General features: G+C 71.3%; 55 protein-coding genes (2 of these 55 running past the window's edge). 4 read left to right on the top strand and 51 right to left on the bottom strand.

What is annotated here, in order from left to right:
• The 14 genes from ACH4U7_RS08325 to pyrR all read right to left on the bottom strand — a co-directional run.
• A protein-coding gene (locus ACH4U7_RS08325; protein WP_398527183.1) for a primosomal protein N' crosses the window boundary here: on the bottom strand, positions 1-436 show its beginning. It extends 1712 nt beyond the left edge of the window; the window shows 436 of its 2148 coding nt (coding positions 1-436); it begins with the start codon at positions 434-436; its stop codon lies off the left edge, out of view.
• 87 nt (positions 437-523) lie between these two features.
• On the bottom strand, positions 524-1732 hold the full coding sequence (gene metK / locus ACH4U7_RS08320) for a methionine adenosyltransferase (protein WP_385622329.1): 1209 nt from the start codon (positions 1730-1732) through the stop codon (positions 524-526).
• A 266-nt stretch (positions 1733-1998) separates the two neighbouring features.
• Positions 1999-3207 carry a bifunctional phosphopantothenoylcysteine decarboxylase/phosphopantothenate--cysteine ligase CoaBC gene (coaBC, locus tag ACH4U7_RS08315; RefSeq protein WP_398527182.1) on the bottom strand — a complete coding sequence of 403 codons (1209 nt, stop codon included), beginning with the start codon at positions 3205-3207 and terminating at the stop codon, positions 1999-2001.
• Positions 3208-3327: 120 nt separating this feature from the next.
• A complete protein-coding gene (rpoZ, locus tag ACH4U7_RS08310) occupies positions 3328-3600 on the bottom strand; it encodes a DNA-directed RNA polymerase subunit omega (RefSeq protein ID WP_014174956.1) in 273 nt (90 codons plus the stop codon).
• A 140-nt stretch (positions 3601-3740) separates the two neighbouring features.
• Positions 3741-4334 carry a guanylate kinase gene (gmk, locus tag ACH4U7_RS08305; protein WP_398527181.1) on the bottom strand — a complete coding sequence of 198 codons (594 nt, stop codon included), beginning with the start codon at positions 4332-4334 and terminating at the stop codon, positions 3741-3743.
• Positions 4335-4372: 38 nt separating this feature from the next.
• A complete protein-coding gene (locus ACH4U7_RS08300) occupies positions 4373-4696 on the bottom strand; it encodes an integration host factor (protein WP_009713618.1) in 324 nt (107 codons plus the stop codon).
• 205 nt (positions 4697-4901) lie between these two features.
• Positions 4902-5762: an orotidine-5'-phosphate decarboxylase gene (pyrF, locus tag ACH4U7_RS08295; protein ID WP_398527180.1), complete on the bottom strand. Its 861-nt coding sequence runs from the start codon at positions 5760-5762 to the stop codon at positions 4902-4904.
• Positions 5763-5937: 175 nt separating this feature from the next.
• Positions 5938-7050 (bottom strand): quinone-dependent dihydroorotate dehydrogenase, encoded by a 1113-nt coding sequence (locus ACH4U7_RS08290; RefSeq protein ID WP_398527179.1) that lies wholly within the window; start codon positions 7048-7050, stop codon positions 5938-5940.
• A 96-nt stretch (positions 7051-7146) separates the two neighbouring features.
• On the bottom strand, positions 7147-10458 hold the full coding sequence (gene carB, locus ACH4U7_RS08285) for a carbamoyl-phosphate synthase large subunit (RefSeq protein ID WP_398527178.1): 3312 nt from the start codon (positions 10456-10458) through the stop codon (positions 7147-7149).
• The gene (gene carA / locus ACH4U7_RS08280) at positions 10451-11590 is read right to left on the bottom strand and encodes a glutamine-hydrolyzing carbamoyl-phosphate synthase small subunit (RefSeq protein ID WP_398527177.1); all 1140 of its coding nucleotides are present in this window, start codon (positions 11588-11590) and stop codon (positions 10451-10453) included. Before carA ends, carB begins: the two co-directional genes overlap by 8 nt.
• On the bottom strand, positions 11587-12234 hold the full coding sequence (locus tag ACH4U7_RS08275) for a hypothetical protein (protein WP_398527176.1): 648 nt from the start codon (positions 12232-12234) through the stop codon (positions 11587-11589). The genes carA and ACH4U7_RS08275 overlap by 4 nt, the downstream gene beginning before the upstream one ends.
• Positions 12231-13526, bottom strand: coding sequence for a dihydroorotase (locus tag ACH4U7_RS08270; protein ID WP_014174962.1), 1296 nt, complete (start codon positions 13524-13526; stop codon positions 12231-12233). Before ACH4U7_RS08270 ends, ACH4U7_RS08275 begins: the two co-directional genes overlap by 4 nt.
• A 2-nt stretch (positions 13527-13528) precedes the next feature.
• Positions 13529-14506 carry an aspartate carbamoyltransferase catalytic subunit gene (locus tag ACH4U7_RS08265; RefSeq protein ID WP_385622304.1) on the bottom strand — a complete coding sequence of 326 codons (978 nt, stop codon included), beginning with the start codon at positions 14504-14506 and terminating at the stop codon, positions 13529-13531.
• A 197-nt stretch (positions 14507-14703) separates the two neighbouring features.
• A complete protein-coding gene (gene pyrR, locus ACH4U7_RS08260; protein ID WP_086859573.1) occupies positions 14704-15288 on the bottom strand; it encodes a bifunctional pyr operon transcriptional regulator/uracil phosphoribosyltransferase PyrR in 585 nt (194 codons plus the stop codon).
• 197 nt (positions 15289-15485) lie between these two features.
• Here pyrR and bldD point away from each other — a divergent pair, with 197 nt between their 5' ends.
• Positions 15486-15986, top strand: coding sequence for a transcriptional regulator BldD (gene bldD, locus ACH4U7_RS08255; protein ID WP_014056259.1), 501 nt, complete (start codon positions 15486-15488; stop codon positions 15984-15986).
• A gap of 280 nt (positions 15987-16266) precedes the next feature.
• On the opposite strand, the gene nusB is transcribed toward bldD, so the two are convergent.
• The 15 genes from nusB to rpsD form a co-directional block, all read right to left on the bottom strand.
• Entirely contained in the window at positions 16267-16701 is a 435-nt protein-coding gene (nusB, locus tag ACH4U7_RS08250) for a transcription antitermination factor NusB (RefSeq protein WP_398527175.1), read from the bottom strand.
• Between the two features lie 2 nt (positions 16702-16703).
• Positions 16704-17270, bottom strand: coding sequence for an elongation factor P (gene efp / locus ACH4U7_RS08245; protein WP_398527174.1), 567 nt, complete (start codon positions 17268-17270; stop codon positions 16704-16706).
• A 57-nt stretch (positions 17271-17327) separates the two neighbouring features.
• On the bottom strand, positions 17328-18443 hold the full coding sequence (locus ACH4U7_RS08240) for a M24 family metallopeptidase (protein WP_398527173.1): 1116 nt from the start codon (positions 18441-18443) through the stop codon (positions 17328-17330).
• 106 nt (positions 18444-18549) lie between these two features.
• On the bottom strand, positions 18550-19485 hold the full coding sequence (locus ACH4U7_RS08235; protein ID WP_398527172.1) for an AAA family ATPase: 936 nt from the start codon (positions 19483-19485) through the stop codon (positions 18550-18552).
• Positions 19486-19634: 149 nt separating this feature from the next.
• Positions 19635-20075: a type II 3-dehydroquinate dehydratase gene (gene aroQ, locus ACH4U7_RS08230; RefSeq protein WP_398527171.1), complete on the bottom strand. Its 441-nt coding sequence runs from the start codon at positions 20073-20075 to the stop codon at positions 19635-19637.
• Positions 20072-21166 (bottom strand): 3-dehydroquinate synthase, encoded by a 1095-nt coding sequence (gene aroB / locus ACH4U7_RS08225; protein ID WP_398527170.1) that lies wholly within the window; start codon positions 21164-21166, stop codon positions 20072-20074. Before aroB ends, aroQ begins: the two co-directional genes overlap by 4 nt.
• Positions 21163-21666: a shikimate kinase gene (locus tag ACH4U7_RS08220; RefSeq protein WP_089510375.1), complete on the bottom strand. Its 504-nt coding sequence runs from the start codon at positions 21664-21666 to the stop codon at positions 21163-21165. The genes aroB and ACH4U7_RS08220 overlap by 4 nt, the downstream gene beginning before the upstream one ends.
• Before the next feature lie 35 nt (positions 21667-21701).
• Positions 21702-22886, bottom strand: a complete 1185-nt coding sequence (aroC, locus tag ACH4U7_RS08215; RefSeq protein ID WP_398527169.1) for a chorismate synthase — start codon at positions 22884-22886, stop codon at positions 21702-21704.
• A gap of 347 nt (positions 22887-23233) precedes the next feature.
• On the bottom strand, positions 23234-24082 hold the full coding sequence (locus ACH4U7_RS08210; protein WP_398527168.1) for a shikimate dehydrogenase: 849 nt from the start codon (positions 24080-24082) through the stop codon (positions 23234-23236).
• 6 nt (positions 24083-24088) lie between these two features.
• Positions 24089-25855 (bottom strand): endolytic transglycosylase MltG, encoded by a 1767-nt coding sequence (gene mltG, locus ACH4U7_RS08205; protein WP_398527167.1) that lies wholly within the window; start codon positions 25853-25855, stop codon positions 24089-24091.
• 104 nt (positions 25856-25959) lie between these two features.
• Positions 25960-26433 carry a Holliday junction resolvase RuvX gene (ruvX, locus tag ACH4U7_RS08200; RefSeq protein ID WP_078610369.1) on the bottom strand — a complete coding sequence of 158 codons (474 nt, stop codon included), beginning with the start codon at positions 26431-26433 and terminating at the stop codon, positions 25960-25962.
• On the bottom strand, positions 26430-29099 hold the full coding sequence (gene alaS / locus ACH4U7_RS08195; protein WP_398527166.1) for an alanine--tRNA ligase: 2670 nt from the start codon (positions 29097-29099) through the stop codon (positions 26430-26432). The genes ruvX and alaS overlap by 4 nt, the downstream gene beginning before the upstream one ends.
• The gene (locus ACH4U7_RS08190; RefSeq protein WP_014174978.1) at positions 29099-29428 is read right to left on the bottom strand and encodes a DUF6167 family protein; all 330 of its coding nucleotides are present in this window, start codon (positions 29426-29428) and stop codon (positions 29099-29101) included. Before ACH4U7_RS08190 ends, alaS begins: the two co-directional genes overlap by 1 nt.
• Positions 29429-29437: 9 nt before the next feature.
• Positions 29438-29884 carry a DUF948 domain-containing protein gene (locus ACH4U7_RS08185; protein ID WP_043486414.1) on the bottom strand — a complete coding sequence of 149 codons (447 nt, stop codon included), beginning with the start codon at positions 29882-29884 and terminating at the stop codon, positions 29438-29440.
• 249 nt (positions 29885-30133) lie between these two features.
• A complete protein-coding gene (gene rpsD, locus ACH4U7_RS08180; RefSeq protein WP_398527165.1) occupies positions 30134-30748 on the bottom strand; it encodes a 30S ribosomal protein S4 in 615 nt (204 codons plus the stop codon).
• A gap of 170 nt (positions 30749-30918) precedes the next feature.
• On the opposite strand from rpsD, the gene ACH4U7_RS08175 reads away from it, so the two are divergent.
• Positions 30919-31677, top strand: a complete 759-nt coding sequence (locus ACH4U7_RS08175) for a DUF2470 domain-containing protein (RefSeq protein ID WP_398527164.1) — start codon at positions 30919-30921, stop codon at positions 31675-31677.
• 635 nt (positions 31678-32312) lie between these two features.
• Here the strand turns inward: ACH4U7_RS08175 and ACH4U7_RS08170 are convergent.
• The 4 genes from ACH4U7_RS08170 to ACH4U7_RS08155 form a co-directional block, all read right to left on the bottom strand.
• Positions 32313-33890, bottom strand: coding sequence for a replication-associated recombination protein A (locus tag ACH4U7_RS08170; protein ID WP_398527163.1), 1578 nt, complete (start codon positions 33888-33890; stop codon positions 32313-32315).
• Positions 33891-33939: 49 nt separating this feature from the next.
• The gene (locus ACH4U7_RS08165) at positions 33940-34599 is read right to left on the bottom strand and encodes a vitamin K epoxide reductase family protein (RefSeq protein ID WP_398527162.1); all 660 of its coding nucleotides are present in this window, start codon (positions 34597-34599) and stop codon (positions 33940-33942) included.
• 296 nt (positions 34600-34895) lie between these two features.
• Positions 34896-36158, bottom strand: a complete 1263-nt coding sequence (hisS, locus tag ACH4U7_RS08160; RefSeq protein ID WP_358642506.1) for a histidine--tRNA ligase — start codon at positions 36156-36158, stop codon at positions 34896-34898.
• Positions 36159-36171: 13 nt separating this feature from the next.
• The gene (locus ACH4U7_RS08155; RefSeq protein WP_398527161.1) at positions 36172-36891 is read right to left on the bottom strand and encodes an MBL fold metallo-hydrolase; all 720 of its coding nucleotides are present in this window, start codon (positions 36889-36891) and stop codon (positions 36172-36174) included.
• Between the two features lie 146 nt (positions 36892-37037).
• Between ACH4U7_RS08155 and ACH4U7_RS08150 the strand changes: the two genes are divergently transcribed.
• Together ACH4U7_RS08150 and ACH4U7_RS08145 are read left to right on the top strand one after the other, a co-directional pair.
• The gene (locus ACH4U7_RS08150) at positions 37038-37916 is read left to right on the top strand and encodes a peptidylprolyl isomerase (RefSeq protein ID WP_398527160.1); all 879 of its coding nucleotides are present in this window, start codon (positions 37038-37040) and stop codon (positions 37914-37916) included.
• A gap of 208 nt (positions 37917-38124) precedes the next feature.
• Positions 38125-39354, top strand: coding sequence for a DUF349 domain-containing protein (locus tag ACH4U7_RS08145; protein WP_398527159.1), 1230 nt, complete (start codon positions 38125-38127; stop codon positions 39352-39354).
• 71 nt (positions 39355-39425) lie between these two features.
• Here ACH4U7_RS08145 and ACH4U7_RS08140 read toward each other — a convergent pair whose 3' ends face one another.
• The 18 genes from ACH4U7_RS08140 to pgsA all read right to left on the bottom strand — a co-directional run.
• A complete protein-coding gene (locus ACH4U7_RS08140) occupies positions 39426-40646 on the bottom strand; it encodes a caspase family protein (RefSeq protein WP_398527158.1) in 1221 nt (406 codons plus the stop codon).
• Entirely contained in the window at positions 40630-41025 is a 396-nt protein-coding gene (locus ACH4U7_RS08135) for a hypothetical protein (RefSeq protein ID WP_398527157.1), read from the bottom strand. Before ACH4U7_RS08135 ends, ACH4U7_RS08140 begins: the two co-directional genes overlap by 17 nt.
• Positions 41018-42295 carry a protein kinase gene (locus ACH4U7_RS08130; RefSeq protein ID WP_398527156.1) on the bottom strand — a complete coding sequence of 426 codons (1278 nt, stop codon included), beginning with the start codon at positions 42293-42295 and terminating at the stop codon, positions 41018-41020. The genes ACH4U7_RS08135 and ACH4U7_RS08130 overlap by 8 nt, the downstream gene beginning before the upstream one ends.
• 39 nt (positions 42296-42334) lie before the next feature.
• On the bottom strand, positions 42335-44833 hold the full coding sequence (locus tag ACH4U7_RS08125; protein WP_089510394.1) for a bifunctional (p)ppGpp synthetase/guanosine-3',5'-bis(diphosphate) 3'-pyrophosphohydrolase: 2499 nt from the start codon (positions 44831-44833) through the stop codon (positions 42335-42337).
• A 155-nt stretch (positions 44834-44988) separates the two neighbouring features.
• The gene (locus ACH4U7_RS08120; RefSeq protein ID WP_089510395.1) at positions 44989-45570 is read right to left on the bottom strand and encodes an adenine phosphoribosyltransferase; all 582 of its coding nucleotides are present in this window, start codon (positions 45568-45570) and stop codon (positions 44989-44991) included.
• Positions 45567-46703, bottom strand: a complete 1137-nt coding sequence (gene secF, locus ACH4U7_RS08115) for a protein translocase subunit SecF (RefSeq protein WP_398527155.1) — start codon at positions 46701-46703, stop codon at positions 45567-45569. Before secF ends, ACH4U7_RS08120 begins: the two co-directional genes overlap by 4 nt.
• Before the next feature lies 1 nt (position 46704).
• Positions 46705-48519, bottom strand: coding sequence for a protein translocase subunit SecD (secD, locus tag ACH4U7_RS08110; protein ID WP_398527154.1), 1815 nt, complete (start codon positions 48517-48519; stop codon positions 46705-46707).
• 148 nt (positions 48520-48667) lie between these two features.
• Complete coding sequence (gene yajC, locus ACH4U7_RS08105; protein WP_398527502.1) at positions 48668-49147, bottom strand: preprotein translocase subunit YajC; 480 nt, start codon at positions 49145-49147, stop codon at positions 48668-48670.
• Positions 49148-49385: 238 nt separating this feature from the next.
• Entirely contained in the window at positions 49386-50462 is a 1077-nt protein-coding gene (gene ruvB, locus ACH4U7_RS08100; RefSeq protein ID WP_398527153.1) for a Holliday junction branch migration DNA helicase RuvB, read from the bottom strand.
• A 92-nt stretch (positions 50463-50554) separates the two neighbouring features.
• Positions 50555-51169: a Holliday junction branch migration protein RuvA gene (gene ruvA / locus ACH4U7_RS08095; protein ID WP_398527152.1), complete on the bottom strand. Its 615-nt coding sequence runs from the start codon at positions 51167-51169 to the stop codon at positions 50555-50557.
• On the bottom strand, positions 51166-51699 hold the full coding sequence (gene ruvC, locus ACH4U7_RS08090; protein ID WP_014174997.1) for a crossover junction endodeoxyribonuclease RuvC: 534 nt from the start codon (positions 51697-51699) through the stop codon (positions 51166-51168). Before ruvC ends, ruvA begins: the two co-directional genes overlap by 4 nt.
• A 137-nt stretch (positions 51700-51836) precedes the next feature.
• A complete protein-coding gene (locus ACH4U7_RS08085) occupies positions 51837-52589 on the bottom strand; it encodes a YebC/PmpR family DNA-binding transcriptional regulator (protein WP_398527151.1) in 753 nt (250 codons plus the stop codon).
• A gap of 62 nt (positions 52590-52651) precedes the next feature.
• A complete protein-coding gene (gene pdxT, locus ACH4U7_RS08080; protein ID WP_398527150.1) occupies positions 52652-53233 on the bottom strand; it encodes a pyridoxal 5'-phosphate synthase glutaminase subunit PdxT in 582 nt (193 codons plus the stop codon).
• A 103-nt stretch (positions 53234-53336) separates the two neighbouring features.
• Positions 53337-54251, bottom strand: a complete 915-nt coding sequence (pdxS, locus tag ACH4U7_RS08075; RefSeq protein WP_358703787.1) for a pyridoxal 5'-phosphate synthase lyase subunit PdxS — start codon at positions 54249-54251, stop codon at positions 53337-53339.
• 167 nt (positions 54252-54418) lie between these two features.
• Complete coding sequence (locus ACH4U7_RS08070; protein WP_398527149.1) at positions 54419-54958, bottom strand: hypothetical protein; 540 nt, start codon at positions 54956-54958, stop codon at positions 54419-54421.
• Positions 54959-55018: 60 nt separating this feature from the next.
• On the bottom strand, positions 55019-56182 hold the full coding sequence (locus ACH4U7_RS08065) for a glycosyltransferase family 4 protein (protein ID WP_398527148.1): 1164 nt from the start codon (positions 56180-56182) through the stop codon (positions 55019-55021).
• A 10-nt stretch (positions 56183-56192) separates the two neighbouring features.
• Positions 56193-57131 carry a phosphatidylinositol mannoside acyltransferase gene (locus ACH4U7_RS08060; protein WP_398527147.1) on the bottom strand — a complete coding sequence of 313 codons (939 nt, stop codon included), beginning with the start codon at positions 57129-57131 and terminating at the stop codon, positions 56193-56195.
• Positions 57128-57548, bottom strand: the 3' portion of a protein-coding gene (gene pgsA / locus ACH4U7_RS08055; RefSeq protein WP_398527146.1) for a phosphatidylinositol phosphate synthase. The gene runs 248 nt beyond the window's last position; 421 of the gene's 669 nt are visible here — the last part of the coding sequence; its start codon lies off the right edge, out of view; its stop codon occupies positions 57128-57130. Before pgsA ends, ACH4U7_RS08060 begins: the two co-directional genes overlap by 4 nt.

Raw genomic sequence — 57548 nt, 5'->3', positions numbered from 1 at the left:
GGCACAGCGCGAGCAGCCCGGGCCCCAGCACCGGCTCGGGCGAGACCACCTGCGCGACGGCCGCCAGCGGCCCCCGGTAGTCGGATTCGGCGACCCGCTCGACGATGTACCCGTCGAGCAGCCCCCCGCCCTCCCGGCGCCCCTCGCGCACCTTCCCCGTACCGGCCCCGAACCGGACCCGCACCCGCACACCCGGTTTGGCCTCGGCGTCCATCTCGGCGGGCACCGCGTAGTCCCACAGCTTGTCCAGGTGCACCGGGCCCTTGTCCACCAGCACCTTGGCGACCGGCAGCTCCCGCGCCAGCGCGGCCCCCCGCCACGTCCGCGGCTTGGCCTTCGGCGCCTTGGCCTTGCGCACGCTCTCCCGAATGAGCGCAAGCTGCTCCCCGCCCGGCTCCCCCGCCGCGGGCTCCGGCCGCCCGTTGTCGCTGCTCACAGCTTCAGTCTTAGCAGACGACACGGACACCGGCCCGAGCGTCCCCACAGGGCGCCCGGGCCGGTGTCCGATTCAGTACAGGGGGCCTTACAGACCCACGGCCGTGCGGAGCGCGTCCACGCGGTCGGTGCGCTCCCAGGTGAAGTCCTCCAGCTCCCGGCCGAAGTGGCCGTACGCGGCCGTCTCGGCGTAGATCGGGCGCAGCAGGTCCAGATCGCGGATGATCGCGGCCGGACGGAGGTCGAAGACCTCGGAGATGGCCTGCTCGATCTTCTCGGGGTCGACCGTGGCCGTGCCGAAGGTCTCGACGAACAGGCCGACCGGCTCGGCCTTGCCGATCGCGTAGGCGACCTGGACCTCGCAGCGCGCGGCCAGGCCGGCCGCGACGACGTTCTTGGCGACCCAGCGCATCGCGTACGCCGCGGAGCGGTCGACCTTGGACGGGTCCTTGCCGGAGAAGGCGCCGCCGCCGTGGCGGGCCATGCCGCCGTAGGTGTCGATGATGATCTTCCGGCCGGTGAGGCCGGCGTCGCCCATGGGGCCGCCGATCTCGAACCGTCCGGTGGGGTTGACCAGCAGGCGGTAGCCCTCGGTGTCCAGCTTGATGCCGTCCTCGACGAGCCCGTTCAGGACGTGCTCGACCACGAACTCCCGGATGTCCGGTGCCAGCAGCGAGTCGAGGTCGATGTCGGAGGCGTGCTGCGAGGAGACGACCACGGTGTCCAGGCGGACCGGCTTGTTGCCGTCGTACTCGATGGTGACCTGCGTCTTGCCGTCCGGACGCAGGTAGGGGATGGTCCCGTTCTTGCGCACCTCGGACAGCCGGCGGGAGAGCCGGTGGGCCAGGTTGATCGGGAGCGGCATCAGCTCGGGGGTCTCGTCGCAGGCGAAGCCGAACATCAGGCCCTGGTCGCCCGCGCCCTGCTTGTCCAGCTCGTCGTCATCGCCCTCGACCCGGGCCTCGTACGCCGCGTCGACACCCTGCGCGATGTCCGGGGACTGGGAGCCGATGGACACCGAGACGCCGCACGAGGCTCCGTCGAAGCCCTTCTTCGACGAGTCGTAGCCGATCTCGAGGATCTTGTTGCGCACGAGCGTGGCGATCGGTGCGTACGCCTTGGTCGTCACCTCACCGGCCACATGCACCAGGCCCGTGGTGATCAGTGTCTCGACGGCGACCCGGGAGGTCGGGTCCTCCTTCAACAGCGCGTCGAGGATGGTGTCGCTGATCTGGTCAGCGATCTTGTCGGGATGACCCTCGGTGACAGATTCCGAGGTGAACAGGCGGCGGGACACATCGCTCCCTGGGGTTGCAGCGGCTGCTGGCTGATCATGGTTGGGACCGCCCGAGAGCTGCGCTCGGTGCGGTTCCTCGGCCAGTTTATCCGGCGCGGTCACCGGTCGAGCATCCCCGTCCCAAGGGACGGGCAGGCCGTGACGTGGAACATACCTCTCTCTGACCGGAAAATCAGCCTTGTCAGGGAGGCAGGAAAGTGTCATTCCCTCCGTTGGCCCGATGGTGACCGAAAGCGGGGCCCGACGTCTGCCGGGCAGCGCCCCGATCAGGCGAGGCGGCGGGCGACCAGGTCCCAGACCGTGTCGGCAAGGACCTCCTTGGGCCCGTACGGCACCGGCGTCTCGGTGCCGTCGGCCGCGAGGACGACGGCCTCGTTGGCCTCCGAGCCGAAGGTCTTGTGCTCCCCCACCTCGTTGACGACCAGCAGGTCACAGCCCTTGCGGGCGAGCTTGGCGCGTCCGTTGGCGAGCACGTCGTCGGTTTCGGCGGCGAAGCCCACGATGACCTGGCCGGGGCGGGCGCGGTCGGCGGAGATCTCGGCGAGCACGTCCGGGTTGCGGACCAGGACGATCGGGTCGGGCTCGTGTCCGTCCCGCTTCTTGATCTTTCCCTCGGCGTAGGTCGCGGGCCGGAAGTCGGCGACGGCCGCGGCCATCACCACGGCGTCGGCGTCCGCGGCGGCCTTGACCACCGCCTCGCGCAGCTGCACCGCGGTGCCCACCCGCACCACATCGGTGCCGGCCGGGTCGGGTAGCTCGCTGTTGGCCGAGACCAAGGTCACCCGGGCGCCGCGGGCGACGGCGGCCCGGGCGAGGGCGTACCCCTGCTTGCCGGTGGAGCGGTTGCCGAGGAAGCGCACCGGGTCCAGGGGCTCACGGGTGCCGCCGGCGCTCACCACGACATGGCGTCCGGCCAGGTCGAGGCGGCGCTCCTCGGTGCCGCGGGCGATCACCCGGCGGCAGACCTCGAAGATCTCGCCCGGCTCGGGCAGCCGCCCCTTGCCGGTGTCCACGCCGGTCAGCCGCCCGACGGCGGGCTCGATGACGACGGCCCCGCGGCGGCGCAGCGTGGCGACGTTCTCCTGGGTGGCCGGGTGCTCCCACATCTCGGTGTGCATGGCGGGCGCGAAGACGACCGGACATCGGGCGGTGAGCAGGGTGTTGGTGAGCAGGTCGTCGGCGAGGCCGTGGGCGGCCTTGGCGAGCAGGTCGGCGGTGGCGGGGGCGACCACGACGAGGTCGGCGGACTGGCCGATGCGTACGTGCGGGACCTCGTGGACCGACTCCCAGACCTCGGTGGTGACGGGGTTGCCGGACAGGGCCGACCAGGTCGCCGCCCCGACGAAGTGCAGCGCGGAGTCGGTCGGTACGACCCGTACCTCATGGCCGGATTCGGTGAGGCGGCGCAGCAGCTCGCACGCCTTGTAGGCGGCGATCCCGCCGCTCACCCCCAGGACGACCTTCGGCTTGTCCATCGCTCGCCTCTCCGCGCGCCGCGTCGCGCGCTGCCCCGTCATGTACGTACCCATGACACACCACGGGCCCGGCGGCCATGCCGCCGGGCCCGTGGTCGGAGTTCCGACTACTGCGTCGGGCTACTGAGCCGGGGCCTCGATGGCCTCGGAGGTCAGCAGGCCTGCGTTGATCTCGCGGAGCGCGATCGACAGCGGCTTCTCGTGGACGTGGGTGTCCACCAGCGGGCCGACGTACTCGAGCAGGCCCTCGCCGAGCTGCGAGTAGTACGCGTTGATCTGGCGGGCACGCTTGGCCGCGTAGATCACCAGGCTGTACTTGGAGTCGGTGGCCTCGAGCAGCTCATCAATCGGCGGGTTGATGATGCCCTCGGGCGCGGTGATGGGAGAGGACACTCTCTGCCTTCCGAACGGGTGATGAAGAGACAAGAAATTCGATCAGTACGTCGATCAGTATTCGATCGGCATTCGTTCACCGCTTGTTCCATGGCGACCGGCGCTTCGACCGAGACCGGCGCGATGGAAACCAGTGAAGATCAAACGACTCGCATCAAGGTTAGCAGCTCTTGCGCCACGCCCTCGACGGAGGTATTGACCAGGGTCGTATCGAACTCGGGCTCGGCGGCCAGCTCGGTCTTGGCGGCCTCCAGCCTCCGCTCGATCACCTCGGGCGGCTCGGTCCCCCGGCCGGTGAGCCGGCGCACCAGCTCCTCCCAGCTCGGCGGAGCGAGGAAGACCAGCTGCGCCTCCGGCATGGAGTCGCGGACCTGACGGGCGCCCTGCAGATCGATCTCCAGCAGCACCGGCTCACCCGCGGCGAGGCGGTCCTGGACCGCCTCGCGCGGGGTGCCGTAGCGGTTGCCCGCGAACTCGGCCCACTCCAGCAGCTCACCGTTGGCGATGAGCTTGTCGAATTCCCCGTCGTCCACGAAGAAGTACTGAACACCGTGGCGCTCGCCGGGGCGCGGCTTGCGGGTGGTGGCCGAGACCGAGAGCCACACCTCAGGGTGTGCCTTGCGCATATGAGCGACGACCGTGCTCTTGCCGACCCCGGAAGGGCCGGAGAGCACGGTCAGCCGCGGACGTGCGTCCGGGGGTACGGGGGTCGCCCCGCGGGAGTGTGCTGCCATGCAGCGATTATCCAGGTTCCCCGGAGTGCCTGGAAACGTCAGCCGGCGGCGCCGCCGAACTCACGCTCAAGCGATGCGATCTGGTTGGAGCCCAGACCGCGGACACGACGGCTCTCGGAAATGCCGAGCCGCTCCATGATCTGCTTGGCGCGGACCTTGCCGACGCCAGGCAGGGACTCCAGGAGAGCGGACACCTTCATCTTGCCGATGACATCGTTCTCCTGGCCCTGCTTGATGACCTCGTGCAGGGAAGCGCCGGAGTGCTTGAGCCGATTCTTGACCTCGGCGCGCTCCCGGCGAGCCGCGGCGGCCTTTTCGAGCGCGGCTGCGCGCTGTTCAGGGGTAAGGGGCGGAAGAGCCACGCCTACGTCACCTCGGATGTCGAACTTGTCGGATACGGACCGGTGAGGAACCTAGTCGCCCCTCACCTGGGGAGCAACGCGCAACGCAGCTGCACGTTGGCTCTGGTCGGAGACTAGCGGCCCATCCCGCTCCAGTCAGCGAGAACAGACGAAAAGTCCTGGTCAGACTCGCTCGACTTGGACATTTAGGGGCAAAATAACCCGCTTATTCGGCCACCGCGCGCACTTGATCAGCCAATCGGAGCGCCGCCGACGCCAGCGAAGCCGGGTCCGGACCGTGCCGGAGCACCCCCCGGCTGACGCTCGGGACCACATTCCGCACCGCCGCGCCGAAGACCCCCGGAAGGTCCGCGGGCGTCGCGCCCTGGGCGCCGATGCCCGGAGCCAGCAGCGGGCCGCCGATGGCCAGATCCGCCCCGGCCTCCCCCGCCGCGCCCCCCAGCGTCGCCCCGACGACCGCGCCGTACGAGCCGAGGAGGCCCGCGCGGGCCTCCTCCGCGTTCTCCGCCTTGAGGTGATCCAGCACCGTGGCGGCGACCGTCGCCCCGTCGGCCCGTACGGCGTGCTGCACCTCGGCGCCCTCCGGGTTGGAGGTCAGCGCCAGCACGAACACCCCCGACCCGCTCGCCCGCGCCGCGTCCAGCGCCGGGCGCAGCGAGCCGAACCCCAGATACGGGCTGACGGTGACCGCGTCCGAGAACAGCGGGCTGCCGGGGTCCAGGTACGCCGAGGCGTACGCGGCCATCGTGGAGCCGATGTCGCCGCGCTTGGCGTCCATCAGCACCAGCGCGCCCGCGGCCCGGGCGTCCGCGACGGCCCGCTCCAGCACCGCGATACCGCGCGAGCCGAAGCGCTCGAAGAACGCGGATTGCGGCTTGAGGACCGCGACCTTGTCGGCGAGGGCGTCGACAACCGTACGGGTGAACCGCTCCAGGCCCGCGATGTCGTCCCCGAGCCCCCAGTCGGCGAGCAGCGAGGCGTGCGGGTCGATGCCGACGCAGAGCGGGCCGCGGGCGTCCATGGCGCCGCGCAGGCGCGCACCGAAGGGTTCGGCGGTGTCGGTCACGGGGGTCTCCTTGGGGGTTCTGGGCTGCTGACCGGTGGGTGGTGTCCCCTCCCCGCCCCTTCCCGATCCTGGGGGCACGCCCCCAGGCCCCCGGGCGACCCGGGGCCGAAGGGCCGGGGCCGCCCCCGGCGGGGTCTGGGGCGGAGCCCCAAGGGCGGGATGGGCGGGGAAGCCGCTACGCCGTCGGCTCCGGCGCGTCCGCGCCGATCGCGTCGGCGAGCGTGGCGTACGGGCTTGCCGCGAGGCGGGCCGCGAGGCCGCGGTGGATGTGGCGGCTCCAGAACGGGCCCGCGTAGATGAAGCCGCTGTAGCCCTGGACCAGCGTGGCCCCGGCCAGGATCCGCTCCCAGGCGTCGTCGGCGGTCTCGATCCCGCCCACTCCCACCAGGGTGATCCGGTCGCCGACCCGGGCGTACAGGCGGCGCAGCACCTCCAGGGAGCGGGCTCTCAGAGGCGCCCCCGACAGACCGCCGGTCTCGGCGGTGAGCTCCGGTCCCGAGGCGAGGCCGTCGCGGGCGATGGTGGTGTTGGTGGCGATGATGCCGTCCAGGCCCAGTTCGACCGCGAGGTCGGCGACGGCGTCCACGTCCTCGTCGGCGAGATCGGGCGCGATCTTGACCAGAAGCGGCACCCGGCGGCCGGGGACGGTGCGGTCCGCGGCCTCGCGTACGGCGCTCAGCAGGGGCCGCAGCTGGTCCACGGCCTGGAGGTTGCGCAGCCCGGGGGTGTTGGGCGAGGAGACGTTGACGACGAGGTAGTCGGCGTGGCCCGCCAGCCGCTCGGTGGACGTCACATAGTCGGCGACGGCTTCCGCCTCAGGGACGACCTTGGTCTTGCCGATGTTGACGCCGACCGTGGTCCGGAACGCGGGGCGGCCGGCGCGGCGGGCCGCGAGGCGGGCGGCCACCACCGCCGAGCCCTCGTTGTTGAAGCCCATCCGGTTGATCAGCGCCCGGTCCGCGACCAGGCGGAAGAGCCGCTTCTTGGGGTTGCCGGGCTGCGGCTGGGCGGTGACGGTGCCGATCTCGACATGGTCGAAGCCGAGCATGGCCATGCCGTCGATACCGACGGCGTTCTTGTCGAATCCGGCCGCGAGCCCAAAGGGCCCGTGCATGCGCAGGCCGAACGCCTCGGTGCGCAGCGCCCGGTGGCGCGGCGCGAGGAGGGCCGCGACGAAGGTCCGCAGGACCGGGACGCGGGCGGCCAGCCGGATCCAGCCGAAGGCCAGGTGGTGTGCCCGCTCCGGGTCCATATGGCGGAAGACGAGACGGAAGAAGAGCTGGTACATGGCGGGCTTTCTGCGACGGTGAGGGCCAAGGCGGTGCGGGCCAGGGGCGGACACGGAGCAGCGGGCGCCGGGGCGTGTGCCCCGGCGCCCCCTCCGCTACTGCGCGCGGGCCGCGGTCAAATGCTCCGCGTGCTCTTGCAGGGACCGGACGCCGACCTCGCCCCGGCCCAGCGCCTCGATGCCCTGGACGGCGGCCGCGAGGGCCTGGACCGTGGTCAGGCAGGGGACGGAGCGGGCCACGGCCGCCGTACGGATGTCGTAGCCGTCCAGCCGGCCGCCGGTGCCGTACGGCGTGTTGACGATCAGGTCGACCTCGCCGTCGTGGATGAGCTGGACGATGGTCTTCTCGCCGTTCGGCCCCTCGCCCTCGCTCTGCTTGCGCACCACGGTCGCGTTGATGCCGTTGCGCTTGAGGACCTCGGCGGTGCCGGAGGTGGCCAGCAGCTCGAAGCCGAGGGCGACCAGCTCACGGGCCGGGAAGATCATCGAGCGCTTGTCCCGGTTGGCGACGGACACGAACGCCCGGCCCTTGGTGGGCAGCGCCCCGTACGCCCCGGCCTGCGACTTGGCGTACGCCGCGCCGAAGACCGAGTCGATGCCCATGACCTCGCCGGTGGAGCGCATCTCCGGGCCGAGGACGGTGTCCACGCCGCGCCCCGAGGCGTCGCGGAACCGGCTCCACGGCATCACGGCCTCCTTGACGGAGATCGGCGCGTCCAGCGGGAGCGTGCCGCCGTCGCCGCTGCTCGGCAGCAGGCCCTCGGCGCGCAGCTCGGCGATGGTCGCGCCCAGCGAGATACGGGCGGCGGCCTTGGCGAGCGGCACGGCGGTGGCCTTGGAGGTGAAGGGGACCGTACGGGAGGCGCGCGGGTTCGCCTCCAGGACGTACAGGATGTCCCCGGCCATGGCGAACTGGATGTTGATCAGCCCGCGCACCCCGACGCCGCGCGCGATGGCCTCGGTGGAGGACCGCAGCCGCTTGATGTCGAAGCCGCCGAGGGTGATCGGGGGCAGCGCACAGGCCGAGTCGCCGGAGTGGATACCGGCCTCCTCGATGTGCTCCATGACACCGCCGAGGTAGAGCTCGTGGCCGTCGTAGAGCGCGTCCACGTCGATCTCGATGGCGTCGTCGAGGAAGCGGTCGATGAGGACCGGGTGCTCGGAGATCAGCCCGGCGTGCCGCTCCAGGTAGGCGGCCAGGGACGGCTCGTCGTAGACGATCTCCATGCCGCGGCCGCCCAGCACGTACGAGGGGCGGACCATGACCGGGTAGCCGATCTCGGCGGCGATGCCCTTGGCCTCCGCGAAGGAGAAGGCGGTGCCGTACTTGGGCGCGGGCAGCCCGGCCTCGGTCAGCACCCGGCCGAAGGCGCCGCGCTCCTCGGCGAGGTTGATCGCCTCGGGCGAGGTGCCGACGACAGGCACGCCGTTGTCCTTGAGCGCCTGGGCCAGGCCCAGCGGGGTCTGGCCGCCGAGCTGGACGATGACGCCCGCGACCGGGCCCGCCTGCTGCTCGGCGTGGACGATCTCCAGCACGTCCTCCAGGGTCAGCGGCTCGAAGTAGAGCCGGTCGGAGGTGTCGTAGTCGGTGGAGACGGTCTCCGGGTTGCAGTTGACCATGACGGTCTCGTAGCCCGCGTCGTGCAGCGCGAAGGAGGCGTGCACACAGGAGTAGTCGAACTCGATGCCCTGGCCGATCCGGTTGGGGCCCGAGCCCAGGATGATCACGGCCGGCTTCTCGCGCGGCGCGACCTCGGACTCCTCGTCGTAGGAGGAGTAGAAGTACGGGGTCCTGGCGGCGAACTCGGCGGCGCAGGTGTCCACGGTCTTGTAGACGGGGCGCACCCCCAGCGCATGCCGTACCTCGCGGACCACGTCCTCGCGCAGCGAGCGGATGGCCGCGATCTGGGCGTCGGAGAAGCCGTGCCGCTTGGCCTCGGCCAGCAGCTCCGGCTCCAGCTTCTCGGCGGCCGCGAGCTCGTCGGCGATCTCCTTGATCAGGAAGAGCTGGTCGACGAACCACGGGTCGATCTTCGTGGCCTCGAAGACCTCGTCCGGCGTGGCCCCGGCCCGGATGGCCCGCATGACCGTGTTGATCCGGCCGTCGGTCGGGCGCCGGGCCTCTTCCAGCAGGGCGGCCTTGTCGCCGGGCTCGCCGACGAACGAGAACTGGCTGCCCTTCTTCTCCAGCGAGCGCAGCGCCTTCTGCAGCGCCTCGGTGAAGTTACGGCCGATCGCCATGGCCTCGCCGACCGACTTCATGGTGGTGGTGAGGGTGGAGTCGGCGCTCGGGAACTTCTCGAAGGCGAACCGCGGGGCCTTGACGACCACATAGTCGAGCGTCGGCTCGAACGAGGCCGGGGTCTCCTGCGTGATGTCGTTCGGGATCTCGTCGAGGGTGTAGCCGACGGCGAGCTTGGCCGCGATCTTGGCGATCGGGAAGCCGGTCGCCTTGGACGCCAGGGCCGAGGAGCGCGAGACGCGCGGGTTCATCTCGATGACGATGACCCGGCCGTCGTCGGGGTTGACCGCGAACTGGATGTTGCAGCCGCCGGTGTCGACGCCGACCTCGCGGATGACGGCGATGCCGATGTCGCGCAGCACCTGGTACTCGCGGTCGGTGAGCGTCATCGCGGGCGCGACGGTGATCGAGTCGCCGGTGTGCACGCCCATCGGGTCGAAGTTCTCGATGGAGCAGACGACCACGACGTTGTCGTGCTTGTCGCGCATCAGCTCCAGCTCGTACTCCTTCCAGCCGAGGATGGACTCCTCCAGGAGCACCTCGGTGGTCGGGGAGAGCGTGAGGCCCTGGCCGGCGATGCGGCGCAGCTCGTCCTCGTCGTGGGCGAAGCCGGAGCCGGCGCCGCCCATGGTGAAGGAGGGGCGTACGACGACGGGGTAACCGCCGAGCTGGTCGACACCGGCGAGGACGTCGTCCATGGAGTGGCAGATGACCGAGCGGGCGGACTCGCCGTGGCCGATCTTGGTGCGGACGGCCTCGACGACGTCCTTGAAGAGGTCGCGGTCCTCACCCTTGTGGATGGCCTCGACGTTGGCGCCGATCAGCTCGACGCCGTACTTCTCGAGCGTGCCCGCCTCGTGCAGGGAGATCGCGGTGTTGAGCGCGGTCTGCCCGCCGAGGGTGGGCAGCAGGGCGTCGGGGCGCTCCTTGGCGATGATCTTCTCGACGAACTCCGGGGTGATCGGCTCGACGTACGTCGCGTCGGCGATCTCCGGGTCGGTCATGATCGTGGCCGGGTTGGAGTTGACCAGGACGACCCGCAGCCCCTCCGCCTTGAGGACGCGGCAGGCTTGGGTGCCGGAGTAGTCGAACTCGGCGGCCTGGCCGATGACGATCGGGCCGGAGCCGATGACCAGAACGGACTGGATGTCGGTGCGCTTAGGCACGCTGGCCCTCCATCAGGGAGACAAAGCGGTCGAACAGGTAGGCCGCGTCGTGCGGGCCCGCGGCGGCCTCGGGGTGGTACTGGACGCTGAACGCGGGGCGGTCGAGCAGCTGAAGGCCCTCGACCACGTTGTCGTTGAGGCACACATGCGAGACCACGACCCGCCCGTAGGGGGTGTCGGAGGGCCCGTCCAGCGGGGCGTCGACGGCGAAGCCGTGGTTGTGCGCGGTCACCTCGACCTTGCCGGTGGTGCGGTCCTGCACCGGCTGGTTGATGCCGCGGTGGCCGTACTTCAGCTTGTACGTGCCGAAGCCGAGTGCGCGGCCGAGGATCTGGTTGCCGAAGCAGATGCCGAACAGCGGGGTGCCGCGCTCCAGGACCGCGCGCATCACGGAGACCGGGTGGTCTGCGGTGGCCGGGTCGCCCGGGCCGTTGGAGAAGAACACCCCGTCCGGGCCCGCGGCGTAGACGTCTTCAACCGTGGCGGTCGCGGGCAGCACGTGCACCTCGATGCCGCGCTCGGCCATCCGGTGCGGGGTCATGCCCTTGATGCCGAGGTCGACCGCGGCGACGGTGAACCGCTTGGTACCGATCGCGGGGACGACATAACGCTCCGTGGTGGCGACCTCGCCGCTCAGGTCCGCGCCCTTCATCTGCGGCACGGCCCGCACCTTGGCCAGCAGCCCGGCCTCGTCCGCCACCGCCTCTCCGGAGAAGATGCCGACGCGCATGGCGCCGCGCTCGCGCAGATGGCGGGTGAGGGCGCGGGTGTCGATACCGCTGATGCCGACCACGCCCTGGGCCGCCAGCTCCTCGTCCAGGGAGCGGCGGGAGCGCCAGTTGGAGGGCACCCGGGCGGGGTCGCGGACCACATAGCCCGAGACCCAGATCCGCTTCGACTCGGGGTCCTCGTCGTTGACGCCGGTGTTGCCGACGTGCGGGGCGGTCATGACGACGACCTGGCGGTGGTACGAGGGGTCGGTCAGGGTCTCCTGGTAGCCGGTCATACCGGTGGAGAACACCGCCTCGCCGAAGGTCTCCCCCACGGCGCCGTAGGCCCGGCCGCGGAAGGTGCGGCCGTCCTCCAGGACGAGGACTGCGGGGCTCTTGGCCCCCCTGTTGGAGGTGGTCATCGTGCGCCTTCCGTGTCGTGCGAGGGGGCGGCCGCGTCGCTGGGGCCGCCGGAGAGTCCGGAGAGTTCGGTGAGGGCGTCCACCCACGCGGTGTGCTCGGCCGCGTGATCGGAGCGGAAGCCGGAGTCGATCAGGCGGTCGCCCAGCTGCCAGGTGATCACCAGCAGGCCGCCCTCGGTGAGGACCTTGCCGGCGATGCCCTTGTCGAGCCGGGCGCCGCGCAGGCCCGCGGCCGGGATGAAGAAGTCGCTTGCCCCGGGCCGTACGACGGCGAGGCCCTGCTCGGTCAGGGTGAGCTCGGCACGGCTGCGGGTGCCGAGTCCCCGGGCGACGATCCGGTCGAGCCACTGCCCGGCGGTGGTCGAGCCGTGGTAGCGGCCGGAGAGGTGCAGCCGGACGTGCCCGAGCTCGGCCGGGTCCGGGGCCTGGGGCAGCTCGGGCAGATCGCCCTGGAGCGTGCCCCGCCACTTCCAGCCCTCGCGCATCAGCCAGTAGACGAGCGCGATGACGAGCAGCAGGCCCACGACCCAGCCGACGCGCGCGGCCCAGTCCGTCACGTCCTGCGACTTCTGCTCGGCCGCCAGGCCCACCAGGTGGCCCGCCGCCGGATGTGCCAGGTTGCTCAGACTGCTCAGAGGTGTCACGCCAGTTTCCCGTCCACGACCGTCGCCCGGCCCCGCAGGAAGGTGTACGTCACTCGGCCCGGCAGTTCACGGCCCTCGTAGGGGGTGTTGCGGCTGCGGGAGGCGAAGCCCGCGGGGTTCACCACACCACGGTATGCGGAGTCGAGCAGGGTGAGGTTGGCGGGCTCCCCGGGGGCGATGGGGCGCCCGTGGCCGGCAAGGCGGCCGATGGCCGAGGGGCGGTGCGACATCCGGTCGGCGACGCCCGCCCAGTCCAGCAGGCCGGTGTCGACCATGGTGTGCTGGACGACGGAGAGCGCGGTCTCCAGGCCGACCATGCCCATGGCCGCCGCGCCCCACTCGCAGTCCTTGTCCTCGTGCGGATGCGGGGCGTGGTCGGTGGCGACGCAGTCGATGGTGCCGTCGGCCAGCGCCTCGCGCAGCGCCATGACGTCGGCCTCGGTGCGCAGCGGCGGGTTCACCTTGTAGACGGGGTTGTAGGAGCGTACGAGCTCGTCGGTGAGCAGCAGGTGGTGCGGGGTGACCTCGGCGGTGACGTTCCACCCCTTGGACTTGGCCCAGCGGACGATCTCGACCGAGCCCGCGGTGGACAGATGGCAGATGTGCACCCGGGAGCCGACGTGCGCGGCGAGCAGCACATCGCGGGCGATGATCGACTCCTCGGCGACGGCCGGCCAGCCGCCGAGCCCGAGCTCGGCGGAGACCACGCCCTCGTTCATCTGGGCGCCCTCGGTCAGCCGCGGCTCCTGGGCGTGCTGGGCGATGACGCCGTCGAACGCCTTCACATACTCCAGGGCGCGGCGCATGATCACGGCGTCGTCCACACACTTGCCGTCGTCGGAGAAGACCCGCACGCCCGCGGCGGAGTCGTTCATGGCGCCCAGCTCGGCGAGCTTCTTGCCCTCCAGGCCGACGGTGACGGCGCCGACGGGCTGCACATCGCAGTAGCCGGACTCCTTGCCCAGCCGCCACACCTGCTCGACGACGCCCGCGGTGTCGGCGACCGGGAAGGTGTTGGCCATGGCGTGGACGGCGGTGTAGCCGCCCGCGGCGGCCGCGCGGGTGCCGGTGTGGACGGTCTCGGAGTCCTCGCGGCCGGGCTCGCGCAGATGGGTGTGGAGGTCGACGAGGCCGGGCAGCAGGATCTGTCCCGTGGCGTCGATCACGGTCGCGTCGCCCGCGTCGATGCCGGTGCCGACGGAGGCGATCCGCTCGCCCTCGATCAGCACGTCCCGCGGCTCGCCACCGAGGACCTTCGCACCGCGCAGGAGGGTCTTGTGGGTGTCGCTCATGGTTACTTGCTCTCCTCGGTGGCGGTGCGGGACGTGGTGACGGCGGGCTCGTTCCCGCCGAGCAGCAGATACAGGACGGCCATGCGGATCGAGACACCGTTGGCGACCTGCTCGACTGCGGTGCAGCGGTCGGAGTCCGCGACCTCGGCGGTGATCTCCATGCCACGGTTCATCGGGCCGGGGTGCATGACGATGGCGTGCTCGGGCATACGGGCCATCCGGTCGCCGTCAAGACCGTAGCGGCGCGCGTACTCGCGCTCGGTGGGGAAGAAGGCGGCGTGCATACGCTCGCGCTGGACCCGCAGCATCATCACGGCGTCGGACTTGCCGACGACCGCATCGAGGTCGTACGAGACCTCGCACGGCCAGCTCTCGACCGCGAAGGGCACCAGGGTCGGCGGGGCGACCAGGGTCACCTCGGCGCCCAGCGTGGACAGCAGATGGACGTTGGAGCGGGCGACCCGGCTGTGGAGGACGTCACCGACGATCGTGATCCGGCGGCCCGCCAGGTCCTGCCCGGTGCCCGAGGTCAGATGGCGACGCATGGTGAAGGCGTCCAGCAGCGCCTGGGTGGGGTGCTCATGGGTGCCGTCCCCGGCGTTGACGACCGAGCCGCCGATCCAGCCGGAGGTGGCCAGCCGGTGCGGGGCGCCGGAGTCGTGGTGGCGGATGACGACGGCGTCGGCGCCCATCGCCTCCAGGGTGAGCGCGGTGTCCTTCAGGGACTCGCCCTTGGAGACCGAGGAGCCCTTGGCGGAGAAGTTGATGACGTCCGCGGACAGCCGCTTGGCGGCCGCCTCGAACGAGATACGGGTGCGGGTGGAGTCCTCGAAGAAGAGGTTGACGACGGTGCGGCCGCGCAGGGTCGGCAGTTTCTTGATCGGCCGGTCGGCGATACGGGCCAGCTCCTCGGCGGTGTCGAGGATCAGGACGGCGTCGTCGCGCGTGAGATCGGCGGCCGAGATGAGGTGGCGCTTCATCCGGTTGCTCCGTGGGTGAGGGAGATGTTCAGGCGTGCGGCGGGCAGGCGGGGCGCGGGGGCGTCGTCGTGGCCGGTGCACCGGGCCCGCGGCGGTCACCGGGGCTCCGGTCCAGTCCGTGGGCGGCCGTGGTTCCGCGGTTCCGTGGGCCGTGGTTCCGTGGGCCGTGGTTCCGTGCCGTGACGGCTCCGTCCGGGCTACTGCCCGTCCGCGGGGGCGGTCCCGCGCACCCCGAGGAGCACGCTGTCGCGGCCGTCCTCCTCGGTGAGCTGGACCTTGACCGTCTCCCGCAGCGACGTGGGGAGGTTCTTGCCGACGTAGTCGGCGCGGATCGGCAGCTCGCGGTGGCCGCGATCCACCAGGACCGCGAGCTGCACGGCGCGCGGCCGGCCGATATCGCCCAGGGCGTCGAGCGCGGCGCGGATGGTGCGGCCCGAGAAGAGCACGTCGTCGACCAGCACCACCAGACGGCCGTCGATGCCGTCGCCGGGGATGTCGGTGCGGGCGAGCGCGCGAGCCGGGCGCAGCCGCAGGTCGTCGCGGTACATGGTGATGTCGAGCGAACCGACCGGCACCTGGCCGGGCGCCCTGCCGGTGATCTCCTCGAGCCGTGTGGCCAGCCGCCGGGCGAGGTGCACACCGCGGGTCGGGATGCCGAGGAGCACCACGTCGTCGGCGCCCTTGGCGCGCTCGACGATCTCGTGGGCGATGCGGGTCAGAACGCGGGCGATGTCCGGTGCCTCGAGCACAGAGCGCGCCGCGTCCGTAGTACGTGCGTCCATACGAAACGGACCTCCTTCTCCGCCTCACGGGACGGACCTTAAAGGACGTCGGAATTGCGCCATTCACAGTAGCAGGGACGGCGGGCCGGTCCGGCATCGCCCCTGGCCGAGGCCCCCTGCGCTCCGTTCGGCTTGACGAATGGAGATTACGCTGCGTAACCTCACAGTGAGTTACCAGTCTTCGTCCGGGGAGCTTTATGTCCAGCGAATACGCCAAACAGCTCGGAGCCAAGCTCCGTGCCATCCGCACCCAGCAGGGCCTCTCCCTTCATGGTGTCGAGGAGAAGTCCCAGGGCCGCTGGAAGGCCGTCGTGGTCGGCTCGTACGAGCGCGGGGACCGTGCCGTGACCGTGCAGCGCCTCGCCGAGTTGGCCGACTTCTACGGCGTCCCGGTCCAGGAGCTGCTTCCGGGCACCAGCCCGGCCGGGGCCGCCGAGCCGCCGCCGAAGCTGGTGCTGGACCTTGAGCGGCTGGCCCATGTGCCGGTCGAGAAGGCGGGGCCGCTGCAGCGGTATGCCGCCACGATCCAGAGCCAGCGCGGGGATTACAACGGCAAGGTGCTGTCGATCCGCCAGGACGACTTGCGCACCCTCGCCGTGATCTACGACCAGTCGCCTTCGGTGCTGACCGAGCAGCTGATCAGCTGGGGTGTGCTGGGCGCGGATGCGCGCCGGGCCGTCCAGCACGAGGACGTCTGACGCCGCGCGCGGCCTCTTTGGGAGTCACCAGAAAAAGCGATAGTGACCAGCAGAAACGTGCCGCAGGGGGCGGTGGGACCGAAAGGTTCCACCGCCCCCTGCGGCTTTGTGCGCGTAAAGCTCGGAGCGCTCAGGCTTCCCTAGTGGACTGCTGTGCCCCTCTTATGGCTCGGTTCGCCTCCGGGGCGCCTTAGCCCTGTCGACGGTCGACCGTGCTCGGCCCTTCGTTCCTCAGGGCCTCCGCGCGCTCTCCCTTTCGACAGGGTCGCGCCCCTTCGGCTCACTCGCTGACCCGTCGCAGGCTCGGCTTCAGCTCCTTGAAACGGCCGAGAAGCCCATTGACAAAGGCCGGCGAGTCATCGGTGGAGAACTCCTTGGCGAGCTGCACCGCCTCGTCGATCACGACGGCGTCCGGAGTCTCGTCCTCCCACACCAGCTCGTAGGCGCCGAGCCGCAGGATGTTCCGGTCGACGACCGGCATCCGGTCCAGCGTCCAGCCCACCGCGTAGGTGGAGATCAGCTCGTCGATCCGGGCCGTGTACTGGGCGTACCCCTCGACGAGCTGCATCGTGTATTCGCTGACCGGCGGCTGCCGGTCGTCGGTCCGGGCGTGCCGGATCCAGTCCGCGAGGACCGTCTGCACGGAGGTGCCACGCTGATCGGCCTCGAAAAGGATCTGGAAGGCACGCTTACGGGCCTTGTTGCGGGCGGCCACGGTTAGCTGTTCACCCGGCCGAGGTACTCACCGGAGCGGGTGTCGACCTTGATCTTCTCACCGGTGGTGATGAAGAGCGGGACGCCGATCTCGTAGCCGGTCTCCAGCTTGGCGGGCTTGGTGCCGCCGGTGGAGCGGTCGCCCTGGACGCCGGGCTCGGTGTACTCGATCACCAGCTCGACGGCGGCCGGCAGCTCGATGTACAGCGGGTTGCCCTCGTACATCGCCACGACGGCCTCGAAACCCTCGAGCAGGTATCGGGCGTTGTCGCCGACGACCTCGGGGCTGATGTAGATCTGGTCGAAGGTGTCCATGTCCATGAACACGAAGCTCTCGCCGTCCTTGTACGAGAACTGCATGCCGCGCTTGTCGACATTGGCCGTCTCGACCTTCACGCCGGCGTTGAAGGTCTTGTCGACCACCTTGCCGGACAGCACGTTCTTGAGCTTGGTGCGGACGAAAGCAGGGCCCTTGCCGGGCTTGACGTGCTGGAACTCGACGACGGACCAGAGCTGGCCCCCGTCGAGCTTGAGCACCAGGCCATTCTTGAGGTCGTTCGTGGATGCCACGGTTGCGGGATCTCCTGGACTACAGCTGGTGGGACCGCAAAGATGCGACGCGCAGAGTCAGAGCGCCAGCAGCTCCTTGGTCGTGATGGTGAGTAGCTCGGGTCCGCCGTCCGCCTCGGGGCGGACGACGAGCGTGTCGTCGATCCGGACACCGCCCCGGCCCGGGAGGTGGACCCCCGGTTCGACAGTGACCGGCACACAAGCGTCCAGTTTACCCATGGCCGAGGGTGCGAGCCGAGGGTCCTCGTCGATTTCCAGGCCCACACCGTGTCCCATCCGCGGTCCAAGCCCCTCGCCGAACCCCGCGGAGTCCAGCACCTGACGGGTCGCGCGGTCCACATCCCGGCAGGCCGCACCGGGTACCAGCGCCTCCCGCCCGGCCCGCTGCGCGGCGAAGACCGCGTCGTACAGCTCCACCTGCCAGGCGGCGGGAGACGGTCCGATCACAAACGTGCGCCCCACCTCACAGCGGTAGCCGCGGTAGTCGGCGCCCAGGCCGATGGTGAGGAAGTCACCCTCCTCGACCCGCCGGTCAGTGGGTGTGTGCCCGGCCCGGCCCGAGTTCGGCCCGGTGGCCACGACCGTGGGGAAGGCCGGGCCGTCCGCGCCGTGATCCACCAGCCGGCGCTCCAGCTCCAGCGCCAGATGCCGCTCGGTCCGGCCGACCAGGATCGACTCGAGCAGCTCGCTGAGCGCCTGATCGGCTAGCTCGGCGGCGATCCGCAGACAGGAGATCTCCTCGTCGTCCTTGACCAGCCGCAGCTGCTCCACGGCCCGGCCCAGATCCACCAGCCGCAGCCGGGGGGCCGCCGCGGCGAGCGCCCGGTGGCGGGCGACGGTCAGATGGTGCTCCTCGACGGCCAGCGACTCGGCGCCGTCCGCGGCGGCCAGGTCGGCGGCGGCCCCTGCCGGGTCCCCGCCCTCACCGGGCAGCACGAGAATCCGCAGGTCCTCGGGGTGATACGAACCACCGGGCAGCGGCTCCCAGAACGGCGTCAGGGGCGCCACCAGCACATCCTGGACCGGCCCCAGCAGCAGCACGGCACCGGGCGGCACCCCGCCACCGCACAGATAGCGCACATTGGCCGACCTGGAGACCAGCGCGGCCTCACCACCCGCCGCCGCGCACTGATCGCGCAGCCGGGCACGTCGGGCCGCGTACGCCTGGGACATGGTCCTGAGCCTACGCAGTGCGGCCCGCCGCGGCCGGTCGGGCGACCCGAATGGGGGCCCAGCCGCCCACCTACCAGCTGAGGCCCGCCTACCAGCTACCGCCCGCTTACCAGCTGGGCGGGGAGGCGATGCTGCGGGCGACGACCTCGTCGAGCATGCGGGCCGTGGTCTCCACGTCGTACGTGGAGTTGTCGATGATCGGCAGGCCCGAGCCGTACCAGCCGGCCATCCGGCCGTGGATGCGGGCCACTTCCTCGTCGCTCAGCCGGCGATTGCCGCTACGGGCCGCGTTCCGCTCCAGGACGATCTCGAGGCCCGGCAGCACGACGACCGGCAGCAGCCCGGGGCCGACATGGCGCTTCCAGCCGCCGAGGCCCACGACCGGGCGGTCCGGGAAGACGGCGTCGTCCAGGATGCAGGAGATCCCGTTGGCCAGAAAGTTACGGGCGGCGAAGCCGCAGGTGCGGCGGGCGAGACGGTACTGCGCCTCGGAGTTCTCGTTCCACCCCGACTGCGGGTTGGCGAAACCGGACCTGACCCACTCGCGCACGTCGTCCAGGCTGATATGCGCGGTCGGCACCCGCCGGCGGTCGGCCCAATGGCGGGCGACGGTCGTCTTGCCCGCCCCGGCCGGGCCGATCAGCAGCACCGCCACCGCCGCCTGCGAGGCGTCTGTCACCGCCGCGCCGCCCGCCGGCGGATGCGGCAGCGGCACCGGACCGCCGGGCGGAAGCTGGATATGGCCGGTGACGCCCGACGGGTCCATGGGCGGCGGGGCCGGCGTCGGATGGAGCGGGGCGGGAGGGACGGGGGGCGGCGGTGCAGGGTGGGCCGGGTGGGAGCCAGGGGGGCTGGCCGGGTGGGAGCCAGGGGGGCTGGCCGGGTGGGGGCCGGGCGGACTGGCCGGGTGGGGTCCCGGGTGGTGGGCCTGGTGGGGTCCCGGGTGGTGGCCGGTGCCCTGGGCCCAGCCCGCGCCGCCCGCGTCGGGGGCCGGTCCGGGCTGATGGGGCGGTGGCAGCGGAGCTCCCACTGAGTGCTGCATCCGGTGGCACTCCGTCTCGTGCAGGCGGTCTGGTACTGGCAACTGTCGCGTGATGACGCGGCGGTGAGGCCGGTTCTACCGAACGGTACCTGCCCCGGCCGCCACTGTGTGAACGGCCGGGGAATACGGTGTGTGCCCAGCGACAGCCGTCATCCGGCCAATTCGTCAGCCAAAGCACGCAATGCGAGGCGATACGACCCGATTCCGAACCCGGCGACGGTGCCGCTGGCAACCGCCGCGATGACAGAGTTGTGACGGAACTCCTCCCGCGCATGCGGGTTGGAGATATGCACCTCGACCAGCGGCGCGGTGCGCTGTGCCGCCGCGTCCCGCATACCGTACGAGTAGTGCGTGAAGGCACCGGGGTTGATGACGACCGGAATCGAGCCGTCCGCCGCCTCGTGCAGCCAGCGGATCATCTCGCCCTCGTCGTTGGTCTCCCGCACATCGACCTCGAAGCCCAGCTCAGCGCCGAGTTTCCCGCACTCCTCCACGAGCCCGGCGTAGGAGGTCGCGCCGTAGACGTCCGGCTCACGGCTGCCGAGCCGCCCCAGGTTGGGGCCGTTGAGGACGAGCACCTTACGGGTCACGCGGACACCTCTCCGTACGCCGCGAGCAGCACGGCCGGGTCCGGGCCCTCCAGCACCGCGGGCTTGGCCAGACCGTCGAGGACGATGAAGCGCAGCAGGTCGCCGCGGGACTTCTTGTCGACCTTCATGGTCTCCAGCAGCCGGGGCCACTGGTCACCGCGGTAGGTCAGCGGCAGGCCGACGGAGGCCAAGACCGCGCGGTGCCGGTCGGCCGTGGCGTCGTCCAGACGTCCGGCGAGTCGGCCCAGCTCGGCGGCGAAGACCATGCCGACGGAGACCGCCGCGCCGTGCCGCCACTTGTAGCGCTCGTTCTTCTCGATGGCGTGGGCGAGGGTGTGGCCGTAGTTCAGGATCTCCCGCAGCCCCGCCTCCTTGAGGTCGGAGGAGACGACCTCGGCCTTCACCCGGATGGAGCGCTCGATGAGCTCGGCGGTGTGCGGTCCCGCGGGGGTGCGGGCCGCCTCCGGATCCGCCTCGATCAGCTCCAGGATCGCCGGGTCGGCGATGAAGCCCGCCTTGATGATCTCGGCGAGGCCGCTGACGTAGTCATGGACCGGCAGCGAGTCGAGCGCGGCCAGGTCGCACAGCACCCCGGCCGGCGGGTGGAAGGCACCGACCAGGTTCTTGCCCTCGGCGGTGTTGATACCGGTCTTCCCGCCGACCGCCGCGTCCACCATGCCGAGCACGGTCGTCGGGACGGCGATCCAGCGCACCCCGCGCAGCCAGGTCGCCGCGACAAAGCCCGCGAGGTCGGTGGAGGCGCCGCCGCCGACGCCGATGATCACATCGCTGCGGGTGAAGCCGGTCTGGCCGAGCGCCTTCCAGCAGTACGCCGCGACCTCGGCGGTCTTGGCCTCCTCCGCGTTGGGCAGCTGGATCGCGATGGCCTCGTAGCCCTGCCCGAGCAGGTCCTGGCGGATGGCGTCGCCGGTCTCGGCCAGCGCCTCCGGGTGCAGCACAGCGACGCGCTTGGCCGCCGTTCCGATGAGGCCGGGCAGCTCGCCGAGCAGCCGATGGCCGACCAGGACCTCGTACGGCTCGCTGCCCGCGGTGCCGCCGACCTGGATACGGGTGGGTGTGTCGGTGCTCATGCGTCCTTCAACTCCAGTGCGTCGAGGACCGCGTCGGCGACGTCCTCGGGGGTGCGGCCCTCGGTCGACACGACCGCGCGGGCCACCTCGGTGTACAGCGGACGGCGCTGCTCCATGAGCTCGCGCCAGCGCTGCCGCGGGTTGACGGCGAGCAGCGGGCGCGGCGCGTCGAGGCCGGTGCGCTTGACCGCTTCGGCGACGCCCATCTCCAGGAAGGCGACCGGCAGGTCGGCCAGCAGGGCGCGGGTCGAGTCGTCCAGGATCGCGCCGCCGCCGAGGGCCAGCACCCCGCGGTGCTCGGCGACCGCGGCGCGCACGGCCTGCCGCTCCAGCTCGCGGAAGTGCGGTTCGCCCTCGTCGATGAAGATCTCGGAGATCGGCTTGCCTGCCGACTCGACGATGTCGGTGTCGGTGTCCCGGAAGCCGGTCCCCAGCCGCTCGGCGAGCACCCGTCCGACGGTGCTCTTCCCCACGCCCATGGGCCCGACCAGCACAATCACCGGCCCGCTCGCTCCCGGGCCGGTCGCCTGGCCGCTCACTTGATGGCCAGGTTGTCGAGGAAGCCCTTGACGTTGCGCCGGGTCTCGGTGACCGAGTCGCCGCCGAACTTCTCCGCGACGGCGTCCGCGAGGACCAGCGCCACCATCGCCTCCGCGACGATGCCCGCGGCCGGGACCGCGCAGACGTCCGAGCGCTGGTGGTGGGCCTGGGTCGGCTCGCCCGTCGTGACATCCACCGTGGCCAGGGCCCGCGGCACGGTCGCGATCGGCTTCATCGCGGCGCGCACCCGCAGCAGCTCGCCCGTGGTCAGCCCGCCCTCGGTGCCGCCGGAGCGGCCCGAGGCGCGCCTGATGCCGTCCTCGCCCGGCACGATCTCGTCGTGCGCCTTGGATCCTGGCACCCGGGCCAGGCCGAAGCCGTCGCCGACCTCGACGCCCTTGATGGCCTGGATGCCCATCAGGGCCGCGGCCAGCCGGGCGTCGAGCCGCCGGTCCCAGTGGACATGCGAGCCCAGGCCCACCGGCACGCCGTACGCCAGCACCTCGACGACGCCGCCGAGCGTGTCGCCGTCCTTATGGGCCTGGTCGATCTCGGCGACCATCGCCTTGCTCGTATCGGCGTCCAGGCAGCGCACCGGGTCCTCGTCCAGCCGCGCCACATCCGCGGGGGTCGGGTAGACGCCGTACGGGGCCTTGGCCGCGGCCAGCTCCACGACGTGGGAGACGATCTCGATGCCGGTCGTCTCCTTCAGGTACGAGCGGGCGACCGTGCCGAGCGCGACGCGCGCGGCGGTCTCGCGGGCGCTGGCCCGCTCCAGGATCGGCCGGGCCTCGTCGAAGCCGTACTTCTGCATGCCCGCCAGGTCCGCGTGGCCCGGGCGGGGCCGGGTCAGCGGGGCGTTACGGGCCAGCCCGGCGAGCACTTCCGGGTCCACCGGGTCGGCCGCCATGACCTGCTCCCACTTGGGCCACTCGGTGTTGCCGACCATGATGGCCACCGGGGAGCCGAGGGTGAGGCCGTGCCGTACGCCGCCGAGGAAGGTGACCTCGTCGCGCTCGAACTTCATCCGGGCACCGCGTCCATAGCCGAGCCGCCGGCGGGCGAGGGCGTCCGCCACCATGTCGGTGGTGATCGGCACACCGGCGGGCAGTCCCTCCAGCGTCGCCACGAGTGCGGGGCCGTGCGACTCCCCCGCGGTCAGCCAGCGCAACCTGCTCAACGGTGCTCCTCATGCTCGCGCCTCGACGTACGGCGGCATGGCCCGGGCAGCGCGCGGCCCTGGCCCGCCACCTCCGATCCTCCCACGTCCGGTGACGCCGCCGAGCGCCGGTCCAGCTGGCGGACCACTCCTTTTCAGGGCTCGGTTCTCCTCCGGGGCGCTACAGCCCCTGTCGACGGTCGACCACGCGGCGGTAGCCGCATATTGATCGCAGCCTCGCCCCCTCGTGCCTCGGGGCCTCCGCGCGCTCTCCCTTTCGACAGCACAGATCAGCGCCTCCGGCGCGGGCGGCCGCGCCCCTTCGGCTCGCCCCCAGCCACCGCTGGGAGGTGCCCCCGGCCGAAGGATCAGCGGGCGCGGTCGGCGAGGGCCGCCTCGCCCGCTTCCCGCATCGTGGCCAGGGGGGCGGGGGTCCGGCCGGTCATCAGCTCGACCTGGAGGACCGCCTGGTGCACCAGCAGGTCCAGGCCGCTGACGACCGCGCCGCCGCGCTCCGCCCAGGCGGCCGCGAGCCGGGTCGGCCATGGGTCGTACAGCACGTCGAAGAGCGCACCGGGGCGGTCGGGGACGGACGCGGCCAGCGCGTCCGTGGTGCCCGCGGGGGTGGTGGCGATCACCAGGGGCGCGCGGAGCGCCTCGGCGGCGTCGTCCCAGTCCGCCGTACGGACCGCCACCCCCAGTCGCTCGCCCCACTGCCGCATCTCGGCGGCCCGCGCCTCGCTGCGCACATACGCGGTGACCTCGCCCTCGCAGACACGGGACAGCGCCGCCAGGGCCGAGGAGGCCGTGGCCCCGGCGCCCAGCACGGCGGCGCCCGCCACCCGCTCGACACCGCGCTCACGCAGCGCCGCGACCATACCGGGGATGTCGGTGTTGTCGCCGACCCGGCGGCCGTCGTCGGTGAAGACAACCGTGTTGACCGCTTCCACCGACGCCGCCGTATCGCTGATCTCGTCAAGCAGCGGGATGACCGCGCGCTTGAGCGGCATGGTCAGGGACAGCCCCGCCCACGGGCGGTCACCGGCCGTCGCGTCCAGCCGCTCGAAGAAGCCGGGCAGCGCGGCCTCGTCCACCTCGTGGCGGTCGTAGGCCCACCCGGCCAGGCCCAGCTTCTCGTAGGCGGCGCGGTGCAGCACCGGGGACAGGGAGTGGGCGATCGGCGAGCCGAGCACCGCGGCCCTGCGGTTTTCCGACATCTTTCCTCAGCTGTTCTTGCGCTGCCGGTTGAACTGGTCGACGAGCTTTTGGTGCTCGGCGTACGTCTTGGTGAACTTGGTCGTCTTGCCGTCGAGCGAGATGAAGTAGTACCAGCCGTCGTCGGTGGGGTTCATGGCCGCCTTCAGCGCGTCCTCCCCCGGGTTTCCGATCGGTCCTGGCGTCAGACCCCGGTAGAAGTACGTGTTGTAGGGGTTGTCGTAATTCTTGATCTCTTGCAGCGAGATGTCGATCTTGCTCTGGTTCTTGATGTAGTTGTACGTCGAGTCGAATTCCAGCTTGCCGTTGGTCTGGGTGTTTCCAGGCTCGAGGCGGTTGTAGACCACCTCGGCCATCTTGCGGAAGTCGTCGTGGGTGACGCCCTCCGCCTGGACCAGGCTGGCGACGGTGACGAGTTGGAGCGGCGACTTCAGGCCCAGCTCCTTGGACTTGCCTTCGAGGTCGTACTTGGCGTAGCTCTTCTTCGCCTGGGCGACCATCTTCCGCAGGACGTCCTCGGGTTTGGTGTCCTTGCCGGCGCTGTAGCGGGAGGGGTAGAGGAACCCTTCCAGCGGATCCTTGATCTTGGAGTTGTCGTCGGCCCAGTCCGGCAGCCCGAGGTTCTTGGCCTCCTTAAGGGCGACGTTTTTGGTCGTGCCCGCCTTGAGGCCGATCTTCTTGTCGATCGCGGCGTAGATCTGCGCGTTGCGCATGCCCTCCGTGACGATCAGGCCGTTGCTGCTCGCCGGGTCGACCATGAGCTTCACGGCCTCAGCCGCGGACATGTGCTTGCGCAGCGTGTACGAACCGGGCTGGATGCTGCCGCCCTTCGGGTTCGAATCGGCGGCTTCGATGAACGCGTCCGTGCTCTTCACGACGCCCTTGTCCTTGAGGATGTTCCCCATGGCGGTCACGCTCGCCTCTTCGGGGATCTCCACCGCGACCTCACCGCTGCCCGCGCCCGAGTAGTCCGGCGCCGGGCCGAAGCGGCTCTGCCAGAACTGGTAGGCGAAGTAGCCGCCTCCGCCGACGACGCCGACCAGCACCACGGTCACGAACAGGCAGGCGACTCCGCTGCGGCGCTTGGCGGGCTTGTTCCGGCGCCCGCGCCCCTCGTCGTCGTCGGCGTCTTCGTCGTCGTACTCATCGTCGGCACGGTCGTCGCGGTCGCCGCGGAGTATGTCGCCTCCGCTGTCGCCGTCCCGGAAGAAGGGGTGGTCGTCGGCCGGTTCGTCGTGCTCGGCCTGCTCGGCGACGGGCTCCTGGGGCTGGGGGGCCTGGGGCTGAGGGGCCTGGGAGCCGTCCCAGTCGCCATTGCCGTACGGCTGTTGAGGCTGCTGCGGGTGCTGCGGGTAGCCGCCGGTGTCGTGTCCGTCCCAGTGGGGCTGCTGCTGGTGCTGCTGCGGCTGCTGGGGCTCCTGCGGGTAGCCCTGGGGGTACTGCTGGTGGGCGTACGGGTCCTGCGCGTACGGGTCATGGCCGTAGCCCTCGTGCCCGTAGCCGTCGTTCCCATAGCCCTGCTGGGGGTACTGCTCCTGCTGCTGACCGCCCTGGCCGTAGGGGTCCTGTCCGTAGGCGTCCCGGCCGTAGGGGTCCTGGCTGTAGCCGCCGTGGCCCTGGGAGCCGGGCTGGGCGTAGGGGTCCTGTGCGTAGGCCTCCTGGGCGTACGGATCGTGACCGGTCGCCGTCTGGTGACCGCCCCATCCCTGATCCCCGTACAGCGGGTCCTGAGGATCCCACGGTTGGGAGCCGGTACCCCGGCCGTAGTCAGTCATCGAACCCCTAGCGACGCATGGCGGCAGCCGAGGTGTCACCCATGTCACACATCACGCGCCAGGCGACGGCTGCCCTGGCCGCGCGGAACGTTACCGTATCGCGATCAGATGACCACTTCGACGGCCTCGCCCGGTGCCCGCCCGGAGACACGCTCGGTCTCCAGTGCGCTTTGCAGAATGACGACGGCAGCCGCCTGGTCAACGACCGAACGACCTTTCTTCGAGGTCACGCCCGAGGCCCGCAGGCCCTGAGCGGCTGTGACCGTCGTCATACGCTCGTCGACCAGCCGCACCGGAACCGGCGCGACGCGGCGCGCAAACTCCCGTGCGAAGGTGCGCACCTTGGCCGCGGCCGGCCCCTCCCGCCCGCTGAGCGAGCGGGGAAGGCCGACCACCACCTCGATCGGCTCGTACTCCTCGACGACGGCCGCCAGCCGCTTGTGGGCGGCCGGGATGTCCCGCCCCGGCACGGTCTCCACCGGGGTGGCGAGGATCCCGTCGGGGTCGCACGAGGCGACCCCGATCCGGGCGTCCCCGACGTCGATCGCGATGCGCCTGCCGCGTCGCACGGCGGTCAGGCGGCTTCCGTGACAAGCCGCTCGACGGCGGCCGCGGCCTCGTCGACGGCGGCCGGGTTCGTGCCGCCGCCCTGGGCGACGTCCGGCTTGCCGCCACCTCCGCCGCCGAGGGCCTTGGCGGCGGCGCGGACCAGGTCACCGGCCTTGAGGCCACGCTCGCGGGCGGCCTCGTTGGTGGCGATGACGGTCACCGGGCGGCCGTTGGCGACGGAGAACAGGGCGACGACGGCCGGGCGGTCGCCAGGGATCCGTCCGCGCACATCCAGCACCAGCTTGCGCAGGTCGTCGGCGGCCGTGCCGTCCGGCACCTGGCCGGTGACCAGGGCCACGCCCCGTACCTCCTTGGCGCCCGCGGCCAGCCCGGCGGCAGCCTGGAGCACCTTCTCGGCGCGGAACCGCTCGATCTCCTTCTCGGCCTCCTTGAGCTTGGCCAGCATCCCGGAGATCTTCTCCGGCAGTTCCTCCGGCCGGCCCTTGACCAGGTCGGTGAGTTGGGAGACGACGGTGTGCTCACGGGCGAGGAAGTTGTACGCGTCCACGCCGACCAGGGCCTCGACCCGGCGCACGCCGGAGCCGATCGAGGACTCGCCGAGCAGCTTCACCAGGCCCAGCTGGGCGGTGTTGTGCACATGCGTGCCGCCGCACAGCTCCTTGGAGAAGTCGCCGATGGTCACCACGCGCACCCGGTCGCCGTACTTCTCGCCGAACTCGGCGATGGCGCCCTGCTTCTTGGCCTCCTCCATGCTCATCACCTCGGCGGTGACGTCGAGCTCACGGGAGAGGACCTCGTTGATCTTCTGCTCGACGTCGGTGAGGACCGCGCCGGGCACGGCGGCCGGCGAGCCGAAGTCGAAGCGGAAGCGGCCGGGCGAGTTCTCCGAACCGGCCTGGGCGGCGGTCGGGCCCAGGGCGTCGCGCAGCGCCTGGTGGGTGAGGTGGGTGGCGCTGTGGGCGCGGGCGATGGCGCGCCGGCGCTTGACGTCGATCTGGGCGTACGCCCCGGCGCCCACGGTCACCTCGCCCACCTGGACGGTGCCCTTGTGCACGCTGACCCCGGGCACCGGCTGCTGGACGTCGCGCACCTCGACGACGGCGCCGGAGTCCAGCCGGATCCGGCCGGAGTCGGCGAGCTGGCCGCCGCCCTCGGCGTAGAAGGGGGTGCGGTCGAGGACGACCTCGACCTCGTCGCCCTCGGTCGCGGCGGGCGAGGGCAGGCCGTCGACCAGCAGGCCGACGACGGTGGACTCGCCCTCGGTGTCGGTGTAGCCGGTGAAGACGGTCGAGCCGGAGGTGTCGGCGACCTCGCGGTAGGCGGACAGGTCGGCGTGGCCGGTCTTCTTGGCCTTGGCGTCGGCCTTGGCCCGCTCCCGCTGCTCCTTCATCAGGCGGCGGAAGCCGTCCTCGTCCACCGAAAGGCCCTGTTCGGCGGCCATCTCGAGGGTGAGGTCGATCGGGAAGCCCCAGGTGTCGTGGAGCAGGAACGCCTTGTCACCGGCGAGCACCGTGCCACCCGCGGCCTTGGTGTCGGTGACGGCGGTGTCGAGGATGTTGGTGCCGGCCTTCAGCGTCTTCAGGAAGGCGGCCTCCTCGGCGAGGGCGACGGTCTCGATGCGCTTGCGGTCGGTCAGCAGCTCCGGGTACTGCTGGCCCATCGTCTTCAGGACGACGTCGACGAGCTCGCCCACGACCGGCTCGGTGGCGCCCAGGATGCGCATATTGCGGATGGCGCGGCGCATGATGCGGCGCAGCACATAGCCGCGACCCTCGTTGCCGGGGGTGACGCCGTCGCCGATGAGCATCACGGAGGTGCGCATATGGTCGGCTACCACGCGCAGCGAGACGTCGCTGTCGTGGTGGGCGCCGTAGGCGACGCCGGTGAGCTCCGTGGCCTTGTCGATCACGGCGCGCAGGTTGTCGGTCTCGTACATGTTGTGCACGCCTTGCAGGATCATCGCGAGGCGTTCGAGGCCAAGACCGGTGTCGATGTTCTTGGAGGGCAGGTCGCCGAGGATCGGGAAGTCCTCCTTGCCCTCGCCCGGGCCACGCTCGTACTGCATGAAGACCAGGTTCCAGATCTCCACGTACCGCTCGTCGTTGACGGCCGGGCCGCCCTCGACGCCGAACTCGGGGCCGCGGTCGTAGTTGATCTCGGAGCAGGGGCCGCAGGGGCCGGGGACGCCCATGGACCAGAAGTTGGGGCCCATGCCCAGGCGCTGGATGCGCTCGGCGGGGACGCCGATGACATCACGCCAGATGCGCTCGGCCTCGTCGTCCTCCTTGTAGACGGTGATCCACAGCTTCTCGGGCTCCAGGCCGTAGCCACCCCCCTCGACGGAGGTGGTCAGCAGCTCCCAGGCGAGCTTTATGGCGCCTTCTTTGAAGTAGTCGCCGAAGGAGAAGTTGCCGCACATCTGGAAGAACGTGCCGTGGCGGGTGGTCTTGCCGACCTCTTCGATATCCGGCGTACGCACGCACTTCTGCACGCTCACGGCACGGTCGAAGGGCGGCTTCACCTCGCCGAGGAAATACGGCTTGAAGGGGACCATTCCCGCGTTGATCAGCAGCAGGGTCGGGTCGTCCGCGATGAGCGACGCCGAGGGCACAACGGTGTGCCCGCGCTCTTCGAAGAAGCGCAGCCAGCGGCGGCGGATTTCAGCCGACTCCATCAGTGGTCCTCATTTCCGGCTTTTGGGTGGTTGTACAAGTAATTCTGCGTGAGCTGGGCGCGGCCGCGCTGGGCGGGCAGCTGCTTGCGGTCGGGCGCGGGCGCCGCGCTCAGGCCCAGGGCGTCCTTGAGCGCCGCCTCCCGGTCGGCCATGCCGTCGCGTACGTCGAGCGCGAACACCTTGATCCGCCGCCCCGCGAGCACCGCCCGGTCGGCGGCCTGCGCCGCCAGGCTCTCCGGGGTCAGCTGATTGAGCTTGCGGTTGACCTTGGTGGTGGCCCACACACCGGCTGCGACCCCGGTGGTGAACCAGAACGTACGGCGGAACATTCCGGTCTCTCAGCCCTTCGATGCACGGTTGCGACGGCCGCCCCGGCGGGCGGACGGCAGGGTCTTGCCGACGACGACGGTGCGCGTGGTCTCGCCGTCCGGGTGCTGCTGCCCCTTGCGGCCGATCGCGCGCCGCACGCCGTAGCCGAAGGCGGCGACCTTCACCAGCGGCCCGCCGAAGGCCGAGGAGACGGTCGAGGAGAGCGCGGAGGCGTTGGAGGTGACCTCCTGCACGTCCGCCGCGATCGAGTCCACGCGGGCGAGCTGGGTGTTGGCGGAGCGCACGGTCGCGGACGCCTCGCTGAGCAGCGGTACGGCCTGCTCGGTGACCTCGGCCACCAGCTTGGTCGCGGCCTTGAGCGTCTGGGCGAGCCTCACCAGCGCGAGGGCGAGGAAGGACACGAGAATCGCCCAGAAGACGGCCACGAGGATCCCGGCCACCTCTCCACCGGACACGTTGCACGCTCCCTGCTGCTCGTCTGCTGCTCGTCGTGTGGTAGGTCGTCCGTCGGCCGCCGTCACGGGCGGGTGGGTCGTCATCCGGGACGGGCGGCAGGTATCGACCTTATCGCGCCGGACACCCCTGCCCGAACCGCATTACGGTCGCCCGGAAACGCCTCGCGGGTCCCCGCCGACCATGTCGAAGGGGACCCGCGGGGTGCGCATGCGCGCCGGTGCTCGTACAGCCGGCGCCGCCCGGCCGGATCAGCGGGCGTAGTACTCGACGACCAGCTGCTCGTCGCAGATCACCGGGATCTCCTTGCGGTTCGGGTCCCGGTCCAGGCGGAAGGCCAGGGCCTGAAGGTTGACCTGCAGATAGCGCGGGGTCTCGCCGTCCAGGGCGTAGCCGCCCTCGCGCGCCACCTGGAAGGGGTGCTTGTCGCGGCTGCGCTCGCGGACCATCACCACGTCGTCCGGGCGGACCCGGAAGGACGGCTTGTCGACCTTGCGGCCGTTGACCTCGATGTGGCCGTGGACCACCATCTGGCGGGCCTGGTAGATGGTGCGGGCCAGACCGGACCGCAGGACGAGCGCGTCCAGACGGCGCTCAAGCTCGATGACCAGAGCCTCGCCCGTCTTGCCTTCGGCCTTGCGGGCGCGGTCGTAGGCGCGGACCATCTGGCGCTCGCTGATGTCGTACTGAGCGCGCAGACGCTGCTTCTCCAGCAGCCGGACCTTGTAGTCACTGTTCTGCTTGCGGCCACGACCGTGCTCGCCCGGCGGGTAGGGGCGGGCCTCGAAGTACTTGACGGCCTTCGGGGTCAGCGCGATGCCGAGCGCTCGCGACTTCTTGACCTTGGGACGCGACTGGTTGGGCACGGGGAACGAACCTCCGATATAAGTTAGGTGAGCCTTACCTTAGCCGAGGAGGACGCATGTTTCGACCTGGGATCCCCCTGCCCAGCGCTGGTCAGAGCACCGAGGAGGGTCAGCCGCGTCCCGGGGAAGAAGCTCCGCGGCCATCGGCGGCGGAGCGGGTACGTACTCTCGTGGAGTCCAAGGCTACGGCCTCGCTCACCATTCCCGGCGCCAGGACCGTCGAGACCATGGACGACCTGGGGGCCCACGCCCCCGCCGCCCGCGCCGTCTCCCCCGACGGCGATGTGCTCCTGCTGGTCCCCGGGGGCTCGGCCGCCGCCCGCGCCGCGGCATACGCCCAGGACGACGAGGTGACCTGCGTGATGGAGATCACGGACGTCGCCCCGGTCGCGGTCGCCCACCGGATCCGCGGACGCGCCTGGGTCGGAGGGTGGCTCACCCCCGTACGCGACCGGGACCGCGCGGCGGCCGCGGCCCTGCTGGCCCGCCGGCATCCGCTCGGCGAACTGCTCGGCGTCGGCGAGGCGCTGGCCGGGGGCGGCGGCGGATGGGCGCTGCTGCGGCTGGAGGTCGGCGAGGCGTGCGTGGACGACCTGTGGGGCGCGGACGCGGTCGAGCCGGAGGACTTCGCTACGGCCGCCCCGGACCCGCTCGCCCCGCACGAGGCCGAGCTGCTGCAGCATCTGCACGCGGCGCACGACGACCAGATGCGCGGCCTGTGCTCCCTCCTCGGCGACCGCCCGGACCGCGCCTGCGGCACGCGCGACCGCGCGATCCCCGTGGCCCTGGACCGCTTCGGCCTCCGCGTCCGCTTCCCCGACGCCCCCGGCAACCCCTTCGACGCGCGCTTCGACTTCCCGGAGCCGGTGCGGAACATCTCCGAACTGCGCCGCGCGATGCACGCGCTTTTCGACGCGGCGGCGGACTAGGGTCTGTCGTCAAAGGGAGGCGTCCGGCCGCGAGCGGCGTCTGGTGCGCCGCATCGCAAGGCGGAGCGTCGCCCTCGTACTGGGCGCTGCGGTCGATATGCCGCTGACGCGGCGTGGCGGGCGATGCGACAACGCGGCGAGGTGCCGCCCGCCGCGGTAGCGGCTGATGTCACTGCGGCGTCGGGAGCAGGGCGCCCCCTTTGACGACAGGCCCTAGGGGCCCGGCAGCGGACTCCGCCGGACGCCTCGCCAGCCCCGCCCGCCCCGGGCTGCGCGCCCGGCGCGGGGTGGCTCCACTGAGCCAGGCTGGGGGCGCCCTCCCGCCGTGGCGGCGGGCGCGAGGCGCCGGGGTACGGCGGTGCCAGGCCGGCGTCAGGGAGCGGCGGGACGGCCCGAGCACCCGGACAGCCGAGGAACGGTCCCGGCGTCACGCCGCCAAGGCGACTCCGCCGCCGAACCGCCGGACGCCTCGCCATCCGCCCCGGTGGACGGAGCCACCTGGTCACCCGACGCGGAGAACTCGCCCGGCCCGGGCTGCGCCGCGCGCGACGGCGGCTCCGCCGGGCCGGGCTGGGCGACGGCGGGCCATGAGACGGCGGAGCTCGGCGGTGCCGGGCCGGCCGCGGACGGCGACGCTAGGACATCCCGGCCGTGGCCGGGCCGCCAGATGCCGGGCCGTCCGAACCGTCGGTGTCGGCCGGACCGCCGGGGCCGCCCGGGACCGGCTGGTCGACCGGGGCGGAACCCTCGACGGCGCCGCCGGGCTGGGCGGCGGGCGATGGCGCGGCTGCGGGCTGCGCCGCGCGCGGCGCGGGGGGCTCCGCCGGGGCGGGCTGGGGCGGGCGTGGGGGTGGGGCTTCGCCGCGGAGGCGGGCGCGTACGCGCTCGACCACGTCTGCGTAGCGCGCCTCCGCCCCGTACCGTGTCGGCTCGTAGTACCGCTTGCCGTGGATCTTGTCCGGCGCGTACTGCTGCGCCGCGATCCCCCCGGGCAGATCGTGCGGGTAGAGATAGCCCTGCGCATGGCCGAGCTTTTCGGCGCCCTTGTAGTGGCCGTCACGCAGATGCGGCGGGACCGGACCGGCCAGCCCCGCGCGGACGTCGGCGAGGGCGTCGCCTATCGCGCGCGTGACCGCGTTGGACTTCGGGGCCAGCGCCAGCGCCACCGTGGCGTGGCCGAGGGTCAGCGCCGCCTCGGGGAAGCCGATCAGCGCGACCGCCTGGGCGGCGGCCACCGCCGTCTGCAGGGCGGTCGGGTCGGCGAGCCCGATGTCCTCGCTGGCGGAGATCATCAGCCGCCGGGCGATGAAGCGCGGATCCTCGCCCGCCTCGATCATCCGGGCCAGATAGTGCAGCGCCGCGTCGACGTCCGAGCCGCGGATGGACTTGATCAGGGCGCTGGCCACGTCGTAGTGCTGGTCGCCCGCGCGGTCGTACTTGACCGCGGCGCGGTCGACCGCCTCCTCCAGCGTCGTAAGGGTGATCGCGGGCTCGCCCTTGGCCAGCGCCGCGCCGGCGCCCGCCTCCAGGGCGGTCAGCGCGCGCCGCGCGTCGCCGCCCGCGATCCGCAGCAGATGGCCCTCGGCGTCCTCGGGGAGCGTGACCGCGCCGCCGAGGCCGCGTTCGTCGGTCAGCGCGCGGCGCAGCAGCCCGCGCAGGTCGTCGTCGGTCAGCGGCTCGAGGGTGAGCAGCAGCGAGCGGGACAGCAGGGGAGAGATGACGGAGAAGTACGGGTTCTCCGTCGTGGCGGCGATGAGCGTGACCCAGCGGTTCTCGACGGCGGGCAGCAGCGAGTCCTGCTGGGCCTTGCTGAAGCGGTGGATCTCGTCGAGGAAGAGCACAGTCTCCCGCCCGTACGCCCCGGAGGAGCGGCGCGCGCTGTCGATGACGGCCCGCACCTCCTTCACGCCCGCGGTGATCGCCGAGAGCTCGACAAAGCGCTTCTGGGTGGCCTGGCTGACGACGTACGCCAGGGTCGTCTTGCCGATGCCGGGCGGCCCCCACAGGAAAACCGAAGACGGACCGGCCGGCCCGGCCGGGCCGCCGCTGCCCTCGCCGACGAGCCGCCGCAGCGGGGAGCCGGGCCGCAGCAGATGCTGCTGGCCGACAACCTCGTCAAGCGTGCGCGGGCGCATGCGCACGGCCAGGGGACTGCTGGACGGGTCCTTCTCCTGGCGTTCCTCTGCGGCGGCGGTGAACAGGTCTGGCTCCACCCGGGAAGCCTATGTCACCTCACTGACAGCGCCTGGCGCGAAGGGCGCCTCACCCCTGGGCGCCGGTCCAGAAGCTCCACCACCGGGTCAGGATCAGCATGCCGATGACGCCGACCCACAGCACCGGCACCACCCAGTGGAACTCCAGCAGCCCGCGCCGCAGCCCGTCCGGCGCGGGCAGGAATCCGTGCTTGATGTTCTTGCCGGTGACGTAGCAGAACAGCACGATGGTGGCGACCCAGGCCAGGCAGCACCACAGGCACAGCGAGCCGATGACGTACAGCGACTGGTACTGGAGCCAGGTGCAGAATCCGACGCCGAACAACGTGCCCGCGTTGAACGTCAGCCAGTACCAGCGCGGGAAGCGGGCCCCGGCCAGCAGGGACATCCCCACGCAGATCACGATCCCGTAGGCGACCAGGCCGAGCATCGGGTTCGGAAAGCCGAAGGCCTGGGCCTGGTCGCTCTCCATGATGTTGCCGCAGGAGACGATGGGGTTGAGGCTGCAGCCGGGCGTGAAGCTCTTGCCCACGGCCTTGGCTTCGAGGATCTTGTTCTTGTCGATCGTGATGACCCACGCGGCGAGCAACCCGAGCGCGCCGGCGATCACGAGCAGCAGGGCGAAGGCTCGACCGCCCCCGACCGCGACCCGCGCGTCGTCCTGCCGCGCCTCGTCGGACCGCACCTCGTCCACCGCTGTCGTCGCCATATCGCCGTTCCGCCGTCCCACCGAGTCCATGTGTCGCCCCCGTCAGGCATGGACATTCTGCCGCATCGGGGACGTCCGGACCGCCCCTCGCCGAAATGCGGCACGGTCTCGGCCATCCTCCTCCGTCCCCCGTTCGGTGGGCATAAGCCGCCTCAGCGGGGCACACGCGGAGAGTTCCCGGACCGCCACCATCGCCTCTCTTTGACAGAGTGAATCCGCGCCCGCCGAGTTGACGGCGGGCGCGGATTCGTCAGCGGATTCGTTGGCGAGCCGGGGCGGCCCCGGGCGCCGGCGGGTCAGCCGAGGCGGGCGCTGACCGCCTCGACCAAGCCGTCCAGCGGGACCGCCGTCTGCTCGCCTGACTCGAGGTCCTTGAGCTGGACGACGCCCTCCGCGAGGTCCCGCTCCCCCGCGATGACCGCGAGCCGCGCCCCGCTGCGGTTCGCGGCCTTCATCGCCGCCTTCACACCCTTGCCGCCGTACGCGAAGTCCGTCGCGACCCCCGCCCGGCGCAGCCCGGTGACCGCGCCGAACAGCACCCTGCGCGCCTCCTCGCCGAGCGGCACCGCGAAGACGCTGGTGGCGGACGGCAGGTCGAGCTCGACGCCCTCGGCCTCCAGCGCCAGCACCGTACGGTCCACACCGAGCGCCCAGCCCACCGAGGGCAGCGCCGGTCCGCCGATCATCTCCGACAGGCCGTCGTAGCGGCCGCCGCCGCCGACCGCGGACTGCGAGCCGAGCCCGTCGTGGACGAACTCGAAGGTGGTGCGGGTGTAGTAGTCCAGGCCGCGCACCAGCTTGGGGTCGTCCTCGAAGGCCACGCCCTCGGCGGTCAGCAGCTCGCGCACCTGCTCGTGGTACTCCTTGCACGCCTCGCACAGGTGGTCACCGAGCATCGGCGCGCCGACCAGCTGCTTCTGCACCGCTTCGCGCTTGTCGTCCAGGACCCGCAGCGGGTTGATCTCGATCCGGCGCCGGGTGTCGTCGTCCAGCTCCAGGCCGCGCAGAAAGTCCTGGAGGGCGGCCCGGTAGGCGGGGCGGCAGGTGGCGTCGCCCAGCGAGTTCAGCAGGATCCGGAAGTTCCGCAGCCCCAGCGAGCGGTACGCGTCGTGGGCCAGGATGATCAGCTCGGCGTCGAGCGCCGGGTCCTCGGCGCCGATCGCCTCGGCGCCGACCTGCGAGAAGTGGCGGTAGCGGCCCTTCTGCGGGCGCTCGTAGCGGTAGTACGAGCCGGAGTACCAGAGCTTGACCGGCAGGTTGCCGGCCTTGTGGAGGTTGGCCTCCAGCGCGGCGCGCAGCACGGAGGCGGTGCCCTCGGGGCGCAGCGCGAGCTGGTCGCCGCCCTTGGTGGTGAGGGTGTACATCTCCTTGGTGACGATGTCGGTGGACTCGCCGACACCGCGCGCGAAGAGCTCGACGTTCTCGAAGCCGGGCGTCTCCACATAGCCGTAGCCGGAGCGCTTGAGCGGGGCGGCGATGGCGTCGCGCACCGCGAGATAGGTCGCGGAGTCCGGCGGGATCAGGTCATACGTGCCCCGGGGGGCCTTGAAGGTGCTCACGGAAGGTCTCTCGTCACATTCCTCGTCGCGGAGCGGGCGCCGGGGCGCCGTCGTCTCCGAGGCCGGCGGCCACCTGCCGCAGAAACGGGTTGGTGGCGCGCTCGCGGCCGATGCTGGTCTGGGGGCCGTGGCCGGACAGCACCACGGTCGAGTCGTCGAGCGGCAGGACCACACGGGCCAGGGACTCGAGGATCTCGGCGTGGTCGCCGCCGGGCAGATCGGTGCGTCCGATGGAGCCGGCGAAGAGCAGGTCGCCCGCGAAGAAGACGGACGGGATGTCCGCCCGCTCGGGCAGCCTGAAGGTCACCGACCCCTTGGTATGGCCCGGGGCGTGCGCGACGGAGAACTCGAGACCGGCCAGGTCCAGCCGGGCGCCGTCGGTCAGCTCCTTGACGTCGTCCGGCTCTCCCACGGTCAGCTCGCCCATGAGCCGCAGCCCGATGGAACGCCCGAAGGCCCTCTCGGGGTCGCTCATCATGTAGCGGTCGGCCGGGTGGATCCAGGCCGGCACATCATGGGCGCCGCAGACCGGGACCACCGAGGCGACGTGGTCGATATGGCCGTGGGTGAGGACGACGGCGACGGGCTTGAGCCGATGCTTGGCCAGTGCCTCTTCGACGCCCTGGGCCGCCAAATGGCCCGGGTCGATGATCACGCACTCCTCGCCGGCGGCAGGGGCGACCAGGTAGCAGTTTGTCCCCCAGGCCCCGGCGGGGAACCCGGCAATGAGCACGATCGTCCTTAATAGTCGTCTGGCAGAAGTGAAAGTCGGCCTCTCAGAGCCTACCGGCGGCGCTCCCGCCACAGCGAACCCGTATACGGTACGGCCGAGTCATCACATACGTCAGCGACGGCATACGGCATGAGGGAGACGACCCGGTGGTCAGTAACGAGCAGCGTCGGAGGCAGCTCGCACGGGAGAAGTACCTTCGGCAGCAGAACCGCCGGGAGGCGGCCCGGCACAAGCAGCGCCGGACCTATGTGGTGATCGCGTCCACGCTGGCCGTGGTCCTGGCGGCGGGCGGCGTGGTGACCGCGGTCAGCGCGCTGTCCGGTGGGGACGGCGACAAGAAGAAGTCCGACAAGGCCGCCGAGCCCACGATGCCCACGCCCTCCCCCACCCCCACGACCAAGGCGCCGGACCCGTGCGCCAAGGGGGCCAAGGAGGCGGGGGACAAGAAGCCGAAGACCATGTCGTGGAAGAAGGAACCGGCGCTCACCGTCGACCAGTCGGCCACGTACGCCATGAAGCTGGAGACCACCTGCGGTGACATGACCGTCACCATGGACGCGGCCAAGGCCCCGCACACCGTGAACTCCTTCAATTTCCTGGCCGGGAAGGGCTACTTCGACCACACCAAGTGCCACCGGCTGACGCCCGAGGGGATCTTTGTGCTCCAGTGCGGTGACCCGATGGGCACCGGTATGGGCGACCCGGGCTACACCATCCCGGACGAGAACCTGAAGGATTCCAGGATCAAGGGGAACAAGTACCCGGCCGGTACGGTCGCGATGGCCAACCAGTACGACCCGCAGACCAAGAAGGGCAAGAACAGCGGCGGCAGCCAGTTCTTCCTGGTCTACAAGGACAGCGAGCTCCCGCCGTACTACACGCCCTTCGGGACCCTCGACAAGGAGAGCATGCAGGTCCTCAAGAAGATCTCCGACGCGGGCGCGGCGGCGCCGGACCCCCAGACCGGGAACACCGCTCCGAACGCCACCGTGCTGATCAACAAGGTGACGGTCGGCAAGTCCTGACCGACCCCGGCGCGCGTACTGCGAAATTTCGGTCGCGCAGGATACGGACAGCCGGGCCACCGTTCGCCTATGTTGGCGTTGTGCAGGGTGTCTGCCGCAGCCGGAGCACCCTGCTGCGAGACCGGTGCGGGTGGATCCCGGCCGGAAGAAACTGTGGACGATGCCGGCGGGCCGCGCGCCCGCCCCGGCATCATGTGGAGGAGGCGCTGTGAGCAGCGAGCCTTGGGGCCGCGTCGACGAGGCGGGGACCGTGTACGTGCGTACGGCCGACGGTGAGCAGGTCGTCGGATCGTGGCAGGCGGGATCTCCTGAAGAGGCCCTCGCCTACTTCGAGCGCAAGTACGACGGCCTGGTCGTCGAGATCGAGCTCCTCGAGCGCCGGGTGCAGACCACGGACCTGTCGGCCAAGGACGCCACGGCGGCCATCGAGCACATTCGCCACCAGGTCGACGAGCACCATGTGGTCGGCGACCTGGACGCGCTCAAGAAGCGGCTCGACAAGCTCACGAGCGATGTCGAGGCGCGCCGGGAGGAGCGCCGCGCGGCCAAGGCGGTCCAGACCGACGAGGCCCGCCGGGCCAAGGAGGCGCTGGTCACCGAGGCCGAGGAGCTGGCCGCCAGCGAGCAGTGGCGGGCCGCCGGGGAGCGGCTGCGCGCGCTGGTCGACACCTGGAAGGGCCTGCCGCGCCTGGACCGCCGCACCGACGACGAGCTGTGGCACCGCTTCTCGCATGCCCGCTCGGCGTTCTCCAAGCGGCGCAAGGCGCACTTCGCCTCGCTGGACGCGCAGCGCGAGACGGCCCGGCAGACCAAGGAGAAGCTGGTCGCCGAGGCCGAGTCGCTGTCCGACTCCACGGACTGGGGTCCGACCGCCGCCCGGTACCGGGACCTGATGTCGGAGTGGAAGGCGGCGGGCCGCGCCCAGCGCGAGGCGGAGGACGACCTGTGGAACCGGTTCCGCGGTGCGCAGGACGTCTTCTTCCAGGCGCGCAGCCAGGTCTTCGCCGAGCGGGACGCCGAGCAGCGGGAGAATCTGACCCGCAAGGAAGAGCTGGTCGTCGAGGCGGAGAAGCTGCTTCCGATCTCCGATCTCAAGTCGGCTCGGGCGGCCTTCCGCTCGGTCAATGAGCGGTGGGAGGCCATCGGCCATGTGCCGCGGGACGCCCGGGCGCGGATCGAGGGCCGGCTGCACGCGGTGGAGCGCGCCCTTCAGGACGCCGAAGAGACCGAGTGGCGGCGTACCAACCCCGAGGCGCGGGCGCGCGCCCAGGGGCTGACCGGTCAGCTTCAGGACGCCGTGGACAAGCTGCGCGGGCAGATCGACGCCGCGCGCGCGGCGGGCAACAACGCCAAGGCCGACAAGCTGGCCAAGGAGCTGGAGGGCCGGCAGGCGCTGCTGGACCAGGCGCTCAAGGGCCTGGAGGAGTTCGGCGGCTGACGTTTGGCACATCAGCCACCAATTGAGGAACCCCGATGGCGAGTCACCACCTCCGCGAGAGCGGCGGCGGTTTAGCCGCAAAGAGGTGCCTCCGGCAGCCGGACGTCCGGCCCGGCCACGCGACCGTAGGGGAACGGCTCCGGTGCACTGCGCACCGGAGCCGTTCGCCCGTTCTCGGCGAGGTCCAGCGCGTGCTTGAGCACTTCGCACGCCTGGATGTGGTTACCGGACTCCTGGAGCAGATCGGCCAGTCTGCGGCAGACGAGGACGGCCTCGGGGCCGAAGCTCCGGTGCGTCTGGTGGAACGCCTGCTCCAGCACCTCGATCGCCTCCCGGGTCTGCCCCGTGTCGGCAAGCAGTTCGGAGAGCTCCAGCTGCACCGCGAAGGTGCTGCCCTCCCCCTGCGGCGTACGCTCCCGCAGCGCCAGCCGCAGCACGGGCAGCGCATCGCGGTGCCGGCCCACGGCGCGGAGCCTGCGGGCCAGGCCAAGACCCGCGGCGACCATGGCCGCGCGGACATCGGAGTCCAGTACGGGCCCCGCCGGGGAGCGCACCGTGTCGCGGGCCCGGTTGCGGACGAGCGGGAGCCGCCCGATGTGGTTCTCCTGGCAGCGCTGGGGCAGTGGCCGGTTCTGCGCCCTGAGCCGCTGGTGGAGCGCCCCGTAGAGGGTGTCGAGATCGATCAGCTCGGGTCCGCCGTTGATGCCGAGCCGCAGAATGTCCAGCAGCTCCCCGGTGAAGGCGGTGTGCGGTTCGCCGTCGGGGGCCAGCGCCACGCGGTCGCGGGGCGAGGCGGTGAGCACATACGCGCCGTCGACGGCCACATGGGCCGGCAGGGAGTCATCGCCGCCGCCGAGGGTGCGGGCGGCGCGGCCGCTGAAACAGCAGTCCAGGATCAGCACGCGGCGGCGGGCGGCGGAACCCCGGATGGCGGCGCGCAGATGCTCGTACGCCACCGCCGTATAGCCCGTGTTCTCGCGGGAGCCGCTGAGCGCGAGGAAGAGGTCCGCCGAGTCGCTGTCGCGCAGGCCGTGGCCCGAGAAGTACACGAGCAGGGTGTCCGTGGCCTCCTGCCCGGCCCGGTGCACGGGGTCGAGCATCGAGGGCGGGTCCTGGGGGTCGGCCACCACCGTCCGGTGCTCCCCGGGGAGGCCCCACAGCATGGGGTCGCCGAGCGCTTCGGCGAGATCGCGGAGGTTGGCGGCGACGGCCGGGAGCTGTTCCAGGTGGTCGTACGCGGAGGTGCCGATGAGCACGGCTCTGGACGCGGCCGGGTCAGGCAGCTGAGTCATCGCTCCCGGTCCCCTCGCCGGTCTCGGGCGCCTCCAGCAGCGCGACGATCCGCCGTACGGTGTCCTCGTCGGCGGCCGCCTCCGGCGGGATGTCCACCTCGATATCGCCGCGGCGCAGGGTGAGCACGGGCCGGGTGCGCCGGGCGTCGCGCCACTGGAGGATGGAGACGGCGAGGGCCGCGCCGGACAGGCCGGTGCCGAGCACGAGCTGCAGCACATCGAAGCCGGTGCCCATATGGCCGGGCACGGCCGGCCCCGCAGCGCCCACCCGGCCGCCCACCAGCCGCTCCAGCGACTCGTCCTCGCGCAGCCAGCGCAGCAGCGACCGGAGCTCGGCTTCCTGATCGGCGCCGTCGGCCGACACTCTCAGCTCAGCCACGTCCCTCGTCCCTCCCCGTTTCGATGTGGGTGCTCACCTGCGCGAACAGCGTCAGCGCCGCACCGCCCGCGCCCAGCCGCGCCAGACACACCGCCTGCCAGTACTGGCTCGTCAGGGTGGTGGGGTGGTCGTCGCCCAGCGCCCGGGAGCACACCTTGGTCACGGCGGTGAGCATGCGCACCGCCTCCTGCAGTTCGCCCCGCTGGACGAGATTGACCGCCTCACGCAGCCGGGACACCGCGTTCTCCGCCGTCATGCCGGCCATGACCACCTGCCGGGTGGCGTCGCTGAGGGACAGCGGCGCCGGGTGTCCCGTGCCCTCGGCGGCCTCGAGGCCCAGGTGGGGCTCGACGGCCAAGGACGCGGCGGACAGCGTCTGGTCGGCCAGGGCGAGCGCCTGCTCGCGTACGCAGCGCTGGACCAGCTCGACGACGCGCGCCTCCATCTCGGAGGAGGCCGCGAGCGTGGCCTGCAACCCCGCGGCGTCCTCGGGGCGTGTCTGCGGATCCCAGGCGCAGAGGATGTCGACGAGGTAGGCCAGCCGGTCGGGGATCCCCCGGCGGCCGTACAGCTGTGGCACACCGTGGTCGAGGGCCCGCTCCACGACGGCCCCGATGTCCTCGACCGGGCCGAGCGGCGGCTCGCCGGTGAGCATCAGATACAGGCACAGGCCCAGGCCGTAGAGGTCCGACCGGGGTGCGGGCCGCTCGCCCCGCATGACCTCGGGCGCCATGTACTGCGGGGTGCCGACGAGTCCGCCGGCCCGGGTGATGCCCGCCCCCTCCATCAGCCTGGCCAGCCCGAAGTCCTGGAGGACCACGCGCCCCGACAGGGTGATGCGCACGTTCGACGGTTTGACGTCGCGGTGGAGCACGCCCGCCGCATGGGCCGCGGTCAGCGCGGCGCTCATCCCCGAGGCGATCCAGCGGGCCACATCCGGCTCCAGCGGCCCGCACACGTCCACCAGCCGCTGCAGCTCAACGCCGTCCAGCAGCTCCATGACCAGATAGGGCCCGCTGTCCTGGCGACCGGTGTCGTACACGGCCACCACATTGGGGTGGCTGATCCGGGCCAGTGCCTGGGCCTCCAGGCGGAAGCGCTCCAGCCGCTCGTCCCCGCCCGACCCCTCACCTGCCGCCGACGGCAGGACCTTGACCGCCACCCGGCGGTCGAGCGTCGAGTCCAGCGCCTCGTAGACCACGCCCATCCCGCCGAGGCCGATCTTCCGTAACAGCCGGTACCGGCCGCCCAGGAGATCCCGGTCCGTCATCCCGTCCCCTCCCGCCCCGTCCGCCCCCGGCTCGCCGGCTCAGCGCTGGCGCGCCGAGGTCACCCGGTACACGTCGTAGACGCCCTCGACGCCCCGTACGGCCTTCAGGACATGGCCCAGGTGCTTGGGGTCGCCCATCTCGAAGGTGAAGCGCGAGGTGGCGACCCGGTCGCGGGAGGTCTGCACGGCGGCGGACAGGATGTTGACGTGCTGGTCGGACAGCACGCGCGTGACATCGGACAGCAGCCGGGACCGGTCCAGCGCCTCGACCTGGATGGCGACCAGGAAGACGGAGGACTGGGTGGGCGCCCACTCGACGTCCAGCATCCGCTCCGGCTGCTGGGAGAGCGAGTCGACGTTGACACAGTCGGCGCGGTGGACGGAGACGCCGCTGCCGCGGGTGACGAAGCCGATGATGGGGTCGCCGGGCACGGGCGTACAGCAGCGGGCCAGCTTGACCCATACGTCGTCGACGCCCTTGACCACGACGCCCGGGTCGGCGCTGGAGCGGCGCTTGCCGCGGCCGCGGATCGGCGGCGCGGTCTCGGCGATGTCCTCGTTGGCCGCCTCCTCGCCGCCGAGGGCCTGCACCAGCTTGCCCACGACGTTCTGCGCGGAGACATGGCCCTCGCCGATGGCCGCGTACAGCGAGGAGATGTCGGGGTAGCGCATCTCATGGGCCAGGGTGACCAGCGAGTCGCCCGTCAGGATCCGCTGGATCGGCAGGTTCTGCTTGCGCATGGCCCGCACGATGGCGTCCTTGCCCTGCTCGATGGCCTCGTCGCGGCGCTCCTTGGAGAACCAGGCGCGGATCTTGTTACGGGCGCGCGGGGACTTGACGAAGCCCAGCCAGTCCCGGGACGGACCGGCCCCGGGCGCCTTGGAGGTGAAGACCTCCACCAGATCGCCGTTGTCCAGGGTCGACTCGAGCGGCACGAGCCGCCCGTTGACCCGGGCCCCTATGGTGCGGTGGCCGACCTCGGTGTGCACCGCGTACGCGAAGTCCACCGGGGTGGCCCCGGCCGGCAGCGCTATGACATCGCCCTTGGGCGTGAAGACGAAGACCTCGTTACGGGACAGGTCGAAGCGCAGCGACTCCAGGAACTCGCCCGGGTCCTCGGTCTCCTTCTGCCAGTCCAGCAGCTGCCGCAGCCACGCCATGTCGTTGATGGCGTCGTCCTTGCCGGCCCGCTTGGGCACGTCGGTACGCACCTTGGAAGCGCCGGCGACGGCTTCCTGCTTGTACTTCCAGTGCGCGGCGATGCCGTACTCGGCGCGGCGGTGCATATCGAAGGTGCGGATCTGCAGCTCGACCGGCTTGCCGCTGGGCCCGATGACCGTCGTGTGCAGCGACTGGTACATGTTGAACTTGGGCATCGCGATGTAGTCCTTGAACCGCCCGGGCACCGGGTTCCACCGCGCGTGGATGGTCCCGAGCGCCGCGTAGCAGTCGCGGACGGTGTCGACGAGCACCCGGATGCCCACCAGGTCGTAGATCTCGGCGAAGTCGCGGCCGCGCACGATCATCTTCTGGTAGACCGAGTAGTAGTGCTTCGGGCGGCCGGTGACGGTCGCCTTGATACGGGCCGCGCGCAGATCGCCCTGGACCTGGTCGGTGACGACGGCGAGGTATTCGTCCCGCTTGGGGGCGCGCTCGGCGACCAGCCGCACGATCTCGTCGTACATCTTGGGGTAGAGGATCGCGAAGGCGAGGTCCTCCAGCTCCCACTTGATCGTGTTCATGCCCAGGCGATGGGCCAGCGGGGCGTAGATCTCCAGCGTCTCGCGGGCCTTCTTCTCCTGCTTCTCCCGCTTGAGATAGCGCATGGTGCGCATGTTGTGCAGCCGGTCGGCGAGCTTGATGACCAGGACGCGTGGGTCCTTGGCCATGGCGACGACCATCTTGCGCACGGTTTCGGCCTGCGCCGCCTCGCCGAACTTGACCTTGTCCAGCTTGGTGACGCCGTCCACGAGCAGGGCGACCTGGTCGCCGAAGTCGCGGCGCAGGGTGTCCAGGCCGTACTCGGTGTCCTCGACGGTGTCATGCAGCAGACCGGCCATCAAAGTGGCCGGATCCATACCCAGCTCGGCCAGGATCGTGGTCACCGCGAGCGGATGGGTGATGTACGGATCGCCGCTCTTGCGCTTCTGGCCGCGGTGCCAGCGCTCGGCGACCTGGTACGCCCGCTCGATCTGGCGCAGGGTCGAGGCGTCGGCCTTGGGGTCGTTGCCGCGCACGATGCGCAGCAGCGGCTCCAGGACGGGGTTGTACGGGCTGGAGCGCTGCACACCGAGGCGGGCGAGCCGGGCGCGGACCCGGTTGGAGGAGCCTGCTCTGGGGCTGGGGCTCTGCAGCGGGCGAGGGGCCGGTGCGGGGCGTGAGCCGCTTGTACGCTCCGCCGGGGGGCGCGGCGCGGAAGGCTCCGGCCGAGGGGGCGCCTCGCTGTTCTTGGGCACCTCGGGGGCCGCCGTGGACTTGGCGACGGCGGTCGGCTCTGCCGGTTGCGCGGCGGAGAGCGGCTGGGCCTCGTCTGGCAAGGGCACTCCTCAGGCGGTCCGGGCCTCAAAGAGGCCAGGATGCCATGGTATCGATCCCGCCACTCCACTTGCCTCCCGGCAGCCCCACGGCCCGCATGACTGAGGGTGGGGAGCCGTGTCACCACGGCTCCCCACCCTCAAGGTGACGGCACGGCTCAGACCGTGATCAGGGCCTCCAGGGGCGCGCTGTCGAGCACCGGGAGGAGGCGGCTGCGGCCCTCGAGAAAACCGAGCTCCAGCAGCACCGCGACCCCGGCGACCTCGGCGCCGGAGCGGCGGATGAGCCGCAGCGACGCCTCGGCGGTGCCGCCGGTGGCCAGCACATCGTCGATCACCAGGACCCGGTCGCCGGCGACCAGCGCGTCGGTGTGGATCTCGATCTCCGCGGTGCCGTACTCCAGCTCGTACGCCTGGCCCAGGGTCGCTCCGGGGAGCTTGCCCGCCTTGCGCACGGGTACGAAGCCGATCCCGGCGCGCACCGCGGCCGGGGCGGCCAGGATGAAGCCGCGCGCCTCCAGGCCCACGACCTTGGTGGCACCGTGCCTGGTGCACAGCTCGGCGAGTGCGTGGGTCAGCGCTCCGAAGGCCGTGGCGTCGGCCAGCAGCGGGGTGATGTCCTTGAACATCACCCCCGGCTTCGGATAGTCCGGCACATCCAGGATCCGGCTGAGCAGCAGCCCGCGCAGTTCCTCACCGTCGAGGCCGCCGAGCGCGGGGTCGGTCGTCCCGGCGCTCATCGGCGCTTCCCTGACGGCCGGCCACGGCCCCGGCTGCGCGAGGTCGGCTGGCGGCGCTGGCCCGCGCCCGCCGCGGCGGGGGTGGGCACGTCGCCGTCCTCGGCGCGCGGCTGCGGGGTGACGTCCTGCGGCTTCTGCTCTCCCTCCGCGTCGGTCTTGGCCGCGGCGGAGGCGCGCTTGGCGCGCACCCGCTTGGCCAGGGCCTTCATCTGCGGGTCGCGCTCCTTGAGATCGGCCACCAGCGGGGTGGCGATGAAGATCGAGGAGTACGCACCGGCCGCGAGTCCGACGAACAGGGCCAGCGAGATGTCGTTGAGCATGCCCGCGCCCAGCGCCCCGCCACCGATGAACAGCAGCGCGCCGACCGGCAACAGCGCCACGACCGTGGTGTTGATGGAGCGCACCAGGGTCGAGTTGAGGCTGCGGTTGGCGATCTCGCTGTAGGTGAAGCGGGTCTGCTTGGTGAGGTCCTTCGACGCTTCCTTGAGACCGTCGAAGACGACGACGGTGTCATAGAGCGAATAACCGAGGATGGTCAGCAGACCGATCACGGTGCCCGGGGTGACCTCGAAGCCGACCAGCGCGTACACCCCGACCGTGATGGTGAGGTCGTGGATGAGCGCGATCAGTGCGGCGAGCGCCATGCGCCACTCGAAGGCGATGGCGAGATAGATCACCACCAGGATCATGAAGATCGCCAGACCCTGCCAGGCCTTGTTGGCGATCTCCTCACCCCAGCTGGGGCCGACCAGCTGGGTGTCGATCTTGTCGGTCTTTACGTGCAGCTCCTGGGCCAGCTTCTCCTGGACCGGCAGGGCCTCCTTGGTGCCCAGCTCGCTGATCTGGATCCGCAGCCCGCCACGGCCGAGCTCCTGGACGACCGCGGTGTGGCCGTCGGACACCGACTCCGCCACCTCGCGCGCCTGGGAGGCCGACATGCTGGTCTTGGGGGTGGTGAAGACCGCTCCGCCGGAGAACTCGATGCCCATGTTGAGCCCGCGCACCGCCAGGCCCACGATCGCCGTGATGGTGATCAGTATCGAGATGCCGTACCAGATCTTCCGTTTGGCGACGAAGTCGTAGCCGACCTCGCCTCGGTAGAGCTTGGCGCCGAGAGTTCCGAGTCGTGACATCTCACGCCTCCTTCGGGTCGGCGGGGGCGGGGGCGGTGGAGCGGCGGCTGCGGCGCAGCGGCGGCTTGGCGCCCAGACGCCGCGGATCCAGGCCGGACCACGGGTGACCGCTCGCGAAGAACTTGCGCCGGGCGAGGATCGTCATCAGCGGCTTGGTGAACAGGAACACCACCACGACGTCCAGCAGCGTGGTGAGGCCCAGGGTGAAGGCGAAGCCCTGCACCTTGCCGACCGTCACGATGTAGAGCACCGCGGCCGCGAGGAACGACACGAAGTCGGACACCAGGATGGTGCGCCGGGCGCGCGGCCAGCCGCGCTCCACGGCCGGACGCAGCGTGCGGCCCTCGCGGATCTCGTCCCTTATACGCTCGAAGTACACGATGAAGGAGTCGGCCGTGATACCGATCGCGACGATCGCACCGCAGACGGCCGGCAGGTTCAGCGCGAAGCCGATACCCGGGCCGAGCAGCACCATGATCGTGTAGCTCAGGGCGGCGGAGACCGCGAGGCTGGCCAGGGCGATCAGCGCCAGACCCCGGTAGTAGACGACCAGGTAGACCACCACGAGCGCGAGGCCGATGGCGCCCGCGATCAGACCGGCCTCCAGCTGCTCACCGCCGAGCGCGGCGGAGACGGTGGTCTCGTCCGCGATGTCGAACGACAGCGGCAGCGCACCGTAGGACAGCACGTTGGCCAGGTCCGAGGTGTTCTTCTGGTCGAAGTCAGGGCCGGAGATCTGGGCCCGGCCGCCGACGATGGACTCGTCGACCCTGGGGTCGGAGTAGACCTCGCCGTCCAGGACGATCGCGAACTGGTTCTGCGGCGGCTGCTGCTTGGCCAGCTCGCCGGTCACCTTGGCCCACTTCTTGCCACCGCTGCCGGTGAAGTTGAGCTCGACGATCCAGCCTCCGCCACCCTGGCTGTCGTAGACGGACGCGGCGTTCTTGACGTCGGTGCCCTCCACCTGGGACGGGCCGAGGATGAACTTGCGCGAGCCGTCCCGGTCACAGGCGACGACGGAATCGCTCGGCTTGGCGTTGGATGCCTTCTCCCTGGCCTTGGCCCGGTCCTGCGGGGTGGTGCACTCCAGGTCCGCGAGCTGCTTGGTCAGATCGTCGGCCTTGGCGGAGTCGCCCTTGGGGGTCTCGCTCGCCTTGGGCGTCTCGCTCGCCTTGGGGCTGCTGGAGGCGCTGGGGCTCTCCGAGGCGGTGGGCGTCTTGTCGGCCTTCAGGCCCTCGGAGACGGCCCGTCCCTGGCTGCTGCTCGAGGCACTGGCACTGCTGGACGCACTCGAGGTGGCCGTGGCCGTCGGGGTGGACGACGCCTTGCCCTTGTCGTCGCCCTTGTTGTTCTTGCCCGTGCCGGTCGCGGTCGGCGTGGGGCTGGTGGTGGGCTTGGTCTTCTTGCCGTCGGTGTAGGTCACCACCGGGCGGAAGTAGAGCTGGGCGGTGGTGCCGACCTGCGTACGGGCCTGTTTCGCATCCATCCCCTTGGGGATGTTCACGATGATGTGCTTGTCGCCCTGCGTCTGGACCTCGGCCTCGGACACACCCAGACCGTTGACCCGCCGCTCGATGATGTTGACGGCGGTGTTCATGTTGTCCGAGTTGATCGCGTTGGGCTTGCCCGGTTGGTTCTTGGCCTCCAGCGTGAAGCTGGTGCCGCCTGCCAGGTCGATGCCCAGCCGTGGCTTGGTGTGACCGGAGATGAACATCCCCGCGGTGAGCGCCACGATGGCTACCAGGATCGCGACCAGGGCGCGCCCGGGCCTGCCCTGTGACCCGGAGGACCTGCGGCCCTTCTTCGGTGCTGCCACCTTCTCGTAATCTCCCTGTCCAACCGCCCGGCATCGGGTGTGCGCCGGGCGGCCACGAAGTCTTGTGGGACGAACCCCCGCCGGAGCCTAGACCGTCCGGGAACCGCGGCGCGCCGAGCGGTGGCGCGCCACGGTTCCCGGAGCGGTACTACTTGGCGTCGGCGTCGTCGTCCCGCTTGTCCTCCTTCGGCGCGTCGGCCGCGGCCGACGGCTTGCTGAGGTCGGTCTTCTTGTCCTCGTCCGCCGCCTCGGTGTCGGCCGTCTCGTCCTCGGCCTCGGTGAGCGAGGAGGCGTCGTCGGGGACGACAGGGGTGTCGTCGGCAGCGTCGTCGGTGTCCACGTCGTCGGAGGGTTCGATCCCGTGCACGATCCGGTTGTACTCGGCGTCGTCGAGGACGGCTCCCACCGCGTTCTTCGCGTAGAAGGCGTGCACGCCGGGGGCGACCTCGAGGAGGACCGCGTCCTCGTGGACCTCCTTGACCGTGGCGTACATGCCGCCGATGGTCCGCACGCCGGTGCCCGGGCCCATCTGGTCACGCATCTGTGCGGCCTGGCGCTGCTTGTTCTTGGCCGACCGGGTCATCAGGAACATGGCCCCGATGAGCACGATGAACGGCAGGAGAGTCATATACACGGGACGGAAATTCCTTCACACGACCGCGGGGACGCGGCCTGGACTATGGGGTGGTCATGCCGTACCGGTCACGGACGGCATACGAACGGCATCGGCGGAGTCTAAGCGAGCCCGCGCCTATGGAACAACGCCCGGCGCGGCATGTGGGTTCCTCACCCGACCATAATCGGCTATCAGCCGTCTCAGGCCGCTCAGCTCTCCGTCTCCACCCTCCTCAGCCTCTTAACCCTTCTCAGCCCTCGAAAAGTCCCTGCTGGGCCGCGCCGCCCTGCTGCGGCGGGGTCAGCCCCAGGTGGGTCCAGGCCGCGGGCGTGGCGACCCGGCCCCTGGGCGTACGGGCCAGCAGCCCCTCGCGGACCAGGAAGGGCTCGGCGACCTCCTCGACCGTCTCCCGCTCCTCCCCCACCGCGACCGCCAGGGTCGACAGCCCGACCGGGCCGCCGCCGAACAGCTTGAGCAGGGCGGTCAGCACCGCGCGGTCCAGCCGGTCCAGGCCGCGGCCGTCCACGTCGTACACATCCAGGGCCCGGGCCGCGATCTCGCGGGTGATCAGGCCGTCCGCCTTGACCTGGGCGTAGTCCCGCACCCGGCGCAGCAGCCGGTTGGCGATACGCGGGGTACCGCGGGAGCGCCCGGCGATCTCGCCCGCGCCCTCGGCCTCGATGACGACGTCCAGCAGCCCGGCGGAGCGGTGGATGACGCGCTCCAGCTCGGCGGGGGCGTAGAACTCCATATGGCCGGTGAAGCCGAAGCGGTCACGCAGCGGGGGCGGCAGCAGCCCGGCCCGGGTGGTGGCGCCGACCAGGGTGAACGGCGGCAGCTCCAGGGGGATGGCGGTGGCGCCGGGGCCCTTGCCGACGATCACATCGACGCGGAAGTCCTCCATCGCCATGTACAGCATCTCCTCGGCGGGCCGGGACATGCGGTGGATCTCGTCGAGGAACAGCACCTCGCCCTCGGCGAGCGAGGACAGGATCGCGGCGAGGTCGCCGGCGTGCTGGATGGCGGGGCCCGAGGTGATCCGGATGGGGGCGCCCATCTCGGCGGCGATGATCATCGACAGGGTGGTCTTGCCGAGGCCGGGCGCGCCGGACAGCAGCACATGGTCGGCCGTCCCGCCGCGCTGCCGTGCCGCCTTCAGGACCAGGTCAAGCTGCTCGCGAACCCGCTCCTGGCCGACGAACTCGCCCAGGTCCTTGGGGCGCAGCGCGGCCTCGACCGCCTGGTCCTCGCCGTCGGCGTCGGCGCCCACCAGCCGGCCGGTGCCGGCGTCGTCGGCGGTGGCCGGTGCGGTCTCGTCCCAGTTCACGAAAGTCTCGCCTCGCGATGTCGTATCGGGCAGTGCGGCCGGGCGCACGGGCGGTCGCCGGGCCGGGTCAGGGTCTGCGGGGCGGCCCGCGGTCAGCGCGCCCGGTTCAGGGTCTGCAGGGCGGCCCGCAACAGCTGCGCCACCTGCGGGCTGCCGCCCGCGGCCACGGCCGCCTCGGCCTGCGGGGTGACGGCCACGACCGCGTCCTCGGCCTCCCTCGGCGCGTATCCGAGGCCGACGAGGGCGGTGTGCAGCTGATCGCTCCAGCCCGACGCGGGGGCGGCCGGCCCGCCGGGGCGGCCCACCGGCTCGCCGAGCCGGTCCTTCAGCTCGAGCAGCAGCCGCTGCGCGCCCTTCTTGCCGATGCCGGGGACGGCGGTCAGCGATTTCTCGTCGCCGGTGGCGACTGCGAGCCGCAGCGCATCGGGCGAGTGGACGGCCAGCATGGCCTGGGCGAGCCTGGGGCCGACGCCGCTGGCGGTCTGCAGCAGCTCGAAGACCTGGCGCTCGTCGTCGTCCGCGAAGCCGTAGAGGGTGAGCGAGTCCTCGCGTACCACGAGGGAGGTGGCCAGCCGGGCGGGCTGGCCGACGCGCAGCCCGGACAGCGTGTTCGGAGCGCACTGGACGGCCATGCCGATCCCGCCGACCTCGACGACGGCGGTGTCCGGGCCGACGGCCGCGACCGGGCCGGAAACGAACGCGATCATGAAATACGGCCTTTCGTGGTGCGGTGGGCGGCGACGGCCTGCTGGAGCCGGTTCATCGCTGGCGCCCGCCAGATGTGGCAGATGGCGAGCGCCAGCGCGTCGGCGGCGTCGGCGGGTTTCGGTGGGGCGTCGAGCCGCAGCAGCCGGGTGACCATCGAGCCGACCTGCGCCTTGTCGGCGCGCCCCGACCCGGTCACGGCCGCCTTGACCTCGCTGGGCGTGTGCAGCGCGACCGGCAGCCCACGGCGGGCGGCGCAGAGCATCGCGACCGCGCTCGCCTGGGCGGTGCCCATGACGGTCTGCACATTGTGCTGGCTGAACACCCGCTCCACCGCCACGACTTCGGGCCGGTGGGCCTCCAGCCACTCCTCCAGGCCGCGCTCGATCTCGACGAGGCGATCGCCGATCGGGGCGTCCGCCGGAGTCCGTATGACACCGACCCCGATCATCCGCAGCGGTCGGCCCGCGACCCCGTCGACCACGCCGACACCGCACCGGGTCAGCCCCGGGTCCACGCCCAGCACCCGCACCGCGCCCCTCCCCATCGCCGCTGTCCCGGCCTTCTCTCAGCCGTCGATCACCTGCTCGGCAGACTAGCGGGAGCCACTGACAGCGACGGGCCGGTGGGGTGTGTGTCCCCGCCGGCCCGTGTGCCGTTGGTGTCGCCTCAGGCGTCCACCTTGGCCATGACCTCGTCGGTGACGTCGAAGTTGGCGAAGACGTTCTGCACGTCGTCGCTGTCCTCCAGCGCGTCGATCAGCTTGAAGATCTTCCGCGCCCCCTCCTCCTCCAGCTGGACCTGCATGGTGGGCACGAAGTTCGCCTCGGCCGAGTCGTAGTCGATGCCCTCCTTCTGGAGCGCGGTACGGACCGCGACCAGGTCGGTGGCCTCGCTGATCACCTCGAAGGACTCGCCGAGGTCGTTGACCTCCTCGGCGCCCGCGTCCAGCACCGCGCCCAGCACGTCGTCCTCGGTCAGCTCACCCTTGGGGACGATCACCACGCCCTTGCGGTTGAACAGGTACGAAACCGAACCCGGGTCCGCCATGGACCCGCCGTTGCGCGTCATGGCGACGCGCACGTCGGAGGCGGCGCGGTTGCGGTTGTCGGTCAGGCACTCGATGAGCACCGCGACACCGTTCGGCCCGTAGCCCTCGTACATGATCGTCTCGTACTCGGCGCCACCCGCTTCGAGCCCCGCGCCGCGCTTGACCGCGCTGTCGATGTTCTTGTTCGGCACGGACTGCTTCTTCGCCTTCTGGATGGCGTCGAAGAGGGTGGGGTTGCCGTCGGGGTCGGCGCCACCGGTGCGGGCCGCGACCTCGATGTTCTTGATGAGCTTGGCGAAGAGCTTGCCGCGCTTGGCGTCGATCACGGCCTTCTTGTGCTTCGTCGTAGCCCATTTAGAGTGGCCGGACATCCGCCTGTCTCCTTCGCTTAACCCATTGCTGTACGAACGCCTGAGATCCTACCGGGACGGCGTCATCCCGCCGACCTCACGATGTCCACGAACAACGCGTGTACCCGGTGATCGCCGGTCAGTTCGGGGTGGAACGACGTCGCGAGCACATTCCCCTGCCGCACGGCGACGGCGTGGTCCCCGTATGTCGCGAGTACGTCGACCCCCGCGCCCACGGACTCGACCCACGGCGCCCGGATGAAGACGCCCTCGACCGGGCCGCCCTCAATGCCCTCGACCTCGATCGCGGCCTCGAAGGACTCGTTCTGGCGGCCGAAGGCGTTGCGGCGGACGGTCATGTCGATGCCGCCGAAGGTCTCCTGGTCGTCCCGGCCGTCGAGGATCTTGTCCGCGACCATGATCATGCCCGCGCAGGTGCCGTACACCGGCATCCCGGCACGTACCCGCTCCCGCAGCGGCTCCAGCATCCCGAAGATGACGGCGAGCTTGGACATGGTGGTGGACTCCCCGCCGGGGATCACCAGCCCCTGGACCTCGGCGAGCTCCTCGGCCCGGCGGACCGGCCGGGCCTCGGCGCCGGCCGCGGTGAGCGCGGCGAGGTGTTCGCGGACATCGCCCTGCAGGGCGAGCACTCCGATGGACATAAAACCTCTCGGGACGGAGCGGGAAAGAGGCAGACGGCCCGCGCGGGCCGTCCACCGGCAAGCGGTCGGTTCGTTACCGGCTGGTCTGTTACCAGCCGGTCCGTTACCAGCCGCGGTTGGCGTAGCGCTCGCCCTCGGGGAGGGTGTCGCAGTTGATGCCGACCATGGCCTCGCCCAGGTTGCGGGAGACGTCCGCGATGACCTTGGGGTCGTCGTAGAAGGTGGTGGCCTTCACGATCGCGGCGGCGCGCTTGGCCGGGTCGCCGGACTTGAAGATGCCGGAGCCCACGAAGACGCCCTCGGCGCCGAGCTGGCGCATCAGCGCGGCGTCGGCCGGGGTGGCCACGCCACCGGCGGAGAACAGCACGACCGGCAGCTTGCCGAGTTCGGCGACCTCCGCGACCAGCTCGTACGGGGCGCGCAGCTCCTTGGCCGCGGCGTACAGCTCGTGGTTGTCGAGGCCCTTGAGCCGGGCGATCTCGCCCTTGATCTGGCGCAGGTGGCGGACCGCCTCGACGACGTTGCCGGTGCCGGCCTCACCCTTCGAACGGATCATGGCCGCGCCCTCGGCGATACGGCGCAGCGCCTCGCCCAGGTTGGTGGCGCCACAGACGAACGGCGTGGTGAAGGACCACTTGTCACTGTGGTTGACCTCGTCGGCGGGGGTCAGGACCTCGGACTCGTCGATGTAGTCCACGCCGAGGGCCTGCAGCACCTGCGCCTCGACGAAGTGCCCGATCCGGGACTTGGCCATCACCGGGATGGAGACCGCGTTGATGATCCCATCGATCATGTCCGGGTCGGACATACGGGCCACGCCGCCGTCCTTGCGGATGTCGGCCGGGACGCGCTCGAGGGCCATGACCGCGACGGCGCCCGCGTCCTCAGCGATCTTCGCTTCCTCCGGCGTGACGACGTCCATGATCACGCCGCCCTTGAGCTGCTCGGCCATGCCGCGCTTGACGCGCGCGGTGCCGGTCTCCGGGGTCTGGGGCGTGCTGGCGGGCGTGATGGACACGTTTGACCTCACTCGATGATGAATAGTGTGATGAGCCCATCGTAGGGCCGTTCGATAGACAAAAGCCGCCCGGGTGCTCCCCGGACAAGGGCCAATCGCAGGCCAGTGGCCTCAGCTCGCCCGGTGCCGGCCCGTGGTACCGGCCTCCGGTCTCAGCTCACCCGGCCTCAGCCCATCCGGGCCGCGAAGGCCGCCGGAGGCTCGTCGTCCATCTCGAAGGCCATCGGGAACGGCGCATGGCCCGCGAGCCGGAACCAGCGCACCTTACGGTGCCGGCGCAGCGCCCGCGCCGCGCGCACCGCGTCATTGTGGAACCGCCGGGCCATCGGCACCCGCCGCACGGCCTCCGTCAGCTCGCCCAGCGCCGCCTCGCCCCCCGGCGCCTCGCGCACCACGTCGACCTGCGCGTCCTCCGCGAACACCGCGCGCAGCGCCTGGCTCAGCTCGCTCTCGGCGACCTCGCGCTGCTCCTCCTCCGCCTGCCGCGCCGCATGCGCGGCCTGGTACAGCACGATCGAGGACGCCGGATCGAGCACCCCGGCGGTGGCCAGCTCCTGCGCGACCGAGGCCCGGCGCAGCAGCTGCGCGTCGAGCGCCGCCCGCGCCGCGTCCAGCCGGCTGTGCAGCCGGTCCAGCCGCCCGGCGGTCCAGCTCAGATAGACGGCGACGAGGACCAATACAACCGCGATCCAGATCAAAGTGGTCACGCCGCGCCACGCTACCGCCTAGGCCCCAAACCCCCACCCACCCGGCGCCCCGGATCGCTCTCAGTCCCTGGCCAGCCGCCCCAGCCGGGCCCGCAGCCCGACGCGCTCATCGGCGGCCACCGACGCCGCCCCGTCCGTCACCGTCTCGTACACGGCCAGAATGTCCGCCCCGACCGTGTCCCAGTCGAAGCGGCGCACATGCCGGCTCCCCCGCTCCCGCAGCTCCGCACGCCGCTCCGGATCGTCCAGCAGCCGGATCGCGGCCTGCGCCAGCGCGTCCGCGTCCTCGTTTGCGAACAGCTGCCCCGCCGCTCCCCCGTCCAGCACCTGCGCGAACGCGTCCAGGTCGCTGGCCAGCACGGGCGCGCCCGCCGACATGGCCTCGACGAGGATGATGCCGAAGCTCTCCCCGCCCGTGTTCGGCGCGACGTACACATCCACGCTGCGCAGCAGCCGTGCCTTGTCCTCGTCGCTGACCATGCCGAGGAATTCCACCCGGCCGCGCATCTGCTCGGGCAGCGTGGCCACGGCCTCCTTCTCGTCGCCGCGCCCGGCGACCAGCAGCCGGGTCCGGGGCCGAGCGGCGAGGATCTTCGGCAGGGCCCGCATCAGGACCGGCAGGCCCTTCCGGGGCTCGTCGATACGGCCCATGAACCCGATCGTCTCGCCCTGCCACTCGCTCTTGGGCTCGGCATCGGCGAAGAAGCGCACATCGACACCGTTGGGGATGACGACCGCGTCCCCGCCCAGATGCTCCACCAGCGTCCGCCGCGCGTACTCGCTCACCGCGATCCGGGCGCTGATCTTCTCCAGCGCGGGCTGCAGAATCGGATACGCGGCGATCATCGCCCGGGAACGAGGGTTCGAGGTGTGAAAAGTCGCGACGATCGGGCCCTGGGCCGCCCAGCAGGCGAGCAGGCCGAGCGAGGGCGAGGCGGGCTCATGGATGTGGATCACGTCGAACGCGCCGTCGTGCAGCCAGCGCCGCACCCGCGCCGCCGAGAGGAAGCCGAAGTTGAGCCGCGCCACCGAGCCGTTGTACGGCACCGGCACGGCGCGCCCGGCGGAGACCACGTACGGCGGCAGCGGTGTGTCGTCGTCCGCCGGGGCCAGCACCGACACCCCGTGCCCCAGCCGGATCAGATGCTCGGCCAGGTCGCGGATGTGGAACTGGACGCCGCCGGGGACGTCCCACGAGTACGGGCAGACGATCCCGATTCTCATGTCCCGATCCTCACCGATTCTCCGTTCCGGAGCTGCCGTCGGCGCCCGGAGCGCCGGCGGGACGGGGCTCGAGATCCGCCAGCCACAGCCGCTGGAGCATGTGCCAGTCCTGCGGATGTTCGGCGATCCCGGAGGCGAACACGTCGGCGAGCTCCTGCGTCATGGCCGCGGCCTGCTCCGCGCTGGTGTCCATCGAAGGGACCTCGATGGGCGGATGCACCCGTCCCCGCATGACCGGGGACGCGTCGTACCAGAGGGTGACCGGCAGCAGCAGCGCACCCGTCCTTGCCGCCAGTATGGCGGGCCCGGCGGGCATCTTGGCCGACTCGCCGAAGAACTTCACCTCAACACCTGACGCCGACAGGTCCCGGTCCGCGACCAGGCACACCAGACCGCCCTCCCGCAGCCGCCGCGCCAGCGTCCCGAAGGCGCTGCCGCCGGTGTGCGGCAGCACCTCCATGCCCAGGCCCTCCCGGTAGGCCACGAAGCGGTCGTACAGCGACTCGGGCTTGAGCCGTTCCGCGACCGTGGTGAACGGCACGCCCAACTCGGTGGTGACCCAGGCCCCGGCCAGGTCCCAGTTGGCCAGGTGCGGCAGCGCCAGCACCACCCCGCGGCCGCTCGCCAGACCGTCCGTGAGGTTGTGCAGGCCCTCGGGGTCGAAGCCGCCGCGGACGCGCCGCTCGCTCCAGGCCGGCAGCCGGAAGGACTCCATCCAGTAGCGCAGATACGAGCGCATCCCGGCCCGGGACAGCTCGGCCAGGCGCCGCGGGGAGGCGTCCGGGACGACGCGGGCGAGATTGGCCTCCAAGCGCAGCACGCCCTTGCCGCGCCGCTTCCACGCCAGATCGGCGATCCGCTGCCCGAGCGCCACGGCGACCGGTTCGGGGAGCCTTTTGACCGTGCTCCAGCCGAGCCCGTACAGCGCGTCGGTCAGCTTCTCGCTCACCGCGTCTCGCCTCCCTGGACCACCGCCCGGTCCGCCGCGTCCGCCTCGGCGGCCTCACGGCGCACCGTCACCACACGCTGGATCAAGGTCACCGCGCTGCCGACGGCCACGATCCACAGCGCGATCGGCAGCAGAATGTCGATACCCGGCACACCGAACTTGTGCAGCCCGGAGAAGCCGCAGGCCACCAGCGAGATCACCAGCCGCTCGGCGCGCTCCACGAGCCCGTTGACCTTGACCGGCAGGCCGATGCTCTCGCCCCTGGCCTTGGTGTACGAGACCACCTGACCGCTGGCCAGGCAGAAGATCGTCACCGCACACAGCACATTGTCGTCCCCGCGCCCGGCGTACCACAGCGCCAGACCGCCGAAGATCGCGCCGTCGGCGACCCGGTCGAGCGTGGAGTCGAGAAACGCC

Source organism: Streptomyces sp. NPDC020845 (assembly GCF_044334165.1).
In the GTDB taxonomy this organism is placed as follows: Bacteria; Actinomycetota; Actinomycetes; order Streptomycetales; family Streptomycetaceae; genus Streptomyces.
The sequence above is the reverse complement of the archived record's forward strand: the minus strand, read 5'-3'. Positions and strand labels throughout refer to the sequence as shown.

Coding starts and splice junctions, on each gene's coding strand:
- bldD (WP_014056259.1), top strand. CDS start 15,486: ATGTCCAGCGAATACGCCAAACAGCTCGGAGCCAAGCTCCGTGCCATC.
- ruvA (WP_398527152.1), bottom strand. CDS start 51,169: ATGATCGCGTTCGTTTCCGGCCCGGTCGCGGCCGTCGGCCCGGACACC.
- ACH4U7_RS08085 (WP_398527151.1), bottom strand. CDS start 52,589: ATGTCCGGCCACTCTAAATGGGCTACGACGAAGCACAAGAAGGCCGTG.
- ACH4U7_RS08270 (WP_014174962.1), bottom strand. CDS start 13,526: ATGAGCGACACCCACAAGACCCTCCTGCGCGGTGCGAAGGTCCTCGGT.
- ACH4U7_RS08240 (WP_398527173.1), bottom strand. CDS start 18,443: ATGTCCCAGGCGTACGCGGCCCGACGTGCCCGGCTGCGCGATCAGTGC.
- ACH4U7_RS08140 (WP_398527158.1), bottom strand. CDS start 40,646: ATGACTCAGCTGCCTGACCCGGCCGCGTCCAGAGCCGTGCTCATCGGC.
- ACH4U7_RS08265 (WP_385622304.1), bottom strand. CDS start 14,506: ATGAAGCGCCACCTCATCTCGGCCGCCGATCTCACGCGCGACGACGCC.
- ACH4U7_RS08065 (WP_398527148.1), bottom strand. CDS start 56,182: ATGAGAATCGGGATCGTCTGCCCGTACTCGTGGGACGTCCCCGGCGGC.
- ACH4U7_RS08290 (WP_398527179.1), bottom strand. CDS start 7,050: ATGTACCAGCTCTTCTTCCGTCTCGTCTTCCGCCATATGGACCCGGAG.
- pdxT (WP_398527150.1), bottom strand. CDS start 53,233: ATGTCCATCGGAGTGCTCGCCCTGCAGGGCGATGTCCGCGAACACCTC.
- ACH4U7_RS08190 (WP_014174978.1), bottom strand. CDS start 29,428: ATGTTCCGCCGTACGTTCTGGTTCACCACCGGGGTCGCAGCCGGTGTG.
- mltG (WP_398527167.1), bottom strand. CDS start 25,855: ATGACTGACTACGGCCGGGGTACCGGCTCCCAACCGTGGGATCCTCAG.
- coaBC (WP_398527182.1), bottom strand. CDS start 3,207: ATGGACAAGCCGAAGGTCGTCCTGGGGGTGAGCGGCGGGATCGCCGCC.
- ACH4U7_RS08235 (WP_398527172.1), bottom strand. CDS start 19,485: ATGCAGCACTCAGTGGGAGCTCCGCTGCCACCGCCCCATCAGCCCGGA.
- carA (WP_398527177.1), bottom strand. CDS start 11,590: ATGACCACCTCCAACAGGGGGGCCAAGAGCCCCGCAGTCCTCGTCCTG.
- pyrR (WP_086859573.1), bottom strand. CDS start 15,288: ATGGACGCACGTACTACGGACGCGGCGCGCTCTGTGCTCGAGGCACCG.
- ACH4U7_RS08210 (WP_398527168.1), bottom strand. CDS start 24,082: ATGTCGGAAAACCGCAGGGCCGCGGTGCTCGGCTCGCCGATCGCCCAC.
- gmk (WP_398527181.1), bottom strand. CDS start 4,334: ATGGCAGCACACTCCCGCGGGGCGACCCCCGTACCCCCGGACGCACGT.
- ACH4U7_RS08165 (WP_398527162.1), bottom strand. CDS start 34,599: ATGGCGACGACAGCGGTGGACGAGGTGCGGTCCGACGAGGCGCGGCAG.
- yajC (WP_398527502.1), bottom strand. CDS start 49,147: ATGACTCTCCTGCCGTTCATCGTGCTCATCGGGGCCATGTTCCTGATG.
- ACH4U7_RS08130 (WP_398527156.1), bottom strand. CDS start 42,295: ATGACGGACCGGGATCTCCTGGGCGGCCGGTACCGGCTGTTACGGAAG.
- alaS (WP_398527166.1), bottom strand. CDS start 29,099: ATGGAGTCGGCTGAAATCCGCCGCCGCTGGCTGCGCTTCTTCGAAGAG.
- aroB (WP_398527170.1), bottom strand. CDS start 21,166: ATGAGCACCGACACACCCACCCGTATCCAGGTCGGCGGCACCGCGGGC.
- ACH4U7_RS08120 (WP_089510395.1), bottom strand. CDS start 45,570: ATGAGCGCCGGGACGACCGACCCCGCGCTCGGCGGCCTCGACGGTGAG.
- secF (WP_398527155.1), bottom strand. CDS start 46,703: ATGTCACGACTCGGAACTCTCGGCGCCAAGCTCTACCGAGGCGAGGTC.